The organism is Oceanimonas sp. AH20CE76, assembly GCF_039654065.1.
Lineage (GTDB): Bacteria > Pseudomonadota > Gammaproteobacteria > Enterobacterales > Aeromonadaceae > Oceanimonas > Oceanimonas smirnovii.
In genome coordinates this window covers 2470098-2527371 of the sequence record NZ_CP155481.1, presented here as the reverse complement: position 1 = coordinate 2527371, position 57274 = coordinate 2470098, and the positions used below count along the sequence as shown (strand labels likewise).

The window sequence follows — 57274 nt, the reverse complement described above, 5'->3', positions numbered from 1 at the left end:
GGTGCTGGATGAAAAGGTCGACATTGTTGATCCGGAAGAAGTACGGGAAAACTATGTAGAACGGCTGGTCGAGCTGCGCAAGAGCAAGGGCATTACCGAAATTGTGGCCCGTGAGCAGTTGCAGGACAACGTGGTGCTGGGCACCATGATGCTGGAACGCGATGAAGTGGACGGTCTGGTGTCCGGTGCTGTTAATACCACGGCCAACACCATACGACCGCCGCTGCAAATTATTAAAACCGCGCCGGGCTGCTCGCTGGTGTCGTCTGTATTCTTTATGCTGCTGCCGGATCAGGTGCTGGTATATGGCGACTGTGCCATCAATCCGGATCCTACCGCCGAGCAGCTGGCAGAGATTGCCATTCAGTCGGCAGAGTCGGCCCGTGCCTTTGGCATAGAGCCCAGGGTGGCCATGATCTCCTACTCCACAGGTAGCTCAGGCACGGGTGCCGATGTGGAAAAAGTGCGGGAAGCCACGCGTCTGGCTCAGGATAAGCGCCCGGATCTGGTGATTGACGGCCCGCTGCAGTATGACGCCGCCATTATGGAAAATGTGGCCAAGTCCAAAGCGCCCGATTCACCGGTAGCGGGCAAGGCCACCGTGTTTATTTTCCCGGATCTGAATACCGGCAACACCACCTACAAGGCGGTGCAGCGGTCAGCTCAGCTGGTGTCCATTGGCCCCATGCTGCAGGGCATGCGCAAACCAGTAAACGATCTGTCCCGCGGTGCTCTGGTAGACGACATTGTCTATACCATAGCGCTGACTGCCATTCAGGCCGGGCAGCACAGCAACGGCTGATACAAAAATCCCGGCGCAAGGCCGGGATTTTTATTGATGCAGGTGAGCCATTTACTTGCTCTTGATACCCAGTATTTTATACAGCGGGCAAAAGTTCACAAAAGCGGTGATCAGCGGAATCACGCCAATCCAGCCCCAGGGCGTCTGTGGCCCCACAAACACCGTGGCTATCAGGGCCAGGCCCACCACAATACGAATGACCTTATCGATACTGCCCACGTTCTTTTCCATCACAGCTCCTTTAATTAGCATTTTCTAATTAATAATGGCGCATTTTCATTCGCCCTGCAAGCCGGCACGCCTTGCAAATTACTGCACGATTGGCGAGGCTGGACCTTTACCCCGTACCGAGAGTCATGATTGATGAACTTTTTATCCCAGCCGCTGCAAAGCCTGCCCGAGCCAGACTGGCAACAGGTGCAGGCCATTCCTGTTGTAGATAATGGTGATCCGCTGGTACCACTGGGGTTGGTGCCGCCGCCGCTGCGGGTGTATCCGGCCTATTTTCACCTGGGGGTGCCCGGTGCGCTGACCGAATGCTATGTGCGCCGCTCGGTATTACACCGGCTGCAACAGGCCGCCACGCTGCTGCCCTCAGGCACCGAACTGGTAGTACTGGACGGCTGGCGGCCGTTTCGTGTGCAGGAATATTTGTTTGAAACCCTCACAGATGCGCTCAAGCGGCGCTTTCCCGATGAAGACGATCAGCACCTGCTGGCCCGGGCCCGGCACTTTGTGTCTGTGCCAAGTCAGGATGAAAACGCGCCCAGCCCGCACCTGACCGGCGGTGCCGTGGATGTGTGCCTGTGCGACGGCAACGGCCAGCTGCTGAACATGGGCACCGCCTTTGATGACATTACCCCCTGGTCTTATACCGCCGCCTTTGAGGGAGTGGTTAAACCCGGAGCTGCCGAAGCAGAAGTGATTGAAAACCGCCGTCTGCTGCACAGCTGCATGACCCGCGCCGGCTTTACCAATCTGCCCAGCGAATGGTGGCACTACGACTACGGCACCCAAAACTGGGCCTGGTACAGCCAGCAGCCGGCGGCGCTGTTTGGCGCTGTGCAGCAGCACAGCCTGGCCGAACGCTGGCGCATGCAGGTGGATGCCGGCAACCGCTAGTCTGTTTTAAAGTGTGATTTCTGCTACAAATTCACACATTGGCCCGAGTGCAGGGCCAATGTTTCCTTTGCCCGTTTTCCGCACACTAACCCCAGGCCGCTCAGTTAAGCATAAACAGTGTAAAATGCTTAACCTTCTAAAAAATAAAACATATTCCATTGTTTCAAAACGGGCGGCGGTTTTCCGTTCAGCTTCAGTCATATCACTTTATAAATGGCAGGATTAACTCCAATTAAAATTATTGATGGTGTTACCTACTTGTTATAAAACCAATTGCGGAGTAATTTTCCTGCACTCGCCGGGTGCTCCAAGTGAATGGCCCGCAGCCGGCGAACAACTCAGGATGATGTACTGCCAAAAAGGAAATGTTCATGAGCGAACTGGTCAATACCATCAATGGCTATATCTGGAGCCTGCCCCTTATCTATTTGTGTTTGGGCGTGGGCCTGTATTTCTCTCTTCGCACCCGCTTTCTGCAGGTGCGCCACATCAAGGAAATGATCCGGCTGATGTTTCAGGGCGGCACCTCGGCGGCGGGCATCAGCTCGTTTCAGGCGCTGGCGCTGTCGTTGTCGGGCCGGGTAGGCACGGGCAACATTGCCGGTGTGGCCACTGCCATTACCTTTGGCGGCCCGGGTGCCGTGTTCTGGATGTGGGTGGTGGCCTTTTTAGGCTCGGGCACCGCCTTTGTCGAGTCGGCACTGGCGCAAATCTACAAAGAAAAAGACGACAACGGCCTCTATCGTGGCGGCCCCGCTTTTTACATTGAAAAGGGCCTGGGCATTAAATGGTATGCCTGGGTATTTGCCATCTCCACCGTGCTGGCTTGCGGCATGCTGCTGCCCGGCGTGCAGGCCAACAGCATTGCCTCCGGCATTGAAAACGCCTTTGGCATTCCCACTACCGTCTCGGCGGCCATTGTGGTGGTGCTGCTGGGGCTGATCATCTTTGGTGGCGTAAAGCGTATTGCTCACTTCACCCAGATAGTGGTGCCCTTTATGGCACTGGGCTACATTCTGGTGGCCTTTGTGATCCTGGTGCTGAACATTGGCCAGGTGCCGGAAGTCGTTAGTTTGATTGTGGGCAGCGCCTTTGGCATGAAGGCCGGCTTTGGTGCCATTCTGGGCCTGGCCATTGAATGGGGCGTGAAACGCGGCATCTATTCCAACGAAGCCGGTCAGGGCACTGGCCCTCACGCCGCCGCGGCGGCGGAAGTATCTCACCCGGCCAAGCAGGGCCTGGTGCAAAGCTTCTCGGTATACATAGATACCCTGTTTGTGTGCTCCGCCACTGCCTTTATGATCATCATTACCGGAGCCTACAACGTCATGGGCAAGGCCGGCGAGGCCATTGTAGAGCAGCTGCCCGGCGTGGAAGCCGGCCCCGGTTACACCCAGGCGGCGGTAGAGGCGGTCATGCCCGGCTTTGGTGGCATTTTTGTGGCGGTGGCGCTGTTCTTCTTCGCCTTTACCACCATTCTGGCTTACTACTACATTGCCGAAACCAACGTGGCTTATATCAACCGTAAGGTACACCGCCCCTGGCTGATGTTTGTGCTCAAGCTGGTGCTGATGGCGTCTGTGGTATACGGCTCGGTAAAAACCGCCGATCTGGCCTGGGGCCTGGGTGACATTGGCGTGGGGCTGATGGCCTGGCTCAACATTATTGCCATTCTGCTGCTGCAAAAGCCCGCTCTGCTGGCGCTGAAAGACTATGAAGCGCAAAAGGCACAGGGGCTGGATCCTACCTTTGATCCGGAAAAGCTCGGCATTAAAAACGCCGATCACTGGGTAAACAAGGGCAAGCTTTCTCAGGCGGCACCTGCGCCGGATGCTCCTGAGTTAAAACCGCAGCCCGAGCGCTGATCACAAACCACTACCAAAGGCCGGACACAGTTCCGGCCTTTTTTGGCACCAGCATTTTGTGCACACTGGTGCCTATACTCGGGTGCAGGACTCAGGCATAACGAATTCATTACCATCACAGGAGGCAAACATGGACTCGAACAACCCACTGTGGCAAACCGGCTGGTACTGCAACGGCCAGTGGCAGCGCACTCAGCAACACTATGATGTGATTAACCCCGCCACCGGCAAGGTGCTGGCGCAGGTGTCTCGCTGTGGCAGCGATGAAACACAAGCCGCCATTGATGCCGCCGAGCAGGCCTTTAGTCACTGGCGCAACACCACGCCCAAAGAGCGCACCGCCGTGCTGCACCGCTGGTTTGAGCTGATAATGGAGCATCAGGATGAGCTAGCCGAGCTGATGGTGCTGGAGCAGGGCAAACCCCTGGCAGAAGCCAAAGGTGAAGTGGCCTATGCTGCCAGCTTTCTGGAATGGTTTGGTGAAGAAGCCAAGCGTGCCACCGGCAGCACCATTCCCAGCCCCAAGCGGGAAAACCGGCTCTGGGTGATTAAGCAGCCGGTGGGGGTGGTGGCCGCCATTACCCCCTGGAACTTTCCGCTGGCCATGATCACCCGCAAGGTGGGCCCGGCCATTGCCGCCGGCTGCACCGCCGTGGTTAAAGCCTCCAGCGTAACCCCCCTGTGTGCCAATGCGCTGGCGGTGCTGGCCGAGCGGGCCGGCTTGCCTGCCGGTGTGCTGAATTTAGTATCGGGCGACTCGGGCCCCATAGGGGAAACCCTGATGAAGAGCCCAGCCGTGCGCAAGCTGTCGTTCACCGGCTCTACCGGTGTAGGCAAAAAGCTCATGGCCCAGGCCGCCGGCACGGTAAAAAAGCTGTCACTGGAGCTGGGTGGCAATGCGCCTTTTATTGTGTTTGACGACGCCGATCTCGATGCCGCCGTGGCCGGGGCCATGGCGTCCAAGTTCCGTAACACCGGCCAGACCTGTGTGTGCGTGAACCGTTTCTATGTGCAGGCCAGCATTTACGACCAGTTTGTAAGCCGCCTGGCGGAGGCCGCCAGCGCCCTGAAAGTGGCCGAAGGCCGGGTAGAAGGTGCTCAGCAGGGGCCGCTTATTACTCAGGATGCGCTCGACAAGGTAAAAGCCCATGTGGCCGATGCCCTGGAAAAAGGCGGCCGGCTGGTCTGCGGTGGCGCGGCACATGCGCTGGGCGGCACCTTTTATCAGCCCACCGTGATTGCCGATGCCAGCGAAGACATGCAGCTGGCTCAGGAAGAAACCTTTGGTCCGGTGGCCGCCTGCTTTAAGTTTACCGATGAAGCAGAGGTCATTGAACGCGCCAACAACACGCCCTTTGGGCTGGCGGCCTACTTCTACACGCAGGATCTGGGCCGGGTGTTCCGCGTATCCGAAGCGCTGGAATCGGGCATGGTGGGCGTAAACGAGGGCATCATCTCCAACGAAGTAGCCCCCTTTGGCGGCGTCAAGGAATCCGGCCTGGGCCGCGAAGGCAGCCAGATAGGTCTGGATGAATTTCTTGAGACCAAATACGTTAACCTGGGTAATTTGAGCTGACACTGTGACGGGGAAGCGGGCCGGTTGGTGGCTGTTTTTTATACAGACAACCGGCCCGGGTGCGGAATTGTCATGATTTTGCGTTAAACTAGATTCGATTGAATCAAATCTTACACCATTTTAACGCCACTCCAAGGAGGCCCGGCCATGACAGCGGATAAATCTCCCCCGTCTTCCACTGTGCTGATCCCTGTTTTTATTCCGGCAGTAATCGTGATCGCCCTGATGGTGATCGGCACCATGAGCAACCCGCAACTGGCGGGTGACATCTTTTCCAGCACCCTGGCCTACATTACCCGCAGCTTTGGCTGGTTCTATATGCTGTCGGTTGCCATTTTCCTGGTATTTATTGTTTCCATTGCCTTTAGCCGCTGGGGCAACATCAGGCTCGGGCCGGATCACGCCGAACCCGAATACAGCTTTCCTGCCTGGTTCGCCATGCTGTTTTCTGCCGGTTATGGTATTGCCCTGCTGTTTTTCGGGGTGGCAGAGCCGGTGCTGCACTATGCCGCACCGCCTGAAGGGCCGGCACTGACGGTGGACGCTGCCAAGCAGGCAATGCAAATTGCCTTTTTTCACTGGGGCTTTCATATTTGGGCCATTTACGGTCTGGTGGGGCTGGCGCTGGCCTACTTCGCTTTTCGCCATGGCCTGCCGCTGTCGATGCGTTCCACGCTGTATCCCATTATTGGCGAGAAAATTCATGGCCCCATGGGCCATACGGTAGATATTTTCGCTATTCTTGGCACCTTGTTCGGCATTGCCACAACACTGGGTCTGTCGGTCGCTCAGATCAATGCAGGCCTTAACTATCTGTGGCCGGAAATACCGGTGAATACCACGGTACAGATTATTGCCATCGTTGCCATTACCGGCCTGGCCATATTGTCGGTGGTAGCGGGCATGGACAAGGGGGTGAAGCGGCTGTCGATCCTTAATATGGTGCTGGCCATTTCGCTGATGGTGTTTGTGTTTGCCGTGGGGCCGACCATTTTCATCCTCAACACCTTTATGCAGAACACCGGCAGCTATTTAAGCAATATTGTGGAGCGCACCTTTAACCTGCAGGCTTACACAGCCAGTGACTGGATTGGTAACTGGACCCTGTTTATCTTTGGCTGGACTATTGCCTGGGCACCCTTTGTAGGCCTGTTTATTGCCAAGATCAGCCGGGGCCGCACCATTCGCCAGTTTGTGGTGGGCGTGATGGTGGTGCCGACCATTTTCACTTTTTTATGGTTTTCAGTGTTTGGCGACACGGCCCTGCATTTGATTATGGTGGAAGGTTATACCGCGCTTATTGACGAAGTGCAGACCGATCATGCCATTGCCCTGTTTAAGCTGTTTGAGCGCTTGCCGCTGACCTCCATTGTGTCTTTTATCACAGTTGTGCTGATCATCACTTTCTTTGTGACGTCGTCCGACTCGGGCTCTCTGGTGATTGACTCTCTTGCCTCTGGTGGCGCTCAGCATACGCCAGCCTGGCAGCGGGTATTCTGGGCCTCAACCGAGGGCATTGTTGCCGCCGCGCTGTTGCTGGCAGGAGGCCTGGGCGCGTTGCAAACCGCCTCCATTGTCAGCGCCCTGCCGTTTGCCATTATTATGCTGATTGCAGCCATTGGCATGTGGCGTGCCTTGATCATTGAAGGCCATCACGAGGTAAGCCTGCAACAGCATATGCAGATGCGCCAGACCAAGGCCGGCCCCGGCTTCTGGAAAAAGCGGCTGGCCAACCTGGTTGATTTTCCGCCGCGCGATGCAGTGGAAACCTTTATTCGTACTACCTCCTTTCAGGCCATGCAGCGGGTTGAGGAAGAGCTTGAGCAGCAGGGCTGGGTAGCAGAGGTTGTGTTTGACGAACCCAACTGCCGCACGCGCTTTGAGGTATTTCAGGAGGGTAAACTGGAGTTCATTTATGAAGTCCGGTTACGCGGCTATGCCATGCCCGACTTTGCCTTTCCGGAAACCGAGCGGGATCTGGATGGTGATGATCACTACTATCGTGCCGAGGTGTTTCTGCGCCGGGGCGGTCAGTCTTATGATGTTTACGGCTATGATCAGCAGGACATCATCAGTGACATTCTTGATCAGTTCGAGAAATATCTGCACTTTCTGCATATCTCTCCGGGCATATTGCCCTGGAAAATGGAAGAGCACGATGACGACCTCAAGCCGGATGAGGCCTCGCCGGCAGATGAAAAACCGGCATAAGCCGGCTGCGGATAAAAGTGGCGCTGTATTCAGCGCCATTTTTTTATTCAGTGGTGGGGCGGTTCAGCCAGCCCTGCATGGCAACAGGCCATATCGCGGCCTTGCCGGTGTGTGACTCACTGAACACGCTGAGCTGTTCATTGGCGCTGAGCAGCACCGACATCTGGTTGCTGTCGGCATTCCATACTAGGCCGGCCTTGTCGGCCCCGGCTTGCCGGGTGCGTGACATCAGATAAAACAACGGACCTTCCTGCTGCAACGCATCGGCGGTGCGCAGCAAAGACACAGTGGTGTCGTAATGAGGGCCAAGCAGGCTGGTCATACGGGTTTTAATGAGCGGCTGCTCCAACAAATTGGTCTGTTCAGGATCAAGCCCCACCATGGGTTTAAGGATGGCCCACATCAGCTGGCTGGGGCCCATTGCCAGTAACGGTGCCATACAGGCACTAAGGGTAAAAGAGAGCAACGCCACCTTTAACAACAGAGCAAAACGCATAGCAAACTATCCGGGTTGAAATAAGCCGGCGCAAATTATCACAGCTCACACAAAAAGAAATCAGCCCCGTTAAAAATAACCGGCACGTGACAGGCCGGAACAACGCCAGCATGCAACCGGCACACGACAACCCTGCCATTTTTTGGCATGCTGAGCGCCTTGTTGTGACAAGGGTTCTGATATGAAATACGGGCTTATATTGATGCTGACCCTGCTGCTGACGGCGTGCTCGCCCGAGCCGCAGCGGCACATTCGTTTGCTTGGGGGCGACTGGAGCACGGCCCGCGCCATGACAGAGCTGGCCCGGCAGGAGCTGGAGCAGGCCGGCTTTGCCGTGAGTGTAGAGACGGTGGCACCGGGTCAGGTCTGGTCAAAACTGGCCACGGGCGAGGCCGATGCCAGCCTGTTGGTCTGGTTGCCCGACAGCAGCCGGCATCACGCCGAGCGTTTTTTCGACAAGCTGCACGATCTGGGCCCTAACGGCCCTGTGCTGAAACTGGGGCTGGCGGTGCCGGTCTCGGCACCACTGAGTCGTATCAGTGATTTGAACGACAGTGATTATGCCGACCATAAGGTAATTGGCATGATGCCCGGACACGGCAGCCAGGTGCTGACCGAGCAGGCCCTGGCCCGCTACCGGCTGGATCATTATCAGCTGCTGTCCGGCACCGGTGAGGCTTACACGCATCTTGCCGATAGCGCCATTGCACAACAACTGCCGGTAGTGATCGCAGCCTGGTCACCGGGCACTATCATGCTCAACCCGCAGCTAAAATGGCTGCAGGACGACAGGGAGTATTTTCCTGCCACCGAGCGGGCACACACACTGGTGCGCCGCGGTCTGGAAGACAGTGCTCCCAAGGCGATGGAAGTGCTCGGTAACATTCGGCTGAATGAAACCGAGCTGACGCAACTGCTGCAATTGCTGGCACAAGAAGAAAAGCTGACGGTAGCAGTGAACAAATGGCGCGCCGGACGCCAGCAATCGGGAGTTAATCCTCCAGCCAGCTGACATTGCACACACTCACCGGCAGCCCCTGCTCCAGCATGGCCCCAAGCCACAGCCGCTGATGATCCTGCAGCCGGTCGCCGGGGCCTTTTACTTCAATTAACCGATACTGGCCGGTGGCCGTATTCAGCTCCAGCAAATCGGGCATGCCCTTGCGGTGGTGGCGCAAATCCAGCAATAAATGCCGGAACACCGCCTCAAGATGCGCTGCCGGAATAATGTTCAGCGCCTGCTCCACCAGCCTTGCCGGCAGGGCAGGCCAATAAATAAAAGAACAGCTGATGCCCTGTTTCTGCTGATGCCGCGCCATGATAAGGGCTCGATATTCTCCTTTGGCCAGCTGAGTAAAACCTTCATCAATCAGCTCACGCCGGGCATCGGCAAATCCGGGCCGGTATAAATCGGCCGGCCCTGCCTGAAACGGATGAAAAAACGCCCCGCGTACCGGCGCAAACAGAGCAGGCCAGAACAGCAGCGCAAACAGGCCGTTGAACAGCCGGTTTTCCACATGAAAAACGCACACCTGCTCGTTGGCCAAATGCGCGGCTACCGCCGCCTCCACACCGCCGCTGTCGGGCTTTGGCAACGACAAATGACTTACCGGCACCGCAGGCGAGACCGGTGCAGGCACAACCATGCCCGCCTTTTTGGCGCTGCGCTGCAAAATGCGGCCGAGGCTAATGCGGGCTTCCGGCTGCGTTATCTCATTAAGCGCCTGCTGCGCCAGGGCGGCTACCTTGGCCGGGTCGTCCTGTTTTTCCCGCAGGCGCAGGGCACGAATACGCGCCTCTCTGTGCCGGCTCTGTTCATAATGTGCCAGCGCCAGTGCTGTGTTGCCTTCCCGCTCCGCTTGCCGGCCCAGCTGAAACAGCAACTTGTGGCGGCGATATTCAATCCATTCGCAGGCTACAGGCGCAGGCAGCGGCACATGCTGAGCACAGGTGTCTTGCATGCGCTCCTGCAGCTCAAACAGGGCCAGCATGGCATTTACTTCGTCCCGATGCTGAAACGGGCGTGAATGCTCACTCAGCGCCACCGGCTCAAAGCATTGCAACCCCAGCTCGGTAAGCACAAATTCCGACCAGTCCTGATGCAGATTGCCAAAAAACATCAATCGCAGCCGGGTAAACAAGGCGGTGCAGGAAAGCGCCACCACCGCAAAGGGCGCATGGGGCCACCAGCTGGCCAGCGGCTGCGGGTTTTGCGCCGGGCCGGTTAACAACACCTCTTCCAGATCCTGCTTGCGGGCAGAAGCCGCAAAAGTTTGCTCCGGATGCCGGTGGCGGGCCAGCTGCACACATTCCTCACGCCGGGCCAGAGCACAAACCTCACTTAACGCCAGCGCTGGCTCCAGCGTCACCAGGCAGGCCCCGGCCAGCTCATGCAGCGCAGAAGTCACATTCGGAATTTCGGCATACACCAGCTTGTTAAGCCGAAACAAATGGCCCTTGCGCATAATCAGCCGAACCAGCAAGCCCTGAGCCGGCTCGCTCAGGGCCAGCATGCCGGCAAGCTGGTCGCGCTCACTGGCCAGCCATAAATCGCCATAGCGGGTCAGGCAAAACCGAATTATCTGCTGCATATTACGCAGATAATAAAACGGGTCGTCCAGCGGAGTGGGGGTGATGGGAGCTTTGGTCATGGGCGTATTGTACGGCAAAAGGCGAGCGGGATAGAAAGGCCGAAGTGTGAGTTGGCTCCGCATGAAAATGCCTGCTCGGCGGCAATTTTGATACAGTAACCCGCAATATGTGTTTACTGGCGGGCGGTCATATTGTAGACGTTGGCTGCGGCTGGCATGATCCCGTGTCACAACCTTTTGAACCCCTCCATGCAGCTTCAGAGCTGCTATACACTAGCGAATAAGGCAAAATACACCCAGTCGTCCAGCATAAAACTACAAGAGCAGCCTTGTTAGCCTAAAAGAGTGAGTCGAATGGCCAAGAAAGAAAGCGATATCGAGCAAAGTTTGATCAAAAAGCTTGAGGAGCTCAAATACAGCTACCGCCCGGACATCCGTGACAAAGCCGCACTGGAGCAAAATTTCCGTGAAAAATTCGAAACGCTTAACCATGTGCGCCTGACCGATGCAGAATTTGCCCGCCTGCGTGACGAAATTATCAATGCTGATGTGTTTCAAGCCGCCAAAACTTTGCGCGAGTATGGCTACTTTCAACGCGAGGATGGTACACCGTTGGATTACATGCTGGTCAACCTCAAGGACTGGTGTAAAAACGAGTTTGAGGTGATCAACCAGCTACGCATTAACACCGATAACAGCCACCACCGTTATGATGTCATTCTGCTGCTCAACGGTTTGCCTATGGTACAGATTGAGTTGAAAACCCTGGGCCTTAATCCGCGCCGTGCCATGGAGCAGATTGTTCACTACAAAAACGATCCCGGTAACGGCTACACCAACACGCTGCTGTGCTTTATGCAGTTGTTTGTTGTCAGCAACCGCAGCAATACTTACTACTTTGCCAACAACCACAGTCAGCACTTCGCTTTTAACGCGGATGAGCGTTTTCTGCCCATTTATCAGCTGGCCGGTGAAGACAACCGCAAAATTACTCATCTGGATGATTTTGCCGAGAAGTTTCTGGCCAAGTGCACCCTGGGCCAGATGATCAGCCGTTACATGGTACTGGTGGCCAGCGAGCAAAAGTTGATGATGATGCGCCCGTATCAAATCTATGCGGTCAAGGCTATTGTTGACTGCATTCATCAGAATCGGGGTAACGGCTATATCTGGCATACCACTGGTAGCGGTAAAACACTCACCTCTTTCAAGACTTCTACCCTGCTCAAAGACAACCCTGACATTGAAAAATGCCTGTTCGTGGTAGACCGCAAAGACCTTGATCGCCAGACCCGAGAAGAATTCAATAAGTTCCAAGAAGGCTGTGTGGAAGAGAACACCAACACCGAAACGCTGGTGCGACGCCTTCTTTCCGAAGATTATGCCGACAAGGTTATTGTCACTACCATCCAAAAGCTTGGTCTGGCACTGGATGAAACCAGCAAAAAAGCCCAGCAGCATCGGGAGAAGGGTAAGCAAACCTATAAGGAGCGGCTTGCTCCCCTGCGCGACAAACGCATTGTATTTATCTTTGACGAATGTCATCGCTCGCAATTTGGCGAAAACCACAAAGCAATTAAAGCTTTCTTCCCTAAGGCTCAGTTGTTTGGCTTTACCGGCACACCGATTTTTGAAGACAACGCCAGCTACAAGCAAATCGACGGCACTGTGGGTACGTATCGCACCACCAAAGACATCTTTGAGAAGCGGTTACACGCCTACACCATTACGCACGCCATCGATGATCGCAACGTGTTGCGCTTTCATATTGACTATTTCAAACATGAAGAAAAGGCTGAGGCCTGCTCTCAGATTGAGAGTGACAAACCTGCTATTGGCAAAGCCGGTAAGAGCAAAGCCAAGCCCAGCCAGGCGGTGACGCAGCGCGCCGTGGTTGAAGCTATTGTGGCCAAGCATAACGCCGCCACTAATCAGCGGCGTTTTAATGCTGTCTTGGCTACTTCAAGTATTAATCACGCCATTGACTACTATGAGCTGTTCAAAGCCATACAAGCAGAGCAGAACGCAGCTAACTCTGAATATCAGCCACTTAATATTGCCTGCGTTTTCTCGCCGCCGGCCGAAGGCAACAAAGACGTAAAGCAATTGCAGGAAGACCTGCCCCAGGAAAAAGCCGACAACGAGCAGGAGCCAGAGCGCAAAAAAGCTGCACTCAAAGCCATTATTGCCGACTACAACCAACAGTTCGGTACCAACCACAGCATCAACGAGTTCGATCTCTACTATCAGGACGTGCAGCAGCGGATTAAGGACCAGCAATACCCTAACAGCGATTATCCGCATAAAAATAAAATCGATATCACCATAGTGGTGGATATGCTGCTCACCGGGTTTGACTCCAAGTACCTCAATACCCTGTACGTGGATAAAAACCTCAAACACCACGGTTTGATACAGGCCTTTTCCCGCACCAACCGCGTGCTTAACGACACCAAGCCCTATGGCAATATACTGGATTTTCGCGGCCAGCAAGGCGCTGTGGATGAGGCGATTGCACTCTTCTCCGGTGAGGAGCAGGATCGCTCCAAGGAAATCTGGCTGGTGGATCTGGCCCCCGCTGTCATTGAACAGTACCGGCAGGCGGTGGAAGCCATGGCGCACTACATTGCAGAACAAACCGATGACGAGCTTAACAGCGAGCAAGCCAGTCAGGTATGTGACCCTGAGGGCGTCTATAACCTGAAAGGTGATGCTGCCCGTGTCGCCTTTATCAAGCACTTTAAAGAAGTGCAGCGTCTGAAAACCCAGCTTGACCAATATACCGATTTGGATGAGGACCAAAAGCAAACCATCAATAATCTGCTGCCCGAAGAGCAGCTACGTGAATTACGCAGCTCTTATCTGGAAACCGCCCAGCGTCTTAAAGAGCAGCAGGGTAAAAGCGGTGATGACGCCAGCGAAGCCCAGGACAGCATCGAGCAGCTTGATTTTGAGTTTGTGTTATTTTCCTCCACGCTCATTGATTACGACTACATCATGGGGCTGGTGGCGCGCTACAGCCAGGAAGAGCCCGGCAAACAGACCATGAGCCGTGCGCAGTTGGTGAACATGCTCAGCGGTAGCAGCAACCTGATGGACGAACGCGACGATATCGTTGAATACATTAACAGCCTGGAAGCAGGGCAGGGCCTGAGCGAACAGGCCATTCGTGATGGCTATCAGGCCTTTAAAGCGCAAAAAGCCGACAGCGAGCTGTTGGAACTGGCCGATAAGCATCAACTGGACCCAGCCACCCTTAAAACTTTTGTCGATACCGTGTTCGAGCGCATGATCTTTGACGGCGAGCAACTCAGTGACTTGTTTGAACCCTTGGAGCTAGGCTGGAAAGCACGCACCAAAGCCGAGCTGGCATTAATGGAAGAACTGGTGCCGTTTTTGCACAAACAGACTCAAGGGCGTGAGATTTCGGGATTGTCGGCATATGAGTAAAACGATGCAAGAAGATAAAAAGAGGCTGGTGCCCAGATTGCGATTTCCTGAATTTCGGGATGTGGAAGTGTGGGTTTCAGAGTCCGCGGGGACAGTTTTTGCACAAGTGACGAATAAAAGCCATAACGCCGACCTCCCTGTGCTTGCTATAACGCAAGAGCAAGGGGCAATACCGCGGGAACTAATTGATTATCATGTGTCAGTATCTGAAAAAAGTCTGAAAGGGTATAAGATTGTTGAAGTTGGTGACTTCGTTATCAGTCTTCGCTCATTTCAAGGTGGTATTGAGTATTCAAATTACCATGGAATTTGTAGCCCTGCCTATGTGATTCTCAGACTTAAGGGTGGATATTCTAGCAGTTATTTTCAGTACTACCTTAAAACGCATCAGTTTATTAAGGCGTTGACTAAAAACCTTGAGGGGTTACGTGATGGAAAGATGATCAGCTATAAGCAGTTCTCTGAAGTGTTTTTGGTAATTCCAAAAACAGAAGAGCAGCAAAAAATCGCCGACTGTCTTTCATCTCTGGACGCCCTGATTGCTGCGCAGGCAGAAAAAATCGAGACTCTAAAAACTCACAAAGTAGGACTGATGCAGCAGCTCTTTCCCCGTGAAGGTGAAACAGTCCCTCGTCTTCGCTTTCCCGAATTTCGAGGTGCGGGGAAGTGGAACGTTACAACACTAGGAGAAGTTGCCGAAGTTTCATCAGGTGGCACACCAGCCAGATCCAAGGCGGAATATTGGAATGGTGACATTCCTTGGGTGTCTACTAGCTTGATCGACTTTTCAGAGATAGATAAAGCCCAAGAATACATTACGAGTGATGGGTTAAATAACTCATCTGCTAGAGTTGTTAAAAAAGGCACTATCCTGATGGCGATGTATGGACAGGGTAAAACACGAGGTAAGGTTGGTGTTCTGAGTATTGATGCGGCAATTAATCAGGCCTGCGCTGCTATTTCTGTGAGCGGTAAGGTGAAATCTGATTTTTTATTTCAAAATTTGGCCGGGAGATATGATGAAATTAGGAAGATCAGTAATTCAGGGGGGCAAGAGAATTTAAGTGCTGCTCTCATTAAAGGGATTAATTTAATATACCCTGACTCAAAAAGTGGGGAACAACAAAAAATCGCCGATTGTCTTTCGTCTATTGATGCCCTAATCACTGCGCAGGCGGATAAGCTCGATGCGCTTAAAGCCCATAAGAAAGGCCTGATGCAGCAGCTTTTTCCCAGCCCGGAGCAGCTTGATATATGAACGAACTGATCCTTTACACTACAGACGATGGCCAAAGCCGGATTCAGTTGCGGGCCGAAGGTCAAACCGTATGGCTCACTCAGCTGGAAATGGCCGAGCTGTTCAGTGCCACCAAACAAAACATTTCCCTGCACCTGAAAAACCTGTTTGAAGAGGGCGAGTTGCGCGAGGATTCAGTTGTCAAGGAATCCTTGACAACTGCCGCCGATGGCAAGAGGTACCGCACTCGTCTCTACAATCTCGACGCCATTTTGGCGGTCGGTTATCGTGTGCGTTCGCCCCGAGGTGTGCAGTTCCGCCGTTGGGCCAGTACTGTGCTGGGCGAGTATCTGCAGAAGGGTTTTGTTATGGACGACGAGCGCCTGAAAAATCCCGATGGCCGTCCGGATTACTTCGATGAGATGCTGGCGCGCATTCGTGATATTCGCGCCTCGGAGAAGCGCTTTTACCAGAAGGTACGAGACCTGTTTGCCCTGGCCAGCGATTACGACAAAACCGACAGAACCACTCAGCAGTTTTTTGCCACGGTACAGAACCTGTTGCTTTACGCGGTAACCCAAAAAACTGCTGCCGAACTGATTACCCAACGCGCCAACCCCGAAGATGCTCATTTTGGCTTGCTGACCTGGAAGGGCGACAAGGTGCGCAAGCAGGATATTCTGATAGCCAAGAATTACCTGACAGAAGATGAAATCGATACTCTGAACCGGTTAGTGGTGATCTTTCTTGAAACCGCTGAGCTGCGCGCCAAGAGTAGGGTTGAAACGCCCATGGCCTTTTGGCAACAGCGAATTGGCAGCATTATTGCCGATAATGGTTTTCCTCTGCTTGGCAACGCGGGTTCTATCAGTCAACAGCAAATGGAGAAAAATACGCGCGAGTTGTATGACCGTTTTGATCAGCAAAGAAAACGCCAGGAGGCCATTGCTGCCGACCAGGCTGATGAAGCTGAATTGAAAGCGCTGGAAGACAAGCTCAAGCACAGGCGAGGTGATGCATGAGTGGTGCCGTGACCGAGTTTGCCAGCCTGGATGCCATTGCCACGCACTTGCGTGAACGCCTGGAGCAGAAGAAATACATTCTGTTGTTTGCCTATAACGGCACCGGCAAAACCCGGCTGTCCATGGCGTTCAAGGAACAGGGCAAGCAGCCAGCCGACGCGAATGATGGCGAGGCCACTCGCGATACTCTCTACTTTAATGCCTTTACTGAAGACCTGTTTAGCTGGGATAACGACCTGGAGGGTGATGCTGAGCGGGTGCTGCACATGAATACCGACTCGCGTTTTTTCGGCGGCCTGCAAGAGCTGGAGATGGAAAACCGCATTCGACCGTTACTGAGTCGCTATGCAGATTTTGATTTTTTTATCGACTACGAGCAGGGCACAGTTAATTTTGTTCGAGAGGTAGTCAGTGGTAACAGTACCGAAACTATCGAGCACATTAAGGTCTCGCGCGGTGAGGAGAATATCTTTATCTGGTGTTTTTTTCTTGCTGTTGCTCAGCTGGCTGTGGACGAACAGGAAGCCTACAACTGGGTAAAATATCTCTATATAGACGATCCTATCTCATCGCTGGATGACAATAATGCCATTGCTGTGGCCAGCCACCTGGCACAACTGCTAAAAAGCGGAAGTGGTAATATTAAAACAGTACTTTCATCGCACCATGCACTTTTTTTTAATGTGTTGTGGAACGAGTTAAATGAGCGTGGCCGGAATAGTCCATTACAACCTCTGTTTTTGAGCTCGGATAAAGCCACCGGAACTCATTCTATTCGCTACACTAACAGTACGCCATTTTTTCATCACATTGCATTGCTGAAGCAGCTGCACGAAGCTGTAGAGACAGATCAGCTATACACATACCACTTTAATATTTTAAGAAGCATTCTGGAAAAAACCGCGACCTTTCATGGCTTCCCCAACTTTTCTGCCTGCATCAAGCAAGACAGTGACGATGAAGATGGCATCCTCTATACACGGTTAGTTAATGTGCTGAGTCATGGTAATTACTCACTGTTTGAGCCGCGTGAGATGCTTGAAGAAAACAAACAGTATTTCAAGAAAATACTGTATGGATTTATGGAAAACTACCGCTTTAATCCGGAGCTGATTCCGGCACCAACTCAAGAGAGCAGTACCTCATGACTAAAGAACAACTCAGCCAACTGGGAAAAACCCTCTGGGCCATTGCCGACGACCTGCGCGGAGCCATGAACGCCGATGATTTCCGCGACTATATGCTGTCGTTTTTGTTTTTACGTTACCTGTCAGACAATTATGAGGCTGCCGCAAAAAAGGAGCTGGGTGCGGATTATCCCAGGCTGAACAACGATGACAGACGAGCGCCGCTGGCAGTGTGGTATGTCGACAATGCCGAAGATGTGGCCGAGCTTGAAAAGCAGATGCGCCGCAAAATGCACTATGTTATTCATCCGGATTATTTGTGGAGCAGCATCGCCGAGCTGGCCCGTACGCAGAGCGCGGAGCTGCTACAAACACTGGTACGGGGTTTCAAATACATTGAAAATGAATCCTTTGCCAGCTCTTTTCAGGGCCTTTTTTCAGAGATAAATCTTCACTCGGAAAAACTTGGCAGAAGCCCGATGGAGCGTAACAAGAAGCTTTGCGCGATTATCAGCAAAATCGCCGACGGCATAGCGCAGTTCTCCACCGACAGCGATATTTTGGGCGATGCCTACGAATATCTGATTGGCCAGTTCGCTGCCGGCTCTGGCAAAAAGGCTGGAGAGTTTTACACACCCCAGTCGGTGTCTACCATCCTCTCGCGTATTGTCACCCTGGATAGCCAAAACCCGGCTTCAGGCAAAAAGAAAAAGCTTAACCGTGTGATGGACTTTGCCTGCGGCTCAGGCTCTTTGTTGCTGAATGTGCGCAACCAAATGGGAGCCCACGGTATCGGTATGATTTACGGTCAGGAAAAGAACATCACTACCTACAACCTGGCGCGCATGAATATGCTGTTGCACGGTCTTAAGGATACCGAGTTTGAAATTCATCATGGTGACACCCTGGCCAACGACTGGGACTTACTGAATGAAATGAACCCGGCCAAAAAACTGCAATGTGATACAGTTGTGGCCAACCCTCCTTTTAGTTACCGTTGGACGCCAGGCGAAGCGTTGGGCGAAGACTTCCGCTTTAAAAACCATGGTCTGGCACCTAAGTCTGCAGCGGATTTTGCCTTCTTGCTGCACGGCTTTCACTTTTTGAGCGATGAAGGCACCATGGCGATTATTCTGCCCCACGGTGTCTTGTTCCGTGGTGGTGCAGAAGCGCGTATCCGTACCAAGCTGCTGAAAGACGGACATATCGACACTGTGATAGGACTGCCCTCCAACCTGTTTTTCTCAACGGGAATCCCAGTCTGTATTCTGGTGCTGAAAAAATGCAAAAAGCCTGATGATGTTTTGTTTATCAATGCCAGTGAACACTTCGAAAAAGGCAAACGTCAGAATACTCTACATGAGGAAGACATCGAAAAAATTGTTGATACATATCAATATCGTAAAGAGGAAGAGCTGTATTCGCGGCGTGTTTCTATGTCAGAGATTGAGCAGAACGACTACAACCTCAATATTTCTCGCTACGTCAGTACAGCAAAACCTGAGCCGGAAATCGATCTTGCTGAAATACACCGAAAACTTACCGATATCGACAAGCGCGTTCAGGATGCCGCCAAGGAGCACAACAAATACTTGAAGGAGCTTGGGCTTCCGCCTGTGTAAGTGAAGACACCCTAATAGCTAGATCAAAGTGCTCCTAGCTAAGCGTTATAAGTAGCTTATTAAATCGTCGCGCTCGTTATCTTATGACGAGCGTATATTTACCGGCCGGCATAATGACTCTCGATTATTACCAGCAACAGGCGGATGCCTTTTTTGCCGCCACCGTACAGGTGGACATGACTTCTCTGTATGACCGCTTTTTGCCTCATGTGGCCGAGGGCGGGCATATTGTGGATGCCGGCTGCGGCTCGGGCCGCGACAGCCGGCATTTTGCCGGCCTGGGCTACAGGGTAACGGCTTTTGATGCCAGTCCGGCGCTGGTGCAAAAGGCGCGGGACTACACCGGTCTGCCGGTGGCCTGCCACGAGTTTCTCTCGCTCTCCTGCCGGCCCCCCGCCGATGCCATCTGGGCCTGTGCGTCTCTTCTGCATGTGCCAGAAAATGAGCTGGCGGGCGTGCTGGCGCATTTGGCCGCACAGCTGAAAACCGGCGGCGTGCTTTATTGCTCCTTTAAATACGGCAGGGGCGAGGTGGAGCGCAATGGCCGCCGTTTTACCGATATGAATGAACAGGGGCTGGCACAGTTGCTGGAAGCCTTGCCACTGGCAATTACAGAAAGCTGGCAGACGGCGGATCTGCGCCCCGGCCGCGAGCAGGAAACCTGGCTTAATGCCCTGCTGAAAAAGGAGAGCGACTGATGCTGGAACTGGTCACCGGTGGCGGCAAGCAGGATCCTGTGTTCAACCAGCCACTGTTAACGCCATTGCTTGATGCCATTAACCAGGCCGGCAAGGGCAGTGCCATTACCATGGCGGTGTCTTTTATTCGTCAGAGTGGGCTGTGGCTGCTGAAAGATGCGTTGCATGAAGCGCTGGGGCGGGGGGCCACATTGCGGGTGCTCACGTCCGATTATCTGGATGTAACCGAGCCGGTGGCACTCAGAGAGCTGATGCTGCTGGCCGAGCGCAGTGCCGATGTGCGTATTTACCAAAGCAGCGGCGAGGCCGGCTTTCATCTCAAGTCTTATCTGTTTATTCAGCAACAGGGCGAGCAGCAGCTGCAGGGCAAAGGCTTTGTGGGCTCCAGTAATTTATCGAAAGCGGCACTGACCCAATCGCTGGAATGGAGCTGGCAGCTGACGGTGAATGATGTTCACAGTCCGGCGGCCAGCAGCCTGCTGGCGCTGCAGGCGCAGATGGAGCGACTGTTTAACGACAGTCGGGTGGTTCCGCTTTCCAGTGAATGGATAGATGATTACCTCAGGCGTTATCGCCAAAGCCCGTTAACCCACCTTCGGCTGGTTACCGGCGACACCCGCAGCGATGACGAAACCCTGCGCGAAACCCCCATGCCCAACAGCGTGCAGGAAGCAGCATTGGCGGCATTGCAGGCCAGCCGGACCGAGGGCTATCGCCGTGGTCTGGTGGTGATGGCCACCGGCCTCGGCAAAACCTGGCTGGCAGCCTTTGATGTGCGCCAGATGCAAGCCGCGCGCATTTTGTTTGTGGCTCACAGAGACGAGATTATTCGTCAGGCTCAGTCCACTTTTATTCACATGAACCCCGACGCACACACCGGCCTGTATACCGGCGATCAGAAAGAGCAGGCCAACTGGCTGTTTGCTTCGGTGCAGACCCTGGGGCGGGATGTTCATCTCAAACGGTTTGACCGGGAACACTTCGATTACATCATCGTGGACGAATTTCACCATGCCACGGCGTCGTCTTATCGTCGGCTGCTGGATCACTTTAGGCCAAAGTTTTTACTGGGCCTGACCGCTACTCCCGACCGTACCGATCAGGCGGATATTCTGGCCCTGTGCGACGACAATCTGGTGTTTGAGTGCCACCTGCGGGAAGCCATAGAGCGCCGTCATCTGGTGCCGCTGGTCTATCACGGCATTTATGACGAGCATATCAACTACGAGGAAATCCCGTGGCGCAATGGCCGTTTTGATCCTGATGCTCTGGATCATGCCTTTGCCAGCCAAAAGCGGGCCAAGCACGCGCTGGAACAATGGCGACGGCTGGGGCGCAGCCGCACTCTGGCGTTTTGTGTATCGGTGCGTCATGCCGAATTTATGGCGCGTATCTTTCAGGAAGCCGGCATTAACGCCGCCGCCGTCTATGCCGGATCTTCGCTGCCCCGTAACCAGGCACTGAAGGATCTTGCTGTAGGCCGGCTCAGCGTGATCTTCTCGGTGGATTTGTTTAACGAAGGTACGGATCTTCCTGCCATCGACACTCTGCTGATGTTGCGGCCCACCGAATCGCGCATTGTGTTTTTGCAGCAACTGGGTCGCGGCCTGCGCCTGCACCCGGGCAAGCAGGATCTGATGGTGATTGATCTGGTGGGCAATCACAGATCCTGTCTGTTTAAACCCTGGCAATTGCAGGAGACGCTGGGGGGATCAGGCACGCCGGGAGTAACCGATATCACGCTGCCGCCCGGCTGCTTTATTAATCTGGATCCGCAAGTGATCAAACTTGCCGATCAACTGCGTTACGGCAGTCGGGTGAGAGTAGCCGATGATTATGTGCGCCTGCGGGATCAACTGGGATCACGGCCTACGGCGGTGCAGGCCTTTCAGGCAAATATCGATTTTACCAAGGTGCGCAAGCAGCACGGCAGCTGGTTTGGGCTGGTACAAGAGCAGGGTGATCTGCCGGCGAACGCCGAGCGTGTGCTGGCAAAACTACATGATTTTTTGCTGACCGGCATTGAAACCACCCGGCTTGCCAAGTGCTTCAAGCTGATTTTATTGCAGGCGCTGCTGGAGCTGGACGGCCTGCGTGAGCCGCCTCTGCTTAGCGAACTGGCTGAACAGTCCCGGCTGGTGCTGGAGCGCCATCCTGATTTATTTATGCAGGATTTGCCCAAGCCTCAGCAGACCATAGCAGGCAACTCTGCCCAGTGGCTCAGCTACTGGAGCAGAAATCCGATAAAACACAGCACCAGCGGCAGCGGAGACTCTCAGGCTGACTACTGGTTCGAGATTCAGAATGAGCGCTTTTGTCCGCGCTTCAGCCTGCCGCTCAACGAGCTGAGTACTCTGCACGACATGATGCAGGAACTGGTGGACTTGCGGCTGGCAGAATACCGCCGGCGCAAGAATAAAGCCAAAACGGAGCAGATTACGCCAAGCGCCGAGGTGGTGAAGCTGCCGTATTATCCGAACCTAAAAATTGCCTGTGGCCATTTCAGAACCGGCAGCAGCGATGGTGCGGAAATGATGCCGGTGCCCGAAACAAAAGTGCGCGTGGATCCTCTGCATCACTTTCTGGCCAGAGCAAAAGGCAACTCAATGAATGGCGGTAAGCATCCGGTGAACGACGGCGATCTGCTGTTGCTGGAGTGGATTACTCCAGACCATGCCGGCAGCATCAGCAACCAGACGGTGGCTATAGAGCGGCAGGATCAAACCGGTGACGATCAATACCTGCTGCGGGTAGTGCGCAAAATCGCCGAGAACAACTACCTGTTGCACGCCACCAATCCGGATTATGAAGACATTGCCGTTACCGAGGAAATGAAGCCGTTTGCACGGCTGAGGGAAGTGCTGAAGGGGTGAGAGCCCTGTAATACCGCCGTCACCTTGCTTGCCCATAGTGATTCAGTTCTTTTTCAAGGAGTTGAATTACATGCAAAAAATCCTGTCTTTGTCTGCCGTTGCCGGCCTGGTGATGTTATCTGCCACCACCCATGCTAACAGTCTGGGCGGTCTGGCTTTTTCCGGCTCCACGCCCCATAGCGCTGCCATGACGGTAAAAGACGACTTTACCATAACGGGCAAGGCGGAGCTGATGCAGCTGAAGGCCATTAACGAAGACGGCACGGTAAACGCTATTGTAGAAATTCCCACTGGCACCTCCGCCAAGTGGGAAGTAAGCAAGGAAGATCCCAAAGCGGTTTACTGGGAATATAAAAACGGCCAGCCCAGAGTGGTGAATTATCTGGGTTATCCGGGCAACTATGGTGCCATTCCCGGCACGGCCCTGCCCAAAGAGCTGGGCGGCGATGGCGACCCATTGGATGTGATTGTGCTGGGGCAGGCGGTGCCACGAGGTGAAGTGGTGAAGGTGCGGGTGATAGGTGTGCTGAAAATGCTGGATGACGGCGAGCAGGACGACAAACTGATTGCCGTGTTGGCCAAAGACTCCCCCTTTGCTCACATCGGGAGCATGGCGCAGCTGAATGAAGAATATGCCGGCGTCAGCCGAATTGTTGACCTGTGGTTTGCCAATTACAAAGGCCCGGACGGTGGCATGGAAAGCCAGGGTTTTGAAGACACCGAGTCTGCCCGCAAGGTGCTGAATGCGGCCGCTGCTCATTTTGAGGCCGCCGGTTAAGGCCGGCTGCACAGGCCCTGCCGGCTAAAGCGGCGGCTACAAACAAGAAAAAGGCGTTAACTCTTTCGAGGTAACGCCTTAAAAATCAGTGCTTTAACTGAATATTATCAGTTCATTCCATACTTTTTGAGCTTTTTACGCAGAGTGCCGCGGTTAATGCCCATCATGTTGGCAGCGCGGGTCTGGTTGCCGCGGGTATACTGCATGATCACGTCCAGCATGGGCGCTTCGACTTCGGAGAGAACCAGTTCATACAGCTCGGTTACTTCCTGGCCGTTAAGCTGGGACAGGTAGTTGCGCAGGGCCTGATCCACAGAGTTGCGCAGCGGGCGCTGGGTCGGCTGCTCGGAAGTTGCAGATTTGGTGGTAGTTACCAGTGCGTCAGAAGTCGTAGTTTGTTCGAACATATTCAGTCGGCTCTTCTATTGTTCGTTAAGCTATTATTCGCGAAAAACTGCTCCAAGGCGTCGAGCTGTTGCTCACCATCCTCGATAGCGTTGAAATTACGGCGAAAGTCACGGCCCGCCTCACTTTCTTGCAAGTACCAGCCCACATGTTTTCGGGCAATCCTTGGACCCATTACCTCGCCATAAAAGTCATGCAGCGCGGTAACGTGTTCCCGAATCATTGCCTGCTCCTGTTCCGTCGGGAGCGGGGCGGGCAGGGTGCCTTGCTCAAGATAATGGCGGATTTCTCTGAAAATCCACGGCCGTCCCTGGGCAGCCCGGCCAATCATAATGGCATCGGCGCCGGTGTAATCCAGCACAAACCGCGCCTTTTGCGGACTGCTGATGTCTCCGTTGGCAACAACGGGGATCGAGACGGCCTGTTTTATTGCCCTGATGGTGTCGTATTCCGCGTTTCCCTTATACATGCAGGCGCGAGTGCGACCATGCACGGCCAGGGCTTGAATTCCGCAGTCTTCGGCAATGCGGGCAATGTGCACGCCGTTGCGGTTATCGGTGTCCCAGCCAGTACGAATTTTCAGGGTAACGGGCACCGGCACTGCATTTACCACGGCGCTGACAATGTTCTGCACCAGCTCCGGGAATTGCAGCAGGGCGGAGCCTGCCATCTTTTTATTTACTTTCTTTGCCGGACAGCCCATGTTGATGTCGATGATCTGCGCGCCCTGATCCACATTGTATCGGGCTGCATCGGCCATCAGTTCCGGATCGGCTCCGGCAATTTGCACGGAGCGAATGCCGGCCTCACCAGCATGATCCATTCGCCGGCGCGATTTGTCGGAATCCCGCAAACGGGGATTGGCCGACATCATTTCCGACACGGCCATGCCGGCCCCCATGCGCATGCACAGGGTGCGGAAGGGTCTGTCGGTTACGCCCGCCATGGGTGCAACCAGTAACGGTGCGTCCAGTTTGTAAGGACCAATTTCCATGAGGTTAAGGCTGTCTTGGCTCAGGGTCGCGTATCTTACGCATTTTTGACGGTGCTGAAAAGCTCACAAATTGACCGGCGCATAAATTTTTATAAGTCAAGGTTCTGGTGCATTTTTTATGCAGTTTCAAGACCGGTTTGGAGCTTTAAGGTGGCTCCATGAGGAGCCTTTTCTCAGCGCTTGCTGCCGTTCAGGCGGGCCCATTCTTCCCGGAACTCAGGCTCGGCCATATCAAACCACTGGTCATACACCTGATTCAGCCCGTCTGCCTGGGTTTCCAGTATGCCGGACAGCGCCAGTTTGCCGCCCGGGCGCACCAGGCTGCTGATCACCGGAGAGAGTTCTTTCAGCGGGCCGGCCAGAATGTTGGCCACCACTACGTCGGCCTGCAGACCTGCGGGTTGATCTTGCGGCAGATACACACTCAGGCGGTCGGCCACGCCGTTGCGCTCGGCGTTGTCTTTGCTGGCCTGTAGTGCCTGAGGGTCAATGTCGATGCCAATCACTTCTTTGGCCCCCAGCTTGAGCGCGGCCAGGCCGAGAATACCCGAGCCGCAGCCAAAGTCGATCACGGTTTTGCCGGTGAGATCCTGGCCGTCGAGCCATTCCAGGCACAGCGCCGTAGTGGGGTGAGTGCCGGTGCCAAAGGCCAGGCCCGGATCCAGCATCACGTTCACCGCCTCGGGCTCGGGCACATCACGCCAGCTGGGGCAAATCCACAGCCGGTTACCAAAGCGCATGGGATGAAAGCTGTCCATCCACTCGCGCACCCAGTCTTTGTCTTCCAGCTGCTCTACCTTATATACCAGATCTTTGCGGTAGAACTTTTTCAGAAAGTCGATGATGGGGGCCGGATCGGTTTCGGCGTCGAACAGGCCCACTACTACGGTGTCGTCCCACAGCAGGGTTTCACCGGGCAGGGGCTCGAACACCGGCTTGTCTTCGGCGTCCATGTAGGTCACCGCCTGAGCGCCACGGCCAGACAGCATATTGCTGACCTTGTCTGCGGTTTTTTCGGTGGCGTTGATGCGAATTTGTATCCAGGGCATGGCAGTCTTCGTTAGGGGTTAAAGAGCATATTCTATCATATTGCCGCCGTGTCAGCGGCCAAACAGGGCGCGCACGTCGGCAGAGGGGGGCGGCGTCAGCAGAGAGCCCACCACATAGGCCAGGCCCGAGAGCGCCAGGCTCGGCACTATGGCATGCAGCCCCAGCGGCTTGATGCCAAAGTGCAGCAGCAGGCTATAGCTGATGGCACCGGTGAGCATGGAGGCCAGTGCGCCCGTGCTGTTACCCCGCCACCAGTACAGGCCCAGCACCAGCGGCCAGAAAAAGATCGCCTGCAGGGCACCAAAGGCCATCAGGTTCAGCCAGATAATCATTTCCGGCGGACTCAGGGCGGCCCACAGCACAATCAGCCCCAGCACCAGCGTCACCAGCTTGCTGGCGCGCTTGATGGTGGCGGGGGCCGGCTGGGTTTTGCACAGGTGATTAAGATAAAGGTCTTTTACCAAAGTGGCGGCGGCCTGGATCAGCTGAGAATCAATGGTCGACATAATGGCGGCCATGGGCCCGGCCAGAAACAGTCCGGCTACCAGCGGCGGCAGCACGGTGAGCATCAGGGTGGGCATCACCTTGTCGGGCACCGTCAGCTCGGGCACCAGCACGCGCCCAAGCGCACCGGCAAAGTGCATGCCAAACATCAGCAGGGCACCCACCACAGTGCCGATAATAATGCCTCTGTGCATGGCGGTGCTGTCTTTGTAGGCCAGGCAGCGCACCGCCGAGTGGGGCAGACCAATGACCCCAAAGCACACCAGCACCCAGAACGACAGCATAAAGCTCATGCTCAGAAAGCCGTCGGGCCCCTGCGGCTGCACCAGGCCGGGATCAATGGCTTCCAGCTTGGTGAACATGGCCGCTGCGCCGCCACCGGCCTGCAGCACGCCGGCCAGCAGCACCACTGTGCCCAGCAGCATCAGCACGCCCTGCACCGCGTCGGTCACCACAACAGCGCGAAAGCCGCCCACCAGGGTATAGAGCAGCACGGCCCCGGCAAACAGCATAAGCCCGCTCTGATAAGACAGGCCGGTTACGGTTTCCAGCAGCCGGGCACCGCCAATAAACTGCACCACCATGGTGGCCACAAAGGCGACCAGCAGCCCCAGGCCGGCCAGCAGTACCACCAGCGAGTTCTGGTAGCGGGCCTGCAGCATGTCGTTAATGGTGAGTGCGTTTACCCGCCGCGCAATATGGGCGAACTGTTTGCCCAGCACCCCCAGAGTCAGCCAGACCGTGGGCACCTGGATCATGGCCAGCAGCACCCAGCCCAGCCCCATGCGGTAGGCAGCACCCGGGCCGCCAATAAAGGAAGACGCCGAGGCGTAGGTGGCCACCATGGTCATGGCCAGCACAAAGCCGCCCATGGAGCGGCTGCCCAGAAAATAGTCTTGCATAAAGCCGTTTTCACTCTGGCGGCGGCCCAGCCAGAGCCCCAGGCTGATCATGGCTGCCAGATAGACGAGCAGCGGAAGGGTGAGTTCGGCATTCATGAGGAGGCTTCCAGGTTTACTGCTTTAAAACACCAGCGCACCATGAGCGCACACAGCACAATAAACAGCAGCGGGTTGAACAGGCAGCTCAGCAAAAACCACAACGGCCAGCCGGCCAGGGTGAGTGCCGGCGGCACCAGCCAGGCACATGCGGCCCAAAGCGCCAGATACAGCAAGGCCAGCAGCACGCTGAGCAAGGCTTCGCGCCGGGCAACAGAGACAATGGAATTCATCAATTGAAGGCTCCTTCAGGAAGGACCGAAGCATACCAGCGAGGAAATAAAGGGACAAATACGGGGGTCACATCAGGGCGTATGTTGTGATGAGCGCAGCGAATCGCAGCCCCCGGGCACCGGTGAACTGTTGGGGGGCGAACAAAGATACCGGGTCGAGGCCCGGTATGACATTACCCCTGATATTCGTCGCCGGCGGCGGCGACAAAGGCCATCTCCACCAGATAGCCGGGGTTGGCCAGTTCGGCTTTAACGCAGGCGCGGCTGGGCGCTGTGTTTTCCGGGAACCATTCATCCCAGACTTCGTTAAAGGCGGGCAGGTTGGCAAAGTCGGTAAGATAAATGGTCACAGACAGCAGCCGGCCTGTGTCGCTGCCGATTTTGGCCAGCGCTGCTTCGGCCTGTGCCATCACCTGCCGGGTCTGCTCCTGAATGCCGGCAGACAGATCGCACTCGGGCACTTCCACAAAATGGGCGATGCCGTTAAATATGGTAATGTCGGACCAGCGTTTGCAGGGGTTGATACGATGAATCTTCATATTGCAGTTGTCTCAGTGGGCTGAGCGCCTGGTGTAACGGTTAGACAAAAACGGCACCCTCGGGTGCCGTTTTATCATTCCGCACAAGCCTTACAGGCCCAGCTTTTTCTCAAGGTAGTGGATGTTGGTTCCGCCATTGCGGAAGTTCTCATCACTCATAATTTCCTTGTGCAGCGGAATATTGGTTTTAATGCCGTCAATAACCAGCTCGTTCAGTGCGTGATTCATGCGGGCAATGGCGATATCGCGGTTTTCGCCGTAGCAGATCAGCTTGCCGATCATGGAGTCATAATAGGGCGGTACCCGGTAGCCGGCATACACGTGAGAGTCCCAGCGCACACCCAGGCCACCCGGCGAGTGGAAACGGGTAATTTCGCCCGGGCTGGGAATAAAGGTGCGCGGGTCTTCGGCGTTAATGCGGCATTCAATGGCATGGCCGCGCACCACCACCTGCTCCTGGGTGATGGACAGGGGCAGGCCGGCGGCCACACGCAGCTGCTCTTTAATCAGATCCACACCGGTGATCATCTCGGTCACCGGGTGCTCCACCTGAATACGGGTGTTCATTTCAATGAAATAGAACTCGCCGTTTTCATAGAGGAACTCAAAGGTGCCGGCGCCGCGGTAGCCGATGTCGACACAGGCCTTGCAGCAGCGTTCGCCGATGAACTTGCGCATTTCGGCGGTAATGCCCGGCGCCGGTGCCTCTTCTACCACCTTCTGGTGGCGGCGCTGCATGGAGCAGTCGCGCTCGGCCAGATGAATGGCGTTGCCCTGGCCGTCGGCCAGCACCTGAATTTCGATATGGCGCGGGTTTTCCAGGAATTTCTCCATGTACACCATGTCGTTACCAAAGGCGGCACCGGCCTCGGCCTTGGTCATGGCAATGGAGCTTTCCAGCTCGCTCTCGGAGCGCACTACGCGCATGCCGCGACCACCGCCGCCACCGGCGGCCTTGATAATCACCGGGTAGCCAATGCGCTTGGCAATGGCGGCGTTGCGTTTGGCGTCGCCGCCAATGGGGCCGTCGGAGCCCGGCACGCAGGGCACGCCGGCTTTTTTCATGGCTTCAATGGCAGACACCTTGTCGCCCATCAGGCGAATGGTGTCACCGCGCGGGCCAATGAAGATAAAGCCGGACTTTTCTACCTGGTCGGCAAATTCGGCGTTTTCTGCCAGAAAGCCGTAACCCGGGTGAATGGCCACGGCGTCGGTCACTTCGGCGGCGGCAATAATGGACGGCACGTTCAAATAAGACTGAGTGGCCTGATTGCCACCAATACAGATGGACTCGTCGGCCAGCAGCACGTGCTTGAGGTCGCGGTCGGCAGTGGAGTGAACCGCAACCGTCTTGATCCCGAGCTCCTTACAGGCGCGCAGAATGCGAAGGGCGATTTCACCGCGGTTGGCGATGACTACTTTATCAAGCATGGGAATTCCTTATTCGATGATGAACAGCGGCTCGTCGAATTCAACAGGCTGGGCGTTGTCGACCAGAATGGCTTTCACCACGCCGGCCTTGTCGGCCTCGATCTGGTTCATCATCTTCATGGCTTCAACAATGCACAGGGTGTCGCCCACGTTCACGGTTTGGCCTACTTCAACGAAGTTTTTGGCACCCGGGCTGGAGGCGCGATAGAAGGTGCCTACCATGGGGGAACGCATCACATGACCGCTCAGCTCGGCAGCCGGGGCTTCGGCTGCCGGAGCAGCAGCAGCCGGGGCGGCAGGCGCTGCAGCTGGGGCAGGAGCAGCCTGAAACTGTTGCGGAGCCTGCATTACCGGGGCGGGGTTACCGTAACGGCTGATGCGTACGGACTCTTCGCCTTCGGCAATTTCCAGCTCGGCAATACCGGACTCTTCTACCAGTTCGATCAGTTTTTTGATTTTACGAATATCCATGAGCGTTCTCTTTAGTTTTGTTGATGCTGATATCAATCAGCGACGGGCCAGGTAACGGGCCGCCGCCTCAAGGGCAAATTCGTAACCATCGGCACCCAGGCCACAAATTACCCCCACTGCCTTGTCTGCCAGGTAGGAGTGATGGCGGAAAGGCTCCCGGGCATGCACATTCGACAGGTGCACTTCAATGAAGGGAATATTGACTCCCAGCAGTGCATCGCGAATAGCCACGCTGGTGTGGGTAAAGGCAGCAGGATTGATAATGATAAAATCCTGCTGGCCGTCGGCCTGGTGAATGGCATCGAGCAGCAGGTGTTCCGCATTGGACTGCACATGGCTGAGCTCAATATTGTGCGCCGCAGCCTGCTCGGTGAGGCGGGCAACAATATCGTTCAGACTGTTATTGCCGTAAATGCCCGGTTCGCGCCGGCCCAGCAGGTTAAGGTTTGGCCCGTTGAGCAGCAGAATTCGGTATTTGTCGGCCATTGTGCAGCAATCCTCGTCAATCTTGCGGTGTTCACCTTGATTTGAGATGAGCCTAACGCTTTTTGCCGGTTTCAGGCAAATAAAATTATGCATTTGGGCTCGGTGCGCTCAATTATAGTGATTTCACGAAAATTGGCAGCAATTTACTGGTCTAATGACCTAAGTTTTTTTGATGATGATCATGGCGGGCTGCCGCTGACGGGCATTGAAAGCGACAGCAAGCTCTGCAAACTGTTGTTGCTGCGACAATTTGCGACCGTTATTAAGGGCCCGGCATAAAAAAACGCCGCATAAAGCGGCGTTTTTGCAACGGGCAGTCTGGCCTTATGCGACCTTGCTGCGCTCTTCAATCAGGCGATCCACCACACCCGGATCGGCCAGAGTGGAGGTATCACCCAGAGAGTCGGTCTCGCCGGTGGCGATCTTGCGCAGAATGCGGCGCATGATTTTGCCGGAGCGGGTCTTGGGCAGACCTTCAGCCCAGTGAATCACATCGGGCGTGGCAATAGGACCAATCTCTTTACGCACCCAGTCTTTTACTTCCTTGTGCAGCTCGGCAGACGGTACTTCACCGGCGTTGAGCGTGACATAGGCGTAAATGCCCTGGCCTTTGATGTCGTGAGGCACACCCACCACAGCGGCTTCGGCAATTTTGGGATGGGCCACCAGTGCTGACTCAATCTCAGCGGTGCCCATGCGGTGGCCGGACACGTTGAGTACGTCATCCACCCGGCCGGTGATCCAGTAGTAACCATCTTCGTCACGACGGGCACCGTCACCACTGAAGTAAGTGCCGGGGAAGGTAGAGAAATAGGTCTGCTCAAAGCGGTCATGGTCACCATAAATGGTGCGCATCTGACCTGGCCAGGAGTCCAGAATAACCAGGTTGCCGTCGGTGGCACCTTGCAGCTGGTTGCCTTCGCCGTCTACCAGGGCCGGCTGAACCCCGAAGAAAGGACGGGTAGCAGAGCCGGGCTTGAGATCGGTAGCGCCGGGCAGCGGCGTGATCAGAATGCCGCCGGTCTCGGTTTGCCACCAGGTATCTACAATGGGGCAGCGCTCTTCGCCGATCACACGGTAATACCACTCCCAGGCTTCCGGGTTAATGGGCTCACCCACTGAGCCGAGCACGCGCAGGCTGGCACGGCTGGTGCCTTCCACGGCTTCGTTGCCCTTGGCCATAAAGGCACGAATGGCGGTGGGGGCGGTATACAGAATGTTAACCTGGTGCTTGTCCACTACCTGCGCCATGCGGTTGGTCTTGGGATAGTTGGGCACCCCTTCAAACAGCAGTGTGGTGGCACCGTTAGACAGCGGACCGTAGATCAGATAGCTGTGACCGGTGATCCAGCCTACATCGGCAGTACACCAGTACACATCACCCGGGTGATAGTCAAAGATGTACTTGAAGGTCATGGTGGCATACACCAGATAACCGCCGGTGGTGTGCAGTACGCCCTTGGGGGTACCGGTAGAGCCGGAGGTGTAGAGAATGAACAGCGGATCTTCGGCGTTCATTTCTACCGGCTCACAGTCGGCGCTGGCCTGGGCAGTGGCTTCGTGCCACCAGATATCACGATGATCATGCCAGGCAATGTCGCCGCCGGTGCGCTGATATACGATCACACTCTTTACAGAAGTGACGTTGGGGTTGGTGAGGGCTTCATCCACGTTGGCCTTGAGGGCCACTTTACGGCCACCACGCAGACCTTCGTCAGCGGTAATCACCACCTTGGCTTTGGAGTCAATAATACGGCTGGCCACGGCATCGGGAGAGAAGCCGCCAAACACCACAGAGTGCACGGCACCAATGCGGGTACAGGCCAGCATGGCCACGGCAGCTTCAACCACCATGGGCATGTAGATGCTGACCACGTCGCCCTTTTGCACGCCCTGCGCCTTCAGTACGTTGGCAAAGCGGCATACCTGCTCATGCAGTTCACGGTAGGTGACTTTTTTGTCGTCTTCGGGGCTGTCACCTTCCCAGATGATGGCAACCTCGTCGGCCTTGGTGGCCAGGTGACGGTCAATGCAGTTGGCAGACAGGTTCAGGGTGCCGTCTTCAAACCATTTAATGCTGATGTGACCCGGGTCGTAGGAGGTGTTCTTGACCTTGGTGTAGGGTTTAATCCAGTCAACAAGCTTGCCCTGTGTACCCCAGAATTCGTCGGGGTTTTCAATGGACTGCTGATACATGGCCAGATAGCCGTCGTTATCCAGCAGTGCGGTCTTCGCAAACTCGGGCGTGACCGGATGAACCTTTACTTCACTCATTATTCCGCTCCTTGGTTGTAACCATTGGTTAACAAGGTGACCCAGATGGCCGTTACGCTCAATTAGACTTTCGGCTAGCCAATACGGGCACAGCCTCACGTAACATCATGATTCAGTCTGTCGAGTATACGGGTATGAAAGCCGCGTTCGATACCGATCAGGCTCACATTTCTTAACGATTGCTTAAAGATTGTTCCGGTTGCAGTGCCAGATACATCAGGGCGGTGGTTAATGCATCACCAAAGGCAGTGTGGCGGGCCAGCAATGGCACCCTGAGGTGGGTTGCCATTTGCTCAAAACCCAAATGGGGCTCAATGTCGGGATTTTTACGCAGCTGCCGGCTGCGATAAATGTGAGCCAGTTCAATGTGCCGGTTGGGCAGCTCAAAACCAAGGTGTTCTTTGGTGAGCCGGCTGAGCAGCGCAATATCAAAACGCACATGATAGCCCAGCAGGGGGCGGTTCTGAATAAAGCCCAGCAGCCGCTCCAGGGCCTCTTTCTGAGTCAGGCCGGCGCTCAGGTCCTGATGGCGCAGGCCATGAATACGAATGCTGTCGCCGGTGAGTCTGGGGCTGGCCTGCAGCGTCAGCTCCAGCCGTTGACTGGTGAGCACCCGCCGGCCACAAATGGGCACGGCGGCAATGGTGAGCACATCGGCCCGGCGCGGATCCAGCCCGGTGGTTTCGGTGTCGATAGCAATCACCTCTTCCCCTTTATAAGCTTCAAACAGATGATGCCAGGGGCTGCCGGCAAATTTGCGCGCCAGCCACAAGCGCTTCAGCGGCAGCATTACAGCCCCCTGATCTGAAAATGTACTTCCAGCTTTTGTTTGAACTTCTTTACCACATGCAGGGCGTGACGCAGTAAATCCCGCTGGTGGCGGGGCAGGGTGGCAGGATTGAGCCGCTGGTTCATGCCATCGCCGCCGCTGGCCAGCTGCTGCTCCAGCCTGAGCTGCCAGAACAGGATCAGTGCCGCACTCAGGTTATCGGCCTGCTCGGGCTCAAAAATATGCAGATCGGTCAGCCGGCGAATGCGTTCCAGGGTGTTGGTTTCGGTCACGCTTTGCTCCAGTGCCAGCGCGCGCACGCCCTGCACCACCGGAAAAATGCCGCCGCGTTTAATATCCAGCCCCTTGTCAGATTGCTTGATATCACCAAAAAAGGTCAGCGGGGTATGAAAGCGCAGCGCCTGGCCGGCAAATTCGCTCAGCAGCAGCTCCCGGCCTTTTACCGCCGCCAGCAGGTGTTTCTGAAACTGCCGCACCAAAGACTCGCGGCCGGCTATAAAGTGCGGATCTGCCACTATGGCCAGCTGCATATGGCTTTCCGGGGTGTTGCGGTTCACCCAGCGGTCCAGGCACTGCTGCCAGTCGTCAAGCGGTCTTACCCAGTCGGGATTATTGACCATGACCCGGCCGGGGCAGGGCGGATAACCCAGCCGCTCCAGATAGCGGCTGAATTGTTCGGCCTGGGGCAGTACTTCGGCCGCTGAGAGATCATTATCCAGAATAAGGGCATTGTCCTGATCGGTTTTCAGTACCTGCTCGCTCCTGCCTTCACTGCCCAGCACCATGAGTGCCAGCCGGTCGTGCAGCTCGGGGGCAAAGGCAAACTCAAAGGCCTTGCGCATCAGCTGGCTGTTCAGGCTGGCCAGCAGCTTCATAATAAAGGGCAGACGCACGCCATTGTTATGCAGGTTTTCCACCAGCATGCCGAGGGTGGCAGCCGCCTCGGCCAGCTCGTCTATGTTATCAGCCCGCAATATGCGCAGCCCCAGCACATGAGAGTGGGTGGAAAACTGGCTGAGCAGCTGAGTCATTTCCAGAATACCTGCCAGTTGCTCGCCTTCTTTTACTGCCACCCGCTCAATTTTTTTCTGCACCATCAGCATCAGGGCGTTAAACAAAAAATCGCCCTTTTGCACCGATACCAGGTTAAAGCTGGCCAGCACATGCACCGGCTCGCCGGGGGGCAGCTCATTAAGCACGGCTCCATAAAGCAGATCGGTGCCGGTGAGCATGCCAAAGCTGCCGTCATGGGCCACAATCAGCGATTCGAGGTGATGGGTTTTTAACAGCTGAGTGGCCTGAAAAATCGAGGTCTGACCGTCAATCACCATGGCCGGCTGAATATTGCTGTTGTCGATGCGGGTTAAAATAAATTCCGACAGATTTTTACGGGGCTCGGCGGTTTGCTGGCGGCCTTTGAGATCGTGCTGAAACCAGGCGGCAAAGTCGGAGTTTTCCGTCATCAGGTTAAGAAAGGCCTGGGTAGGCAGCACAAAACACAGGGTTTCTTCCAGCGCCACATAGTCGTGGCGGCATTCGCCGTCGAACTGGCCACGAATATCAAACAAATCGTCCGTGGTGTATTGCGCCAGCACTTCATTACGATCTTTGTGGCGCTCTTCCACCACGCCTTTAAGGATAATATGCAGGCTGTCGATTAGCTGGCCCGGCTCAAGAATGGTTTCACCCCGGCCAAAATAGGCAATATCTGTCTGATCAAGCAGATCCTGGCGTTCGTCCGGGGTCAGAGTATTAAAAGGGGGTTGCTCAAAGTTAAACTTGTCCTGCATATTGGCCTCCGTGCCGCAATCCATTGAGTATTGCAGCCGCAGAGGGCTTTACCAGCCAACTTTGGTCTATAGCAGCAGGGTGTCGGCAAACCAGAGCACAACGGCATAGCGCAACGCCTTGCCAATAAACACCAGCAGGGTAAACAGGGCCAGCCGCACCCGCATAATGCCGGCAATAAAGGTAAGCGCGTCGCCGCCCACCGGTGCCCAGGCCAGCAGCAGTGACCAGACCCCAAAGCGCTGAAACCAGCGCTGGGCCCGATCCAGTTGTTTATCACTGACCGGAAACCAGCGTTTGTGCCGGTAGTGCAGCAGATATTTACCCAGCCACCAGTTGATCATGGAACCAAGCGTGTTGCCCACACTGGCCAGCAGCCATAGCAGCAGAGCCGCATCGGGCTGGCGGGTGAGCACGGCGGCCAGCACCACTTCCGAATAAAAAGGCGCTATGGTGGCCGCCAGCAGACTGCTGCCAAATACTAGTAAATAATCAATCATAGAGGGCTTCGGGCCGGCTTTTTTCGGCGGCACGAACCAGATTGTGAAACAGCCGGCGCTGGCCGGCCAGATAAGGCAGATATTCCGGATGCCACTGCACTCCCAGCAAATAATGGCTGGAGGTGGTTTCAATGGCCTGCACAAAGCCGTCAAGATCTCTGGCGACGACGGCAAGCCCGGTGCCCACTCGGTCAACTGCCTGATGATGCAGGCTGTTTATGCGCCACTGTGGCTGCTGCATCACCCTGCTGAGCCGGCCGTCGCCACAGCCAATGGCGGTTTTGCGCGGCAGCGGTGTGCGCCGGTTGGAGGTGTGCAGGCGCTGTGGCCGAATATCGGCATGCAATGAGCCGCCCAGCACCACGTTAATTAATTGCGCGCCCCGGCAAATACCGAGCAACGGCAGCTTGGTATTGAGCGCATGTTCAATCAGTTCAATTTCAAAGGCGTCCCGCTCCGGATCTGCCGGTGCCCGTCCGGTGTCGGCCCCGTAGAGGGCGGCATCGATGTCGTCACCGCCGCCAATAATCAGCCCCTGCAGTTGATCACGCTTGTGTTTATGCATATTGGCGGGGGTCAGCCGCAGTCCCTGACCACCGGCCAGCCGCAGCGACAGCCGCGTGGCCCACCAGGCCAGGGGCAGGCGGCTGTTGGGGCCGGTGACGCCAATCAGCGCAGCCATGGGCGCACCTTGATACCCCAGGGATCGATAAAGTCGGGTGTGAGCTGATTAAGATGGGCCTGATAAGCCAGGCATACCTGCTCAAGACGGTGTTCGTCATGGGCCAGCCATTCCACCTGCAGCCAGCCGTCCCAGGCGTGTTGTAACGACCAGAGCGGGTTGTCGATATCGGAATTGGGCAGCCGGTAGTGCAGGGTGGGGCGCTTGTTGACCTTGCTGTCCTGTACCACGGACTGTACTTTCTGTTCATTGTGCCAGGCCAGCAACGGCAGCAGATCCATGGCCCGGTTGCGGGTAGGGTTCCAGGCCAGGTAATCCTCAATAAATTGTGTCATGTCAGGCTGATAAGCAGGGCTTATCACTTGTTTGACATAGTCTTTGGGAAAGGCGCGAATATAGGGCGATATTTTGCGGGCAGCCACGATATCTTCGTGGGCGTCAAGCCAGTCGTGCAGGCACAGATAGGCACGGAAATAGCGCAAAATAGTGTGAATGCCGGTGTCGGGCAGCTCGGGGTTAAGATGCAGGCCAAAAGCATAATGCAGGGCGTGGCGGGTGCCCTGGGCACCCAGCTCTCTGAGCCGGCCAAACAACCGGTTGAGCTCATTCAGCCGTGACAGGGGCAGCGGCGGGCAAACCAGCTCCAGCGGTACCAGCTGCAAGGCCAGGCTGCCCAGCAAGTCGGTGGCGGCCTGTTCCAGCTCACCGGGCGGATGCTGTTTTTGCTCCCGGGCCAGCTGTTTAAGATAGTCAAAGTCGAGTTCGGCCCGAAAGCAGCCGTCTTCGGTCAGAATATCGGTTTCATAGTCTGATACCGGCTGAGCCTGGCCCTTAAGAGTGTCGGCCACCACAAAAACCAGCTGCTCCAGCGTAATACCGCTGAGCTCCAGCTCCACGCCCAGCCGGCGCTCTTCACCCTGAGTAGTCGTCAGTTGCGGGGGCATGGCAAGTGGCATCGTTACTCCGCTACGTTGTTGAGATAGTGCAGATCCATGATAAACACCGCCTGCAGCAGGGCAGCCGCGGCAGCATAAAAGCCCTTATGGTCACGCTCGCTGCAACCGGTAACAAACGCAGGCAGCCAGTCAATCAGCAGGGTGTTGGCCAGCTCTCTTTGCTGATCCAGTAGCGCCAGGCGGCCCTTCTCGTCGCCGGCTTCGGCAGCGGTCATTGCCAGGGTACCCATCATTTCCAGCTGGTTACACACATGCAGCGGATCATCATCGGCAAGGCCGGTGCCGTGTTGTTTAAGCAGCATGCTCATTAACAGCAGGTTATCTTGTGATGCTTCACTCAGGTGCTGAGTGTCGAGCAAGGACGGGCTGGCCGTAAGCGCCTGATAACGGCCGGCCAGCGCGTCGTGCTGTGCCTGCTCAGCCTGCTGGCGAAAGGCTTCTGTGGCTTCGGTGAGCGGATCCAGGGTGGCAAGACTGTCAAGAAAGCGGTGCATGTCGTAGCCACCAAAGTCATTGAGGTCGTCTTTGCTGAGGGGGGCGGCAAACAGGGCGGTAAACCAGTGATACAGCTCTGCCCGGCGCTGGGAAGTAACTCTGAACGCTTGCATAATCCCCTTTTACTCGTGATGCGGCCCTGACGGGCGGTAAATCGAAACAATATTCTATCGGGTTTACCGGTCAACGTCATACCCGGTAAAACACTTGATTTGTTAAAATTGAGTTAAACTTTATGTGAAGTTTTCAACATAAATGGTAAAAAAAACGTTGAAGCCGGGCTTCAGGGCTAGGCCGGATTGTCGCTTGGGGGTACAATTTGGCTTTCAGTGACAATCCCCCCATGAGTCAGGAGAGACGGATGTTAAAGCGTGAGATGAATATCGCCGATTATGATCCCCAGCTGTGGCAAGCCATCAGTGATGAAACCGTGCGTCAGGAAGAGCACATTGAGCTGATTGCTTCCGAGAACTACACCAGCCCGCGGGTGATGCAGGCGCAGGGTTCTCAGCTGACCAACAAATACGCCGAAGGCTATCCGGCCAAGCGTTTCTACGGTGGCTGTGAATACGTGGATCAGGTAGAAGAGCTGGCCATAGCGCGTGTCAAAGAGCTGTTTGGCGCCACCTGGGCTAACGTTCAGCCGCACTCCGGCTCTCAGGCCAACTCCGCTGTTTTTCTGGCGCTGGTCAAGCCCGGCGATACCGTGATGGGCATGAACCTGGCTCACGGTGGTCACCTGACTCACGGCTCTCCCGCCAACTTTTCCGGCAAGCTGTATAACATCATTCCCTACGGCATTAACGAGCAGGGCGTGATCGATTATGAAGAAATGGAGCGCCTGGCGGTTGAGCACAAGCCGAAGATGATCATCGGCGGCTTCTCTGCCTTCTCCGGCATTGTAGACTGGGCCCGCATGCGCGAAATTGCCGACAAAGTGGGTGCCTGGTTTATGGTCGACATGGCTCACGTAGCCGGTCTGATTGCCGCCGGTGTTTACCCCAGCCCGCTGCCTCATGCTCATGTGGTGACCTCTACCACCCACAAGACCCTGGCTGGTCCTCGTGGCGGTATTATTCTGTCTGCCGCCAACAACGAAGAGCTGGAAAAGAAACTGAACTCTGCTGTCTTCCCCGGTGGTCAGGGCGGCCCCCTGATGCACGTGATTGCTGCCAAGGCCGTGGCCTTTAAAGAAGCGCTGGAACCCGAGTTCAAGGAATATCAGGCGCAGGTAGTGAAAAACGCCCAGGCCATGGCCGACGAGTTCCAGAAGCGTGGTTTCAAGGTGGTATCCGGCGGCACTCACAACCACCTGTTCCTGCTGGATCTGATCGACAAGGACATCACCGGTAAGGAAGCCGATGCCGCTCTGGGCCGCGCCTTTATTACCGTAAACAAGAACGCCGTGCCCAATGATCCGCGTTCTCCGTTTGTGACCTCCGGCATTCGTATCGGTACTCCTGCCGTTACCCGCCGTGGCTTTAAAGAAGCCGACGTGCGCCAGCTGGCCGGCTGGATCTGCGATGTGCTGAGCAACATCAACGACGACGCCACCATCGCCAGCGTAAAAGAGCAGGTGCTGGACATCTGCCGTCGCCACCCGGTTTACGCGTAACACGCACCGGGATTAGGGACTAAACCCAGGGAGTGGGGAATAGTGAATAGGGAGTAGCAACTCCCCCACTATTCCCCATTCCCGCTTCACAATTCCCTGCTCCCCATTCCCTTCCTTCACAATTCCCCGCTTTTAAAACATCCCCCGCTTCTTTACACTAACAGCCGATTAACAGGCCCTGCGGAGGCTTTATGCACTGCCCCTTTTGTAACGCAACTGAAACCAAGGTCATCGACTCCCGTCTGGTGGGCGATGGCTTGCAGGTGCGCCGGCGGCGGGAGTGCAATGCCTGCAGGGAGCGTTTCACCACCTTTGAAACCGCCGAGCTGGTAATGCCGCGCATTATTAAAAGCAGCGGCATTCGCGAACCCTTTAACGAAGACAAGCTGGAAGCCGGCATGCAGCGGGCGCTGGAAAAGCGTCCGGTGAGCACCGAGGCCATAGAGCAGTCGGTGAGTCGCATCAAGTCGCGGCTGCGGGCTACCGGTGAGCGAGAAGTAAAATCGGAGCTGGTGGGCAACCTGGTGATGGACGAGCTTAAACAGCTCGACAAGGTGGCTTACATTCGTTTTGCATCCGTGTATCGTTGTTTTGAGGATCTGCGTCAGTTTGGCGAAGAAATAGCCCGCCTGGAGCAATAAGTGTTCACACCCCAAGATGCGCACTGGATGGCCAGAGCGCTTGAGCTGGCCCGTCGTGGCCGCTATACCACCAGCCCCAATCCGGCGGTGGGCTGCGTGATCGTGAAAGACGACCACATTGTCGGCGAAGGCTTTCATCAGCGCGCCGGCGGCCCCCATGCGGAAGTGTTTGCCCTGCGGGCCGCCGGTGGTGCTGCCCGAGGTGCCACTGCTTATGTGACCCTGGAGCCCTGCTCTCATTATGGCCGCACGCCTCCCTGTGCTCAGGGCCTTATTGACGCCGGTGTGGCCCGGGTGGTGGCCGCCATGGTGGATCCCAACCCCCAGGTGGCGGGCCGGGGCCTGGCTATGCTGCGCGAGGCGGGCATAGCAGCCGAAGCCGGCCTGATGACCCAGGAAGCGGAAGCGGTGAATGTAGGCTTTTTGCACCGCATGCGCACACGCCGGCCCTTTGTCACCTTAAAGCTTGCCGCCAGCCTGGATGGTCGCACCGCACTGGCCAATGGTGAAAGCAAATGGATCACCGGCCCCGCTGCCCGCCGCGATGTGCAGCGCCACCGGGCGCAAAGCTGCGCCATTCTTTCCGGTGCCGATACCGTATTAATGGACAATGCCGCGCTGAATGTGCGCTGGCAGGAGCTGCCCGGCTCACTGCAGCAACACTACCCCGAAGCTGAGCTGCGCCAGCCGCTGCGCATCATTATTGATACGCAAAACCGCTTGCATGCCGGCCTGCGCCTGTTTGCTCAGCCCGGCCCCATCTTGCTGCTGCGGAGCAAGGTCACCGGTGGTTTTAGCGAGCAAGTAGAAGAATGCCTGCTGCCGTTAAGCGATCATGGCAAGCTGGATCTGGCGTTGCTGCTGGACGAGCTGGGCCGGCGACAGCTGAACCATCTGTGGGTAGAGGCGGGGGCCACGCTTGGGGGCGCGCTGTTTGCGGCCGGACTGGTGAATGAGCTGATTTTGTATCAGGCCCCCATGCTGATGGGCAACCCGGCCCGGGGCCTGCTGGCGCTGCCGGAATTTACCGTCATGAGTCAGCCGCCTCGGCTGGCATGGCAGGACAGCCGCTTTGTGGGTGACGATCTTAAACTGACTGCAAGAGTAACCGACTGATGTTTACCGGTATTGTTGAAGCCACCGGCACCCTGGCCGCCATTGAGCGAAAGAGTGCCTCCTCGGTGATCCGCATTCATTGTCCGGCGTTGGATTTATCTGATGTGGCACTGGGTGATTCCATTGCCACCAACGGCGTGTGCCTCACCGTGACCGAGCTTGGCAAAGATTATTATTGCGCTGATGTTTCGGCAGAAACCATTGCCCGCACCGGCTTTGCCGATTACCAGACGGGGCAGGCGGTCAATCTGGAAAAAGCCCTGTTGCCCACCACCCGCCTGGGCGGCCATCTGGTGTCGGGTCATGTGGATGGCGTGGGACGGATCACCAAAAAAGCCAGGGTAGGATTTGCCATTGAGCTGTGGGTTGACGCACCCGAGGCGCTGGCCCGCTATATTGCCGAAAAAGGCTCCATCACGGTAGATGGCATCAGCCTCACAGTAAATGCGGTATCAGGCGCGGCCTTTAAATTGACGCTGGTACCCCATACATTAAACAACACCACGCTGAATGACTGGCAGGTTGGCCGCAGTGTTAACCTGGAAGTAGATTTGATTGCCCGCTATCTGGAGCGCCTGCTGAGTGCCGATGCGCCGCCAGCGTCCGGCGGGCTGACGCTGGCGACTCTGGCCGCCAGCGGATTTGTAAAGTAAGCGGCTTAGCGAATTAACCAAGGGGAACATCATGGCCTTAAGTAGTACCCAGGAAATCATCGACGACATTCGTCAGGGCAAAATGGTCATTCTGATGGATGACGAAGACAGAGAAAATGAAGGCGATCTGATCATGGCCGCCGAGCATGTGCGTCCGGAAGATATCAATTTTATGGCCAAATATGGTCGTGGCCTGATCTGTCTGACCCTGACCGAAGCCCGTTGTCGTCAGCTCGACATTCCCCAGATGGTGAGCCGCAATACCGAGCAGTTTTCCACCGCCTTTACTGTTTCCATTGAAGCTGCCGAAGGGGTGACTACCGGGATTTCTGCTGCCGACCGTGCCCGCACTGTGCAGGCCGCCGTGGCCCAGAATGCCAAACCCGCCGATCTGGTGCAGCCCGGCCATATTTTTCCGCTCAAGGCGCAGAATGGCGGCGTGCTGACCCGTGCCGGTCATACCGAAGCGGGCTGCGACCTGGCCCGTCTGGCCGGCGTGGAGCCGGCAGCGGTGATTGTGGAAATTCTGAACGAAGACGGCACCATGGCCCGCCGTCCTGATCTGGAAAAATTTGCCGAGCAGCATGGCATCAAGCTGGGCACCATTGCCGATCTGATCGAGTACCGCAACCAGAACGAAACCACCATTGAACAGGTAGCCCGCTGCAAACTGCCCACCGAGCACGGTGAGTTCGAGCTGGTCACTTTCCGCGATACCATCGACAATCAGGTGCACTTTGCCCTGCGCAAGGGCGAGATTAAGGCCGACCAGCCGGCGCTGGTGCGGGTGCATATTCACGATATGCTCACCGATGTGCTGATGACCGACCGTCACGCCGCCCGCACCTGGCCGCTGGACAAGTCGATGGCGCGCATTGCCGATGAAGGCGGTGTGCTGGTGATCCTGGGCAAAGAAGAAACCCCGGATCATCTGCTGTCTGTGGTGCGTATGTTTGAAGCAGCCGACAAGGGAGAGCGTCCGGAAGGAGCCAAGCGGCAGGGCTCTTCCCGCCGTGTGGGCGTGGGCTCGCAGATTTTGCGCGCCATGGGCGTGGGCAAGATGCGCCTGCTCAGTTCACCCAAGCGTTATCATGCGCTGTCGGGTTTTGGTCTGGAAGTGGTGGAATACGTCACCGAGTAAGCTGCCCCTTTGTATTTGAGTTTGTGTGAAAAAAGGTCAACAATACCGGACTCTGACGCGCTCAAATATCAAAGCAGGCAATTATGGCCATCTGGGGAAAAGGACTTCGGGCAAAATCGATTTTTGCTTTACTGCTGGTGTGTATGCTGGCCTTTATTCCGGCAATCGGGATTGGCTGGCAGCTGCTCAGTGGCATTCAGGAGCACTTTGGCCGTGCCTATGCAGAAAACTTTACCCGGCTTAACCGCCAGAAGGTGCTGGTGCCACTCACCCGTGAGCTGGCGCTGGCACAGCGTTTTGCCAACTCGGTACTGACCCGTGAATGGCTTGCCAGCGGGAATAATCAGACCCTGTTTATTCGTGAAGCCGAAGGCTTCGCGAATGAATTCAGCAGCGGATCCTGGTTTCTGGTCAGTGCCGACTCGCTGAATTATTACTACCGCGCCCCCAATGTGCCGTTCGGTGCCTTGCCCAAATATCGTCTGCAACCCGATAACAACGCTGATCAGTGGTTTTTTAATTTGCTGACCGCGCCTTCACCGTTAAGCATTAATGTCAATCATGACCAGACCCTGGGCGTGACCCGCGTGTGGCTGAATGTGCGGGTAGAGCAAAACGGCACGCCCCTGGGGCTGGCAGGCACCGGCCTGGAGCTGAGCGGTTTTATCAATGACTTTATTGCCGTTGAGGAAAAAGGGGTGGTGCCCATGATCCTGGACGGAGCGGGGCGTTTTCAGGCTCATGCCGACACCGGGCTTATCTCCTTTGGCTCGGCGGCGGGCATCAGCAGCAATGGCGTTACCCTGTTTGATATGCTCGACTCGGCACAAGATGACGAGCAGCTCTCCGGTTTGCTGGCCAGCGCTAAAAGCCAGCCCGATGAAGTGGCCATGGGCTGGGTGACGCTGGATGGCAAACGCCAGCTGCTGGCCATCAGTTATATTCCCGAGCTCGACTGGTATTTGACCACCGCCATGGATCTGGGGCTGGCGCAGATCATTCAGCCGGGCCTGTTTAATGCTGCCCTGCTGGGGCTGGTATTGATCCTGGCTATTTTACTGCTGGGCCTGGCTTATGGCGTAGACAGGGTAGTGCTGACGCCGCTGCGCCGGCTGCAGGGCTCGGCCAGTGCCATTGCCAGCGGTAGTTATGAGGTGTCGCTGCCGGCCCCTTCCAGTGACGAAATTGGCGATCTCAGCCGTGCCTTTGGCGTGATGGCCAATAAGGTGCGCAGCCATACCGAAGAGCTGGAGCAAAAAGTACAAAGCCGCACTGAAGAGCTGGAAAAAGCCAACCGGCAGATGCGCCAGGCTCATCAGCTGATTAATGATTCCATCGACTACGCCAGCCTGATCCAAAAAGCCATTTTGCCCGACCGCCAGCTGACCCGCACCCTGGGAGAAGATCATTTTGTGCTGTGGCATCCGCGGGACGTGGTGGGCGGTGATTTTTACTTGTTTCAGCCCGGTGAGCAGGGCCGCTTTCTGGTGGGTGTGGTGGACTGTGCCGGCCATGGCGTGGCAGGCGCGCTGATGACCATGCTGGGGCGGGCCGCGCTGGATCATGCGGTGCGTGAGCACGGTATTGAATCCCCGGCGGCCATTTTACAGCTGGCAGACCATACCCTGAGGGGCATGCTGCAAGACACGGAGCTGCCACGGGGGCTGGCCACCACCATGGATGCCGGCCTGGTATATGTGGATCCGGTGGCAGGCCAGCTGGTGTTCAGCGGAGCCAAGATGTCACTTTATATCAGTAACGGTGACGAAGTGGCGGAGCACAAGGGCCTGCGCCGTTGCCTGCTGGATCGGCGGCCGGGCACGTTTGAAGATCTGACATTGCCGGTGCATCGCGACGAGGTGTATTACCTGGCTACAGACGGCTACCTGGATCAGGCCGGTGGTGTAAAGGGCTTTGGGCTGGGCAGCAGCCGCTTTCATGAATTGCTGCGTACTCATGCGCAGCTGCCGCTGAGCGAGCAGGCCGAGATGCTGAAACAGGCACTGGATGAATACCGGGGCAGTCATGCTCAGCGGGATGATATTACCCTGCTGGCATTCCGTATGGATGCTAACCAATAAGGAGTTGCCGATGAATGGCATAGATCTGCTGTCGATTCGCGAGCAGTTTAATCAAAATCATATACTGTTGTGTTTTAACGGCCCCATTTCCCGCAGTTTGATTGAGGAAATTGGCAAGGCCCTGCGTAATTATCTGCAGGCTGATAACGCCCAGCCCGGTGCCGCCATGGATGTGTTTGGTGTCTATATTGAACTGACTCAGAATATTCGCCATTACGCCAGCCGGCTGAACTATAACGAGCAGGAAGGATCCGCCACCGTTGTGGTAGCACGGGATGAGGCCGGTCATTACAATGTGATGGCAGGCAACCTGGTGGAGATGGCCGACGGCGAGCGTATTTGTCAGCGGATTGATGAGCTGGCCACCATGGACAAGCAAGGCCTTAAAGCTGCCTATAAAACTCAGCTGCGTGCTCCCCGTGATTCAGACGGCGTGAGTGGTGCCGGCCTTGGCCTGCTTGACGTCGCTCGTAAATCAGCAGCACCAATGACGGCAAGGCTGGTTAGAATAAGCGAGCAGCGTGGCTTTTTAAGTATTTTGGCGGTGGTATAACTATGCAAACGGAACTGGCGATGAACACACTGACAATCACCGGCACAGATGCAACGCCGGACATTAGCTGTGATCCGGCACGGGGTATTGTTGTGATGCGGGGCGACTCTTACCCTGAAAACTCCTTTGAGTTTTTTCAGGATGTGATCAACTGGATTGAGCAATATCTGAGAGACAGCGAGCAGGCGCTGCAGCTGCAATTGCATCTGGCCTATATGAACACCAGCAGCGTGAAGGCCATGATGGACATCTTCGACATGCTGGAAGCTGCCTTTGACAAGCAGCGTGAGGTAAGTGTGCAATGGTTTTTTGATCCCGATAATGAGCGGGTTGAAGAGCTGGCCGAAGAATTCAAGGAAGACTGTACTTTCCCCTTTGAGGTGTTGCCTCATGGCTGAACTGCCTTCAGCAGAAGAGCTTGAGCGGCTGCTGGCTGATCCTGAGCATCAGCACAACCCTTTGCTGCCGGTGGTGGCCGCGCTGGCGGAACAAAACCGTGAGCAGGCCAGAAAGCTGGAGCGGCTGATGCGCATTGCCGACAGCAGCTATGGTGTGGCCGTCACCCGTAATCAGGATCTGCTGCAGCAGTATGAGCGCCAGCTGAAACGGCTGGATAAAATCACCCGTATTTCTGATCGCTATCAGCGCAATCTGATTGAGCTGAACGAGCAGCTGCGTGATGCGGCGTTAAAAGACCCGCTTACCGGCCTGGCCAACCGCCGGCAGCTGATGGAACGCCTGCATGACGAGCAGGCCCGTTGTGGCCGGGGGCAGCCGGCGTTTACTCTGGCCATGATCGACGTTGATCTGTTCAAGCGTATTAATGATAACCACGGTCACGACACGGGTGATATTGTGCTGTGCCAGCTGGCTGATACCATTTGCGCCGAGCTGCGCTCGCAGGACTTGTGTACCCGCTGGGGCGGGGAAGAATTTATGCTGTTGCTGCCCCATACCGGGCTGTCACAGGCAGAAGTGCTGCTGCAACGTATAATGACAGTGGTAAAAGCGCTGCGGTTTGAAAAATTACCCGATCTGCGTCTGACCATCAGCGCAGGGATTGCGGAATATTGCCCTTCCGAGGCGCTGGATAATACCATTCGCCGTGCCGATAACGGCCTGATTGCCGCCAAACAGGCCGGCCGCGACCGGCTGGTTATATCTGAACCACCCCATCAGGATTGATCCCACAGTAAGGAATAACATGAACATTCAGCAACTGCAGAGCAAACTGGCCGATGCGCCGGAGACCATTGAGTTTGCCGAGGTAATAGCGCTTATCGACGATCTGTACGAGTTTCATCCGGTGGCTTTTACCAATGGCGAACAGCACAACGATGCCGGCCAGAACAACGGCTCCTGCAAGCTGTTTGCCTTTGCCCGCCTGCAGGGTTTTGACGAGCAGGAAACGCTGGCCTGTTTTGGAGCTTTTTATCGCGACGACGTGCTGGGCAACCCCCACGGCGACGACCACCAGAACATTCGTAACTTTATGAAAACCGGCTGGCTGGGCATAGAGTTTCAGGGCGATGCACTGATCGCGAAATAACCCCTTCAGGGCGCTGGAAGCTGAAAGCCAGAAGCGGGAAGCAGGCAACACCATTGTCACACGAAGCAGCAGCGGGGATTGCCGTAGCCGACCATTAAATGCCATGGATAGCATTTTCGAGCGCCCCATGGAAGGGCTCGAAGCGTGTCGGCGGAGTGCAACCGCGCTGCTGCTTCGCACCGAGCCTGGCAGATTCAGGCTTTATACGCCTTTCGGTTTCGATACCATTCATACAGGGCCCGGCTGCGAAAGCTGAGCAGGGCCAGCAAAATCAGCAGGCAGCCCAGCACCTTTTGTGGTGGCATGGGCTCGTGATACCAGAACACGCTGATCAATACCGTCCATACCGGCTCCAGCATCATAATCAGCGCCGCATTGGCCACGTTGCTGAACTTTTGCCCTGCACTCTGACAGAAAAAGCGCAGCGAAGTGGCCAGCAGAACGCTGGCAGCAAACCAGCCCCAGATATGAGTGGGAATGCGCTCTGGCCACTGCTCGAACAACGCAGAATAACCCAGGTGCATCACACCGGTGACCGCCAGCTGCACGCAGGTAAGCGCCATGGGGTCTACCCGACGGGCAAAACGGCTGTTCAGGCAAAAATAGAGCGCCAGCGACATGGACGCCAGCAAAAACAGCAGCTGCCCGAGCGACAGCGACAAGCCATTACCTGAGGTAAGCAGAAACAAGCCGGAAATGGCAATGGGCAGGGCAATCCAGAACTGACGGGCAGGCCGCTCACGAAATATCAGCCAGGCCAGGGGCGGCACTATCAGCATGGCCAGGCTCATAATAAAGGCCCCTTCACCAATGCCGTCGCTGTGCATCACCGCCTGAATCCAGAAAATCAGGTTCAGGGTCATCACCAGGCCAATGGCCGCACTTTTCAGCAGGTTGGCCGGCGAGGTGGCCCGCAATGCGCGATGACAAAACGGCAGCAAAATCAGCGCCGCCAGCAGAAAGCGCCAGCCCACAAAACCCGCCGGGGGCAGGGCGGTAATGGCTTCCTTGGAGAATAACCAGCCCGCCGAGGCCAGCAAAGTGGCGGTTAATATCAGTAAATCGCCGCGCCGTTCCACCAGCATAAACACCTCGTTATATAACCATGAATTCGTCCAGCCGGCCGGCTGGCGTAAAAGTTACTAATGTAAGTGATTTACCGTGCCTTGCACACCATGCTGTTTTATTGCGACTGCGGCGGAGGAGCGTGTTGAAGGCTTTTGTCAATCGCCGATTGTGCTAGAATGTGCGCACTTTTCTGCAAACAAGGATTCCCATGAAGGTAATCGAAGGGCTGATGGCCGCACCCGAGGCCAAAGTGGCCATAGTGGTGGCCCGCTTCAACAGCTTTATCAACGACAGCCTGGTGGCCGGTGCTCTGGATGTGCTCAAGCGTCAGGGCCAGGTTAAGGATGACAACATCACTCTGGTACGGGTACCGGGTGCGGTAGAAATTGCCCTGGCGTGTAAAAAGCTGGCAAAAACCGGCAAATACGATGCCATTGTGGCCTTGGGCTGCGTGATCCGCGGCGGCACCTATCACTTTGATCTGGTAGCCAACGAAAACAGCAAGACCATGAGCAGCGTGATGATGGATTATGAAATCCCGGTTGCGTTTGGCGTGCTGACTACCGAAAACATTGAACAAGCCATCGAGCGCGCCGGCACCAAGGCGGGTAACAAGGGCGCGGAAGCGGCCCTGAGCGCGCTGGAAATGATTAACGTCCTGCAACAGCTGGACTGAGAGGAGTACTGCATTGAAACCGTCTGAACGCCGCAAGGCCCGCCGACTCGCTACCCAGGCCATTTATCAGTGGCAGATGAATAAAGACAATGTGGCCAACATTGCCGAACAGTTTGCCCTGGAACAAGAAACCAAGGGTGTAGACATGGATTATTTCCGTGATCTGCTGTTTGGTGTGTCTGTGCACACCACTGAACTGGACAGCGTATTTTCACCTTACCTGTCGCGCCCGCTGGCTGAGCTTGATGTGGTAGACAAGGCGGTGCTGAGGTTGGCCTGCTACGAGCTGACCCGGCGTGACGACGTGCCATATCGGGTCGTGATTAACGAAGCCATTGAACTGGCCAAGGCGTTTGCCGCCGAAGACAGTCACAAGTTCGTTAATGGCGTGCTCGACAAGGTCGTCAAGCAGTTGAAAAAATAACAAGATGCACCGGGAAAAAGCCAGCTGACGCTGGCTTTTCATTTTTTATGAATGAGTTTGAAATAATAAAACAATATTTTACCGGGCACAGCGGTCGCAAGGATGTGATCATGGGCCCGGGCGACGACTGCGCCCTGCTGCAGATGCAGCCCAATACCACCCTGGCGGTAAGCACCGATACCCTGGTGGCCAATGTGCATTTCTTTGCCGACATGGATCCGGTGGCGCTGGGCCACAGAGCGCTGGCGGTCAATCTGTCCGATCTGGCGGCAATGGGGGCCGATCCTTGCTGGGTGTCGCTGGCGCTGACCCTGCCTGAGGTGAACGAAGCCTGGCTGAAAGGCTTTTGCGAAGGCTTTTTTGAGCTGGCGGAATATTACAACGTGGCGCTGGTGGGCGGCGACATGACCAAAGGACCGCTGTCGATCACGGTAACGGTGCACGGCTCTTTGCCCGAAGGCAAAGCCCTGCGTCGTAACGGTGCCAAAGCCGGTGACGGCATTTATGTGACCGGCACGCTTGGCGATGCGGCCCTGGGGCTGCAGCAGCAGCTGGGTAACATTACCGTGGCCGAGCCCCATCAGGCCTTTGTGCGTACCAAGTTCGAGCATCCGCACCCGCGCATTCTGGCCGGGCAGGCATTGCGGGACATTGCCTCCAGCGCGCTGGACTTGTCTGATGGCTTGCTGGGCGACCTGGCCCACATTACCACGGCGTCTGATCTGCGTGCCCAGCTTGAGCTGGAGCAGCTGCCGTTAAGCCAGGCCATGACCGAGACGGTATCACGGGAGCAGGCCTGGCAGCTGGCACTGACCGGCGGCGATGACTATGAGCTGTGCTTTACCGTGCCGGAAATGCACCGGGGCCAGCTGGAAACCGCCCTGGCGCACTGTGGCGTTAAATTTACCCGCATTGGCCGTATGGTGGCGGGTGAGTCTGGCGTGGAGCTGACTGCCGATGGCAAGCCTTACCAGCTGGAAGCCAGAAGCTGGGATCACTTTCGGAGTGGCGAATGAGAAAGCCGGAGCTGGCAGCGCTGAAGCTGTCTAACCCGCTGCATCTGCTGGCGCTGGGCTTTGGCTCGGGATTAAGCCCGATCATGCCCGGCACCATGGGCACACTGGCGGCCATTCCGTTTTATTTGCTGATGACCGGCCTGCCGCTGTGGTTGTATGTGGCCTTGCTGGTCATCGGTTTTGTGGCCGGCATTAAAATCTGCAATGCCGCCACCAGCGCCATTGGCCGGCACGATCACGGTGCCATTGTGTGGGATGAGTTTATTGGCTTTGGCATCACCATGCTGGCGGCCCCCTCCGGCTGGACGTGGATTGCCATCGGCTTTGTGCTGTTCCGCTTCTTTGACATGGTCAAACCCTGGCCCATCAGCTGGTTCGACCGCCGCGTGCACGGCGGCTTTGGCATTATGCTGGACGATGTGATCGCCGGCCTGTTCGCCCTGGTCTGCCTGCAAGGCCTGGCTTTACTGCAGTTGTAAGCCGTCAGCCGTCAGCGATAAGTTGAAATGTTGGGACTCGTCCCAACCCCCTGATCGCTGACGGCTGTGTTTTCCCCTGTTTTGTTTCTTGCCCTCCTGATTTATCTTCGTGTAAAGATTTAGTCATTTCTGCTGAAAACATGACCCATGTCTATTCAATCAGTCTTGGTTTTTGGCTTAATACCAGATTAGAATGCGCCAGTATGTTATGTATTTGTTGCAATAATAATTCCGTTTAAGGATGAGCATGTCGTTACTGGAAGTAAAAAATCTGCGGATTGAATATCCGTCCCGTCACGGCGTTATGGCCGCCGTTGAGGATCTTTCCTTTAACATCGAAAAGGGCGAAATACTGGGCGTGGTGGGGGAGTCCGGTGCCGGCAAGTCGACCATCGGCAATGCCGTGATTGATCTGCTCAGCCCGCCCGGCCGTATTGCCAGCGGTGATGTGTATCTGGATGGCGAGAAAATTTCCGCACTGTCGCCCACCGCCATGCGCGCGGTGCGGGGCAAACGCATCGGCTTTATTTTTCAGGATCCCATGACCTCGCTGAACCCGCTGTTCACCGTGGAGTTTCAGATGGTGGAGACCCTGCTGGCCAACACCAGTCTCAGCCGGGAAGCGGCCCGTAAAAAGGCTGTTTCTCTGCTTGATGCGGTGGGCATTCCCCAGCCCGAGCTGCGCATCAAGCAGTACCCGCACCAGTTTTCCGGCGGCATGCGCCAGCGGGTGGTCATTGCCATTGCGCTGTCGTGCGATCCTGAGCTGATCATTGCCGACGAGCCCACCACGGCGCTGGATGTGTCGATTCAGGATCAGATCCTCAACCTCATTCGCGGCCTGTGCAAGGAGCGCAATGTGGGCTGCATGCTGGTGACCCACGATATGGGCGTGGTGTCGAACGTCACCGACCGTGTGGCGGTCATGTACCGGGGCAAGCTGATGGAAATAGGCCCCACCGAGCAAGTGCTGGGCAACCCGTCTCATGCCTATACCCGCAGCCTGATCTCCGCCGTACCCCGCTCCGACATTAAACTGCACCGGTTTCCGCTGGTGTCTTACATTGAAGATGCCAAGGAAAAAGCCAGCCTGGATCTGAAAACCCACTGGCTGGGCCAGAGTCAGGATCAGCGCGACTACGAGGGTGCTTTGCTCAGAGTAGAGCACTGCAACCTGCGCTTTGTGACCAAAGACTCCATTTTTGCCGCCAAGCGGGAATATCTGCAGGCCACCAATGATGTGAGCTTTGAGATTTTTGAAGGTGAAACCTTTGGTCTGGTGGGGGAGTCGGGCTCGGGCAAGTCGACCATTGCCCGCTCCATTACCGGCCTGTATCCGCCCGACAGCGGCAAAATCTGGTTTGAAGGCATAGAGCTCACCGCCATTAAAACCGAGCAGGAGCGCCGCCCGCTGCGCCGGCAAATGCAAATGGTGTTTCAGAACCCCTATTCGTCCCTTAACCCGCGCATGCGGGTGGACGACATTATTGCCGAGCCCATTCGCTTTCATCAGCTGGCGAAGAACGACGCTCAGGTGCGCGGCATTGTGGCCGACCTGCTCGATTATGTTGGCCTGGGCCGGGCCGCCGGGGTCAAGTTTCCTCATGAGTTTTCCGGCGGTCAGCGCCAGCGCATTTCCATTGCCCGGGCGCTGGCTACCCGGCCGCGACTGCTGATCTGCGACGAGCCCACCTCGGCACTGGATGTGTCGGTGCAGGCGCAGATCCTTAACCTGCTGAAAGATCTGCAGGACGAGCTCAAGCTTACCATGCTGTTTATCAGCCACGATCTGCCGGTGATCCGGCAAATGTGTGACCGCATCGGGGTGATGAAAAAAGGCACCCTGGTGGAGGTGGCTCCCACCGAGCAACTCTTTACCAATGCGACAGACCCCTACAGCCGCTCGCTGATTTCCCTGATGCCCGAGTTTAAGGGCATGTCCCGGGAAGGGCTGGATATTTTGGAACAGGCCTAGTGCCATCATTAACTCACGTAAATGGAGTGTGACATGAAAAAAGGACTCAACAGGATTGCAGCCGCCATGGTGGCTGCCGGTTTCGCCTTTAGTGTGCAGGCGGCCGACATCACCATTGCTTATGATGCCGATCCGGTCTCAATGGATCCCCATGAGCAGATCTCGGGTGCCACCCTGGAAATGTCGCATCTGGTCTTTGATCCGCTGGTGCGCTGGACCAAAGACTTTAAATTTGAGCCCCGGCTGGCAGAAAAGTGGGAGCGGGTAGACGAAAACACCATGCGCTTTTATTTGCGCCAGGGCGTAAAGTTTCACAGCGGTAACGACTTTACCGCCGACGACGTGGTCTGGACCCTTAACCGTCTGAAGTCTTCTGCTGACTTCAAGGCCATTTTTGAGCCCTTTGCCGAAGCCAAAAAAGTGGATGAGTACACAGTAGATCTGGTGACCAAAGGCCCGTTCCCGCTGGTGCTGAATACCGTGACCTACCTGTTCCCGATGGACAGCCAGTTTTATACCGGCACCACGGAAGACGGCAAAGACAAGGGTGAACTGGCCAAGCACGGCAGCACTTTTGCCTCTACCAATCCGTCCGGGACCGGCCCGTTCAAGCTGAAATTCCGCCAGCAGGGCGTCAAGGTGGAGTATGAGCGTAACGCCGATTACTGGGACAAGAATTCACCCGGCAACGTGGATAACATGACACTGGTGCCCATCAAGGAAGATGCCACCCGAGTGGCCGCCCTGCTGGCCGGTGACGTGGACTTTATCAAGCCGGTATCTCCCAACGATCATAAACGGGTGCAGTCGGCAGGCGATGTTAAGCTGGTGACCGAGTCGGGCACCCGCATTATCACCTTCCAGATGAATCAGGACAGGTTTGAGCCCTTCAAGGATGTGCGCGTGCGTCAGGCGGTGAACTACGCCATTAACCAGGAAGGCATAGTTCAGCGCATTATGCGTGGCTTTGGCACCACTGCCGGCCAGCAGGCCCCCGCCGGTTATGTGGGTCATAACCCTGAGCTGGTGCCCCTGTATGATCTGGACAAGGCCAAGGCGCTGATGGCGGAAGCCGGTTATGCCGATGGCTTCAAGATCAGCATGATCGCCCCTAACAACCGCTATGTGAACGACTATCGTATTGCCGAAGCAGTCAAGGCCATGCTGGCGCGCATTAACATAGATGTGGAGCTGAAAACTATGCCGGTGGCGCAATACTGGCCCGAGTTCGACAAATGCGCCGCCGACATGCTGATGATTGGCTGGCACTCCGACACCGAAGATACCGCCAACTTCTCGGAATTCCTCACCATGACCCGCAACGAGGAAACCGGCCGAGGCCAGTATAACTGCGGTCATTACTCCAACCCCGAGCTGGACAAGCTGATTGAAGAAGCCAACATCGAAACCGATGGCGACAAGCGCGAGGCCATGCTGCAAAAAGCCGAGCGCATTCTTTATGACGATGCCGCCTTTGTGCCCCTGCACTGGCAGGATCTGGCCTGGGGTGCCCGCAACAATGTACAGGCCGAAGCCGTGGTCAACGCCATGGACTTCCCCTACCTGGGTGATCTGGTGGTTGAATAAACCGGTAGGGATTAGTGAATAGGGAATAGGGAGGGAGCAGGGAATAGGGAGCAGGGAGTGGGTTTTGCCATTCCCTAATCCCTAGTCCCCAATCCCTGTTTTTTGTCCCTGATCCCGCTAATGGATATAGCAACATGTTTACTTTTTTACTTAAACGGGTGTTCCAGGCGCTGGTGGTGATGTTTGTTATCAGCCTGGTGGCCTTTTCGATTCAGGACAACCTGGGTGACCCCCTGCGTGAGCTGGTGGGGCAGTCGGTGTCGGAAGAAGTGCGTCAGCAGATGCGCGACGAGCTGGGCCTGAACGATCCTTTTCTGGTGAAATACAGCCGCTTTGTGGGCAATGCGCTGCAGGGCGACTTTGGCACTTCCTATTTCTTCAAACAACCCACACTGGAAGTGATTTTCGACAAGCTGCCGGCCACCCTTGAACTGGTGTTCTGTGCCAGCGTTCTGATTATTGCGCTCAGCATACCGCTGGGGGTGTATTCGGCCATCAAGCCCAGGGCCGTGCTGTCCAAGGTGATTATGGGCATCAGTATAGTGGGCATTTCGGTGCCGGTGTTCCTTACCGCCATTTTGCTGATGTATGTGTTCTCCATTGAGCTGGGCTGGCTGCCCGCCTATGGCCGGGGTGAACTTACCAGCCCGCTGGGCTGGGAGTCGGGGCTGTTTAACTGGCAGGGGTTCCGTAACCTGATTCTGCCGAGCATAGCGCTGTCTTCCATTATGCTGCCGCTGTTTATTCGTCTGGTGCGCTCGGAAATGCTGGAGCAACTCAGCTCAGAATATGTGAAGTTTGGTTGGGCCAAGGGCCTGGGCAAATATCGCATCTGGTTTGTGCATGCGCTGAAAAACACTCTGTTACCGCTGATCACCGTAGGCGGGGTGCAAATTGGCACCATGGTGGCCTACACCATTCTTACAGAAAAAGTGTTTCAGTGGCCGGGCATCGGCTTTTTGTTTCTGGAAGCCATTACCCGGGTGGATACGCCGCTGATCACCACGTATGTGATTTTTGTGGGCTTTATCTTTGTGGTGACCAACACCATAGTGGATTTGATCTACGGCCTGGTGAACCCCACCGTTAACCTGGCAGCAAAGGGATAAGCAATGAGCACCGAACTTTCTCAAAGCCGCTGGGCCCGTTTTCGCCAGTCGGACTTTCTTTATTATTTTCTGCGCGACAAGGTCGCCATGTTCAGCTTTGCGGTGTTTGTGGCGCTGGTGGCGGCGGCGTTTCTGTCACCGCTGATCGCCCCCCACAACCCCTATGATCTGGCCACCATTGACATTCTGGACTCCGAGCTGCCGCCCAGCTGGCAGGACATGGGCGACGAACGTTTTTTGCTGGGCACGGATGTGCAGGGCCGGGACATTCTCAGCACCATTCTTTATGGCTCGCGCGTGTCGCTGATCATCGGTCTGGGGGCGGTGGCGCTGCAGCTGGCCATTGGCATAGTAGTGGGCCTGAGTGCCGGCTATTTTGGTGGCCGCATTGATAACTTTTTAATGCGCATTGCCGATGTGCAGCTGTCGTTTTCCACCATGATGGTGGCGATTATTGTGTCGGCGGTGTTTCAGGCCACTCTGGGCAGTGACTTTTATGCCCGGTATGCGGTGCTGATGCTGGTGGTGATTATCGGGCTGGCAGAGTGGCCACAATATGCCCGCACCATTCGCGCTACCGTGCTGGCCGAGAAGAAAAAGGAATATGTGGAAGCCGCCAAGGTGATGGGCTTCAAGTCGGTGCGCATTATGTTCCGGCATATTCTGCCCAACTGCCTGTCGCCCATTCTGGTGATCTCCACCGTGCAGGTGGCCAACGCCATTATGAGTGAAGCGGCGCTGTCGTTTCTGGGCCTGGGCATGCCGGTAGACAAACCCTCGCTGGGAGCGCTGATCAGCATGGGCTTTAACTACATTTTCTCCGGCTCCTGGTGGATCACTGCCTTTCCCGGCATCTATCTGGTGGTGCTGGTGTTGGTGATCAACCTGCTTGGTGACTGGCTGCGGGATGTGTTCAACCCCAAGATTTATAAAGGGTAAAACACAGCTGTAAGCCGTCAGCTTTAAGCGATAAGTTTGTTCGTTATGGCCTGCAGGCACAGTGTTGTGCCTGTGGGCTTTTTTGTGTTCGTCATTCCGGTACAAGTTCAGCATGACGGATCCGGAATCCATACTACAGGCAACCTTGGTAGCTTTGCGCCAGCTGAAGCGGTATCTACAAACAACATCTACTTACAGCTGACAGCTTACAGCTCACGGTGTTTATGGTTATGATCCCACTTTTATTTAACCTCATTTTCGGAGCTCGCCTTGCTCGCTACCCTGTATTCGCTGTTTCCTCTGCCATTGCGCCGGCAACTGGCCGGAATATTGATTCTGGCGGCCATGGTCATGATGGCTGCCGGCCTGCTGGGCTTGCCCCTGGCTCCACACTGGGCGGGACTGGCTTATTGGGGAGCGGCAGCGCTGTTGTGGCAAGGGCTGGCCCGGCGTAACCGCACCCAGGCGCTGGTGCTGCTGCTGGTGGGCGGCGCTTGTCTGGCCTGGAGTGCAGGGCAGGGGGCAGACATAGATCCGCAGCGGCTGGTGGCAGGCAACAGCGGGCTGCTGTCCATGCTGGTGGCGG

The 57274-nt window shown here is 55.9% G+C and carries 53 protein-coding genes (2 of these 53 only partly in view); 33 read left to right on the top strand and 20 right to left on the bottom strand.

Annotation, left to right across the window (positions count from 1 at the left end; translation table 11 throughout):
- Positions 1-802, top strand: the 3' end of a protein-coding gene (gene pta, locus N2M06_RS12320) for a phosphate acetyltransferase (RefSeq protein WP_346350904.1). 1358 nt of this gene lie to the left of the window's left edge; only the last 802 of its 2160 coding nucleotides appear in the window; its start codon lies off the left edge, out of view; its stop codon occupies positions 800-802.
- Between the two features lie 51 nt (positions 803-853).
- Here the strand turns inward: pta and N2M06_RS12315 are convergent, their stop codons facing one another.
- The gene (locus N2M06_RS12315; RefSeq protein WP_346350903.1) at positions 854-1033 is read right to left on the bottom strand and encodes a DUF2892 domain-containing protein; all 180 of its coding nucleotides are present in this window, start codon (positions 1031-1033) and stop codon (positions 854-856) included.
- Between the two features lie 132 nt (positions 1034-1165).
- Here N2M06_RS12315 and N2M06_RS12310 point away from each other — a divergent pair, with 132 nt between their 5' ends.
- The 4 genes from N2M06_RS12310 (at position 1166) to N2M06_RS12295 (ending at position 7576) form a co-directional block, all read left to right on the top strand.
- The gene (locus N2M06_RS12310) at positions 1166-1924 is read left to right on the top strand and encodes a M15 family metallopeptidase (RefSeq protein WP_346350902.1); all 759 of its coding nucleotides are present in this window, start codon (positions 1166-1168) and stop codon (positions 1922-1924) included.
- Between the two features lie 371 nt (positions 1925-2295).
- On the top strand, positions 2296-3789 hold the full coding sequence (locus N2M06_RS12305; protein ID WP_346350901.1) for an alanine/glycine:cation symporter family protein: 1494 nt from the start codon (positions 2296-2298) through the stop codon (positions 3787-3789).
- A gap of 130 nt (positions 3790-3919) precedes the next feature.
- Positions 3920-5365, top strand: a complete 1446-nt coding sequence (locus N2M06_RS12300) for an NAD-dependent succinate-semialdehyde dehydrogenase (protein WP_346350900.1) — start codon at positions 3920-3922, stop codon at positions 5363-5365.
- 147 nt (positions 5366-5512) lie between these two features.
- A complete protein-coding gene (locus N2M06_RS12295; RefSeq protein WP_019935901.1) occupies positions 5513-7576 on the top strand; it encodes a BCCT family transporter in 2064 nt (687 codons plus the stop codon).
- A gap of 43 nt (positions 7577-7619) precedes the next feature.
- Here the strand turns inward: N2M06_RS12295 and N2M06_RS12290 are convergent, their stop codons facing one another.
- Entirely contained in the window at positions 7620-8072 is a 453-nt protein-coding gene (locus N2M06_RS12290; RefSeq protein ID WP_346350899.1) for a hypothetical protein, read from the bottom strand.
- Positions 8073-8253: 181 nt separating this feature from the next.
- On the opposite strand from N2M06_RS12290, the gene N2M06_RS12285 reads away from it, so the two are divergent.
- Entirely contained in the window at positions 8254-9084 is an 831-nt protein-coding gene (locus N2M06_RS12285) for a glycine betaine ABC transporter substrate-binding protein (RefSeq protein WP_346350898.1), read from the top strand.
- Here the strand turns inward: N2M06_RS12285 and N2M06_RS12280 are convergent.
- Positions 9065-10723 carry a VRR-NUC domain-containing protein gene (locus tag N2M06_RS12280; RefSeq protein WP_346350897.1) on the bottom strand — a complete coding sequence of 553 codons (1659 nt, stop codon included), beginning with the start codon at positions 10721-10723 and terminating at the stop codon, positions 9065-9067. The genes N2M06_RS12285 and N2M06_RS12280 overlap by 20 nt on opposite strands.
- Positions 10724-11017: 294 nt before the next feature.
- On the opposite strand from N2M06_RS12280, the gene N2M06_RS12275 reads away from it, so the two are divergent.
- The 8 genes from N2M06_RS12275 to N2M06_RS12240 all read left to right on the top strand — a co-directional run bounded on the left by N2M06_RS12275 (position 11018) and on the right by N2M06_RS12240 (position 23470).
- Positions 11018-14113: a type I restriction endonuclease subunit R gene (locus N2M06_RS12275; protein ID WP_346350896.1), complete on the top strand. Its 3096-nt coding sequence runs from the start codon at positions 11018-11020 to the stop codon at positions 14111-14113.
- The gene (locus tag N2M06_RS12270; protein ID WP_346350895.1) at positions 14106-15371 is read left to right on the top strand and encodes a restriction endonuclease subunit S; all 1266 of its coding nucleotides are present in this window, start codon (positions 14106-14108) and stop codon (positions 15369-15371) included. The genes N2M06_RS12275 and N2M06_RS12270 overlap by 8 nt, the downstream gene beginning before the upstream one ends.
- Positions 15368-16372, top strand: coding sequence for a virulence RhuM family protein (locus N2M06_RS12265; protein WP_346350894.1), 1005 nt, complete (start codon positions 15368-15370; stop codon positions 16370-16372). The genes N2M06_RS12270 and N2M06_RS12265 overlap by 4 nt, the downstream gene beginning before the upstream one ends.
- A gap of 8 nt (positions 16373-16380) precedes the next feature.
- Positions 16381-17520: an AAA family ATPase gene (locus N2M06_RS12260; RefSeq protein WP_346350893.1), complete on the top strand. Its 1140-nt coding sequence runs from the start codon at positions 16381-16383 to the stop codon at positions 17518-17520.
- Positions 17517-19121 (top strand): type I restriction-modification system subunit M, encoded by a 1605-nt coding sequence (locus tag N2M06_RS12255; protein WP_346350892.1) that lies wholly within the window; start codon positions 17517-17519, stop codon positions 19119-19121. Before N2M06_RS12260 ends, N2M06_RS12255 begins: the two co-directional genes overlap by 4 nt.
- 113 nt (positions 19122-19234) lie before the next feature.
- Positions 19235-19819 carry a class I SAM-dependent methyltransferase gene (locus N2M06_RS12250; protein WP_346350891.1) on the top strand — a complete coding sequence of 195 codons (585 nt, stop codon included), beginning with the start codon at positions 19235-19237 and terminating at the stop codon, positions 19817-19819.
- Positions 19819-22692, top strand: a complete 2874-nt coding sequence (locus N2M06_RS12245; protein WP_346350890.1) for a DEAD/DEAH box helicase family protein — start codon at positions 19819-19821, stop codon at positions 22690-22692. The genes N2M06_RS12250 and N2M06_RS12245 overlap by 1 nt, the downstream gene beginning before the upstream one ends.
- Before the next feature lie 70 nt (positions 22693-22762).
- Positions 22763-23470 (top strand): inorganic diphosphatase, encoded by a 708-nt coding sequence (locus N2M06_RS12240; protein ID WP_346350889.1) that lies wholly within the window; start codon positions 22763-22765, stop codon positions 23468-23470.
- Positions 23471-23577: 107 nt separating this feature from the next.
- Here N2M06_RS12240 and fis read toward each other — a convergent pair whose 3' ends face one another.
- From fis to N2M06_RS12160, 16 genes are all read right to left on the bottom strand, one after another.
- Positions 23578-23877 (bottom strand): DNA-binding transcriptional regulator Fis, encoded by a 300-nt coding sequence (gene fis / locus N2M06_RS12235; RefSeq protein ID WP_019935912.1) that lies wholly within the window; start codon positions 23875-23877, stop codon positions 23578-23580.
- Positions 23878-23879: 2 nt separating this feature from the next.
- On the bottom strand, positions 23880-24869 hold the full coding sequence (gene dusB, locus N2M06_RS12230) for a tRNA dihydrouridine synthase DusB (protein ID WP_346350888.1): 990 nt from the start codon (positions 24867-24869) through the stop codon (positions 23880-23882).
- Positions 24870-25042: 173 nt separating this feature from the next.
- The gene (gene prmA, locus N2M06_RS12225) at positions 25043-25918 is read right to left on the bottom strand and encodes a 50S ribosomal protein L11 methyltransferase (protein ID WP_346350887.1); all 876 of its coding nucleotides are present in this window, start codon (positions 25916-25918) and stop codon (positions 25043-25045) included.
- A 51-nt stretch (positions 25919-25969) separates the two neighbouring features.
- Positions 25970-27421, bottom strand: a complete 1452-nt coding sequence (gene panF, locus N2M06_RS12220) for a sodium/pantothenate symporter (RefSeq protein WP_346350886.1) — start codon at positions 27419-27421, stop codon at positions 25970-25972.
- Positions 27418-27654, bottom strand: a complete 237-nt coding sequence (locus tag N2M06_RS12215) for a DUF997 family protein (protein ID WP_019935916.1) — start codon at positions 27652-27654, stop codon at positions 27418-27420. Before N2M06_RS12215 ends, panF begins: the two co-directional genes overlap by 4 nt.
- 173 nt (positions 27655-27827) lie before the next feature.
- Positions 27828-28193, bottom strand: a complete 366-nt coding sequence (locus tag N2M06_RS12210) for a RidA family protein (RefSeq protein WP_346350885.1) — start codon at positions 28191-28193, stop codon at positions 27828-27830.
- A 90-nt stretch (positions 28194-28283) separates the two neighbouring features.
- Entirely contained in the window at positions 28284-29624 is a 1341-nt protein-coding gene (gene accC / locus N2M06_RS12205; protein ID WP_346350884.1) for an acetyl-CoA carboxylase biotin carboxylase subunit, read from the bottom strand.
- A 9-nt stretch (positions 29625-29633) separates the two neighbouring features.
- Entirely contained in the window at positions 29634-30095 is a 462-nt protein-coding gene (gene accB / locus N2M06_RS12200; protein WP_346350883.1) for an acetyl-CoA carboxylase biotin carboxyl carrier protein, read from the bottom strand.
- A gap of 36 nt (positions 30096-30131) precedes the next feature.
- Complete coding sequence (gene aroQ, locus N2M06_RS12195; protein ID WP_019935920.1) at positions 30132-30581, bottom strand: type II 3-dehydroquinate dehydratase; 450 nt, start codon at positions 30579-30581, stop codon at positions 30132-30134.
- A gap of 324 nt (positions 30582-30905) precedes the next feature.
- Positions 30906-32855 carry an acetate--CoA ligase gene (acs, locus tag N2M06_RS12190; RefSeq protein WP_346350882.1) on the bottom strand — a complete coding sequence of 650 codons (1950 nt, stop codon included), beginning with the start codon at positions 32853-32855 and terminating at the stop codon, positions 30906-30908.
- Positions 32856-33027: 172 nt separating this feature from the next.
- A complete protein-coding gene (locus tag N2M06_RS12185) occupies positions 33028-33645 on the bottom strand; it encodes a 3'-5' exonuclease (RefSeq protein ID WP_346350881.1) in 618 nt (205 codons plus the stop codon).
- Positions 33645-35435 (bottom strand): putative nucleotidyltransferase substrate binding domain-containing protein, encoded by a 1791-nt coding sequence (locus N2M06_RS12180; protein ID WP_346350880.1) that lies wholly within the window; start codon positions 35433-35435, stop codon positions 33645-33647. Before N2M06_RS12180 ends, N2M06_RS12185 begins: the two co-directional genes overlap by 1 nt.
- 66 nt (positions 35436-35501) lie before the next feature.
- Positions 35502-35933 (bottom strand): YqaA family protein, encoded by a 432-nt coding sequence (locus N2M06_RS12175; protein WP_019935925.1) that lies wholly within the window; start codon positions 35931-35933, stop codon positions 35502-35504.
- Positions 35926-36615 (bottom strand): type 1 glutamine amidotransferase, encoded by a 690-nt coding sequence (locus N2M06_RS12170; protein ID WP_346350879.1) that lies wholly within the window; start codon positions 36613-36615, stop codon positions 35926-35928. The genes N2M06_RS12175 and N2M06_RS12170 overlap by 8 nt, the downstream gene beginning before the upstream one ends.
- Positions 36603-37571, bottom strand: coding sequence for an amidoligase family protein (locus N2M06_RS12165; RefSeq protein WP_317075803.1), 969 nt, complete (start codon positions 37569-37571; stop codon positions 36603-36605). The genes N2M06_RS12170 and N2M06_RS12165 overlap by 13 nt, the downstream gene beginning before the upstream one ends.
- A gap of 2 nt (positions 37572-37573) precedes the next feature.
- Positions 37574-38179, bottom strand: a complete 606-nt coding sequence (locus tag N2M06_RS12160) for a molecular chaperone TorD family protein (protein WP_346350878.1) — start codon at positions 38177-38179, stop codon at positions 37574-37576.
- A gap of 248 nt (positions 38180-38427) precedes the next feature.
- Here N2M06_RS12160 and glyA point away from each other — a divergent pair, with 248 nt between their 5' ends.
- The 10 genes from glyA to N2M06_RS12110 all read left to right on the top strand — a co-directional run bounded on the left by glyA (position 38428) and on the right by N2M06_RS12110 (position 47415).
- Positions 38428-39681 (top strand): serine hydroxymethyltransferase, encoded by a 1254-nt coding sequence (gene glyA, locus N2M06_RS12155; protein WP_019935929.1) that lies wholly within the window; start codon positions 38428-38430, stop codon positions 39679-39681.
- A gap of 191 nt (positions 39682-39872) precedes the next feature.
- Positions 39873-40322 (top strand): transcriptional regulator NrdR, encoded by a 450-nt coding sequence (nrdR, locus tag N2M06_RS12150; protein ID WP_019935930.1) that lies wholly within the window; start codon positions 39873-39875, stop codon positions 40320-40322.
- Positions 40323-41438, top strand: coding sequence for a bifunctional diaminohydroxyphosphoribosylaminopyrimidine deaminase/5-amino-6-(5-phosphoribosylamino)uracil reductase RibD (ribD, locus tag N2M06_RS12145; RefSeq protein ID WP_346350877.1), 1116 nt, complete (start codon positions 40323-40325; stop codon positions 41436-41438).
- A complete protein-coding gene (locus tag N2M06_RS12140; RefSeq protein ID WP_346350876.1) occupies positions 41438-42091 on the top strand; it encodes a riboflavin synthase in 654 nt (217 codons plus the stop codon). The genes ribD and N2M06_RS12140 overlap by 1 nt, the downstream gene beginning before the upstream one ends.
- 31 nt (positions 42092-42122) lie before the next feature.
- Complete coding sequence (gene ribBA, locus N2M06_RS12135) at positions 42123-43232, top strand: bifunctional 3,4-dihydroxy-2-butanone-4-phosphate synthase/GTP cyclohydrolase II (protein WP_346350875.1); 1110 nt, start codon at positions 42123-42125, stop codon at positions 43230-43232.
- An 83-nt stretch (positions 43233-43315) separates the two neighbouring features.
- Positions 43316-45313 (top strand): biofilm regulation protein phosphatase SiaA, encoded by a 1998-nt coding sequence (siaA, locus tag N2M06_RS12130; protein WP_346350874.1) that lies wholly within the window; start codon positions 43316-43318, stop codon positions 45311-45313.
- Between the two features lie 10 nt (positions 45314-45323).
- A complete protein-coding gene (siaB, locus tag N2M06_RS12125) occupies positions 45324-45866 on the top strand; it encodes a biofilm regulation protein kinase SiaB (RefSeq protein WP_317075808.1) in 543 nt (180 codons plus the stop codon).
- Positions 45867-45886: 20 nt separating this feature from the next.
- On the top strand, positions 45887-46264 hold the full coding sequence (gene siaC / locus N2M06_RS12120) for a biofilm regulation phosphoprotein SiaC (RefSeq protein WP_019935936.1): 378 nt from the start codon (positions 45887-45889) through the stop codon (positions 46262-46264).
- Complete coding sequence (siaD, locus tag N2M06_RS12115; RefSeq protein ID WP_346350873.1) at positions 46257-47051, top strand: biofilm regulation diguanylate cyclase SiaD; 795 nt, start codon at positions 46257-46259, stop codon at positions 47049-47051. The genes siaC and siaD overlap by 8 nt, the downstream gene beginning before the upstream one ends.
- A gap of 19 nt (positions 47052-47070) precedes the next feature.
- Positions 47071-47415 (top strand): HopJ type III effector protein, encoded by a 345-nt coding sequence (locus N2M06_RS12110; protein WP_346350872.1) that lies wholly within the window; start codon positions 47071-47073, stop codon positions 47413-47415.
- A gap of 194 nt (positions 47416-47609) precedes the next feature.
- Here N2M06_RS12110 and N2M06_RS12105 read toward each other — a convergent pair whose 3' ends face one another.
- Entirely contained in the window at positions 47610-48500 is an 891-nt protein-coding gene (locus tag N2M06_RS12105) for an EamA family transporter (protein WP_346350871.1), read from the bottom strand.
- A gap of 191 nt (positions 48501-48691) precedes the next feature.
- Here N2M06_RS12105 and ribE point away from each other — a divergent pair, with 191 nt between their 5' ends.
- The 9 genes from ribE to N2M06_RS12060 all read left to right on the top strand — a co-directional run.
- The gene (ribE, locus tag N2M06_RS12100; RefSeq protein WP_014291642.1) at positions 48692-49159 is read left to right on the top strand and encodes a 6,7-dimethyl-8-ribityllumazine synthase; all 468 of its coding nucleotides are present in this window, start codon (positions 48692-48694) and stop codon (positions 49157-49159) included.
- Positions 49160-49172: 13 nt separating this feature from the next.
- A complete protein-coding gene (gene nusB / locus N2M06_RS12095) occupies positions 49173-49583 on the top strand; it encodes a transcription antitermination factor NusB (protein ID WP_019935940.1) in 411 nt (136 codons plus the stop codon).
- Positions 49584-49693: 110 nt separating this feature from the next.
- A complete protein-coding gene (gene thiL, locus N2M06_RS12090; RefSeq protein WP_346350870.1) occupies positions 49694-50599 on the top strand; it encodes a thiamine-phosphate kinase in 906 nt (301 codons plus the stop codon).
- Positions 50596-51078: a phosphatidylglycerophosphatase A gene (locus N2M06_RS12085; RefSeq protein WP_346350869.1), complete on the top strand. Its 483-nt coding sequence runs from the start codon at positions 50596-50598 to the stop codon at positions 51076-51078. Before thiL ends, N2M06_RS12085 begins: the two co-directional genes overlap by 4 nt.
- A gap of 247 nt (positions 51079-51325) precedes the next feature.
- On the top strand, positions 51326-53053 hold the full coding sequence (locus N2M06_RS12080) for an ABC transporter ATP-binding protein (RefSeq protein WP_317075814.1): 1728 nt from the start codon (positions 51326-51328) through the stop codon (positions 53051-53053).
- Between the two features lie 33 nt (positions 53054-53086).
- A complete protein-coding gene (locus N2M06_RS12075) occupies positions 53087-54640 on the top strand; it encodes an ABC transporter substrate-binding protein (RefSeq protein WP_317075815.1) in 1554 nt (517 codons plus the stop codon).
- Between the two features lie 134 nt (positions 54641-54774).
- Positions 54775-55749 carry an ABC transporter permease gene (locus N2M06_RS12070; protein ID WP_019935945.1) on the top strand — a complete coding sequence of 325 codons (975 nt, stop codon included), beginning with the start codon at positions 54775-54777 and terminating at the stop codon, positions 55747-55749.
- A gap of 3 nt (positions 55750-55752) precedes the next feature.
- Complete coding sequence (locus N2M06_RS12065; protein WP_019935946.1) at positions 55753-56688, top strand: ABC transporter permease; 936 nt, start codon at positions 55753-55755, stop codon at positions 56686-56688.
- 270 nt (positions 56689-56958) lie between these two features.
- Positions 56959-57274, top strand: the 5' end (the start) of a protein-coding gene (locus N2M06_RS12060; RefSeq protein ID WP_346350868.1) for a hypothetical protein. 1025 nt of this gene lie beyond the right edge of the window; 316 of the gene's 1341 nt are visible here — the first part of the coding sequence; its start codon is at positions 56959-56961; its stop codon lies off the right edge, out of view.

What these genes read in the sequence shown, in the direction of transcription:
- N2M06_RS12315 (WP_346350903.1), bottom strand. Translation starts at nt 1,033, where the DNA reads ATGGAAAAGAACGTGGGCAGTATCGATAAGGTCATTCGTATTGTGGTG.
- N2M06_RS12310 (WP_346350902.1), top strand. Translation starts at nt 1,166, where the DNA reads ATGAACTTTTTATCCCAGCCGCTGCAAAGCCTGCCCGAGCCAGACTGG.
- N2M06_RS12305 (WP_346350901.1), top strand. Translation starts at nt 2,296, where the DNA reads ATGAGCGAACTGGTCAATACCATCAATGGCTATATCTGGAGCCTGCCC.
- N2M06_RS12300 (WP_346350900.1), top strand. Translation starts at nt 3,920, where the DNA reads ATGGACTCGAACAACCCACTGTGGCAAACCGGCTGGTACTGCAACGGC.
- N2M06_RS12295 (WP_019935901.1), top strand. Translation starts at nt 5,513, where the DNA reads ATGACAGCGGATAAATCTCCCCCGTCTTCCACTGTGCTGATCCCTGTT.
- N2M06_RS12290 (WP_346350899.1), bottom strand. Translation starts at nt 8,072, where the DNA reads ATGCGTTTTGCTCTGTTGTTAAAGGTGGCGTTGCTCTCTTTTACCCTT.
- N2M06_RS12285 (WP_346350898.1), top strand. Translation starts at nt 8,254, where the DNA reads ATGAAATACGGGCTTATATTGATGCTGACCCTGCTGCTGACGGCGTGC.
- N2M06_RS12280 (WP_346350897.1), bottom strand. Translation starts at nt 10,723, where the DNA reads ATGACCAAAGCTCCCATCACCCCCACTCCGCTGGACGACCCGTTTTAT.
- N2M06_RS12275 (WP_346350896.1), top strand. Translation starts at nt 11,018, where the DNA reads ATGGCCAAGAAAGAAAGCGATATCGAGCAAAGTTTGATCAAAAAGCTT.
- N2M06_RS12270 (WP_346350895.1), top strand. Translation starts at nt 14,106, where the DNA reads ATGAGTAAAACGATGCAAGAAGATAAAAAGAGGCTGGTGCCCAGATTG.
- N2M06_RS12265 (WP_346350894.1), top strand. Translation starts at nt 15,368, where the DNA reads ATGAACGAACTGATCCTTTACACTACAGACGATGGCCAAAGCCGGATT.
- N2M06_RS12255 (WP_346350892.1), top strand. Translation starts at nt 17,517, where the DNA reads ATGACTAAAGAACAACTCAGCCAACTGGGAAAAACCCTCTGGGCCATT.
- N2M06_RS12250 (WP_346350891.1), top strand. Translation starts at nt 19,235, where the DNA reads ATGACTCTCGATTATTACCAGCAACAGGCGGATGCCTTTTTTGCCGCC.
- N2M06_RS12245 (WP_346350890.1), top strand. Translation starts at nt 19,819, where the DNA reads ATGCTGGAACTGGTCACCGGTGGCGGCAAGCAGGATCCTGTGTTCAAC.
- N2M06_RS12240 (WP_346350889.1), top strand. Translation starts at nt 22,763, where the DNA reads ATGCAAAAAATCCTGTCTTTGTCTGCCGTTGCCGGCCTGGTGATGTTA.
- fis (WP_019935912.1), bottom strand. Translation starts at nt 23,877, where the DNA reads ATGTTCGAACAAACTACGACTTCTGACGCACTGGTAACTACCACCAAA.
- dusB (WP_346350888.1), bottom strand. Translation starts at nt 24,869, where the DNA reads ATGGAAATTGGTCCTTACAAACTGGACGCACCGTTACTGGTTGCACCC.
- prmA (WP_346350887.1), bottom strand. Translation starts at nt 25,918, where the DNA reads ATGCCCTGGATACAAATTCGCATCAACGCCACCGAAAAAACCGCAGAC.
- panF (WP_346350886.1), bottom strand. Translation starts at nt 27,421, where the DNA reads ATGAATGCCGAACTCACCCTTCCGCTGCTCGTCTATCTGGCAGCCATG.
- N2M06_RS12215 (WP_019935916.1), bottom strand. Translation starts at nt 27,654, where the DNA reads ATGAATTCCATTGTCTCTGTTGCCCGGCGCGAAGCCTTGCTCAGCGTG.
- N2M06_RS12210 (WP_346350885.1), bottom strand. Translation starts at nt 28,193, where the DNA reads ATGAAGATTCATCGTATCAACCCCTGCAAACGCTGGTCCGACATTACC.
- accC (WP_346350884.1), bottom strand. Translation starts at nt 29,624, where the DNA reads ATGCTTGATAAAGTAGTCATCGCCAACCGCGGTGAAATCGCCCTTCGC.
- accB (WP_346350883.1), bottom strand. Translation starts at nt 30,095, where the DNA reads ATGGATATTCGTAAAATCAAAAAACTGATCGAACTGGTAGAAGAGTCC.
- aroQ (WP_019935920.1), bottom strand. Translation starts at nt 30,581, where the DNA reads ATGGCCGACAAATACCGAATTCTGCTGCTCAACGGGCCAAACCTTAAC.
- acs (WP_346350882.1), bottom strand. Translation starts at nt 32,855, where the DNA reads ATGAGTGAAGTAAAGGTTCATCCGGTCACGCCCGAGTTTGCGAAGACC.
- N2M06_RS12185 (WP_346350881.1), bottom strand. Translation starts at nt 33,645, where the DNA reads ATGCTGCCGCTGAAGCGCTTGTGGCTGGCGCGCAAATTTGCCGGCAGC.
- N2M06_RS12180 (WP_346350880.1), bottom strand. Translation starts at nt 35,435, where the DNA reads ATGCAGGACAAGTTTAACTTTGAGCAACCCCCTTTTAATACTCTGACC.
- N2M06_RS12175 (WP_019935925.1), bottom strand. Translation starts at nt 35,933, where the DNA reads ATGATTGATTATTTACTAGTATTTGGCAGCAGTCTGCTGGCGGCCACC.
- N2M06_RS12170 (WP_346350879.1), bottom strand. Translation starts at nt 36,615, where the DNA reads ATGGCTGCGCTGATTGGCGTCACCGGCCCCAACAGCCGCCTGCCCCTG.
- N2M06_RS12165 (WP_317075803.1), bottom strand. Translation starts at nt 37,571, where the DNA reads ATGCCACTTGCCATGCCCCCGCAACTGACGACTACTCAGGGTGAAGAG.
- N2M06_RS12160 (WP_346350878.1), bottom strand. Translation starts at nt 38,179, where the DNA reads ATGCAAGCGTTCAGAGTTACTTCCCAGCGCCGGGCAGAGCTGTATCAC.
- glyA (WP_019935929.1), top strand. Translation starts at nt 38,428, where the DNA reads ATGTTAAAGCGTGAGATGAATATCGCCGATTATGATCCCCAGCTGTGG.
- nrdR (WP_019935930.1), top strand. Translation starts at nt 39,873, where the DNA reads ATGCACTGCCCCTTTTGTAACGCAACTGAAACCAAGGTCATCGACTCC.
- N2M06_RS12140 (WP_346350876.1), top strand. Translation starts at nt 41,438, where the DNA reads ATGTTTACCGGTATTGTTGAAGCCACCGGCACCCTGGCCGCCATTGAG.
- ribBA (WP_346350875.1), top strand. Translation starts at nt 42,123, where the DNA reads ATGGCCTTAAGTAGTACCCAGGAAATCATCGACGACATTCGTCAGGGC.
- siaA (WP_346350874.1), top strand. Translation starts at nt 43,316, where the DNA reads ATGGCCATCTGGGGAAAAGGACTTCGGGCAAAATCGATTTTTGCTTTA.
- siaB (WP_317075808.1), top strand. Translation starts at nt 45,324, where the DNA reads ATGAATGGCATAGATCTGCTGTCGATTCGCGAGCAGTTTAATCAAAAT.
- siaC (WP_019935936.1), top strand. Translation starts at nt 45,887, where the DNA reads ATGAACACACTGACAATCACCGGCACAGATGCAACGCCGGACATTAGC.
- siaD (WP_346350873.1), top strand. Translation starts at nt 46,257, where the DNA reads ATGGCTGAACTGCCTTCAGCAGAAGAGCTTGAGCGGCTGCTGGCTGAT.
- N2M06_RS12110 (WP_346350872.1), top strand. Translation starts at nt 47,071, where the DNA reads ATGAACATTCAGCAACTGCAGAGCAAACTGGCCGATGCGCCGGAGACC.
- N2M06_RS12105 (WP_346350871.1), bottom strand. Translation starts at nt 48,500, where the DNA reads ATGCTGGTGGAACGGCGCGGCGATTTACTGATATTAACCGCCACTTTG.
- ribE (WP_014291642.1), top strand. Translation starts at nt 48,692, where the DNA reads ATGAAGGTAATCGAAGGGCTGATGGCCGCACCCGAGGCCAAAGTGGCC.
- thiL (WP_346350870.1), top strand. Translation starts at nt 49,694, where the DNA reads ATGGGCCCGGGCGACGACTGCGCCCTGCTGCAGATGCAGCCCAATACC.
- N2M06_RS12085 (WP_346350869.1), top strand. Translation starts at nt 50,596, where the DNA reads ATGAGAAAGCCGGAGCTGGCAGCGCTGAAGCTGTCTAACCCGCTGCAT.
- N2M06_RS12080 (WP_317075814.1), top strand. Translation starts at nt 51,326, where the DNA reads ATGTCGTTACTGGAAGTAAAAAATCTGCGGATTGAATATCCGTCCCGT.
- N2M06_RS12075 (WP_317075815.1), top strand. Translation starts at nt 53,087, where the DNA reads ATGAAAAAAGGACTCAACAGGATTGCAGCCGCCATGGTGGCTGCCGGT.
- N2M06_RS12070 (WP_019935945.1), top strand. Translation starts at nt 54,775, where the DNA reads ATGTTTACTTTTTTACTTAAACGGGTGTTCCAGGCGCTGGTGGTGATG.
- N2M06_RS12065 (WP_019935946.1), top strand. Translation starts at nt 55,753, where the DNA reads ATGAGCACCGAACTTTCTCAAAGCCGCTGGGCCCGTTTTCGCCAGTCG.